The organism is Streptomyces sp. NPDC094147 (assembly GCF_044764265.1).
Taxonomy (GTDB): Bacteria; Actinomycetota; Actinomycetes; order Streptomycetales; family Streptomycetaceae; genus Streptomyces.
In genome coordinates this window covers 1-55,516 of the sequence record NZ_JBIWHT010000037.1, presented here as the reverse complement: position 1 = coordinate 55,516, position 55,516 = coordinate 1, and the positions used below count along the sequence as shown (strand labels likewise).

General features: G+C 70.8%; 53 protein-coding genes, 1 tRNA gene and 1 pseudogene. 21 read left to right on the top strand and 34 right to left on the bottom strand.

Annotated features, from left to right (window positions below; genetic code table 11):
• Positions 1-135: 135 nt before the first annotated feature.
• From ACIQ8J_RS32065 to ACIQ8J_RS32055, 3 genes are all read left to right on the top strand, one after another.
• A complete protein-coding gene (locus ACIQ8J_RS32065) occupies positions 136-1,794 on the top strand; it encodes a protein kinase (RefSeq protein ID WP_403276358.1) in 1,659 nt (552 codons plus the stop codon).
• Between the two features lie 196 nt (positions 1,795-1,990).
• Positions 1,991-2,578, top strand: coding sequence for a hypothetical protein (locus tag ACIQ8J_RS32060; protein WP_403276356.1), 588 nt, complete (start codon positions 1,991-1,993; stop codon positions 2,576-2,578).
• Positions 2,579-2,714: 136 nt separating this feature from the next.
• Positions 2,715-3,254: a bacterial proteasome activator family protein gene (locus tag ACIQ8J_RS32055; RefSeq protein WP_403276354.1), complete on the top strand. Its 540-nt coding sequence runs from the start codon at positions 2,715-2,717 to the stop codon at positions 3,252-3,254.
• A 108-nt stretch (positions 3,255-3,362) separates the two neighbouring features.
• On the opposite strand, the gene ACIQ8J_RS32050 is transcribed toward ACIQ8J_RS32055, so the two are convergent.
• The 7 genes from ACIQ8J_RS32050 to pdhA form a co-directional block, all read right to left on the bottom strand.
• Positions 3,363-4,343 carry an NAD(P)H-quinone oxidoreductase gene (locus ACIQ8J_RS32050; RefSeq protein ID WP_403276352.1) on the bottom strand — a complete coding sequence of 327 codons (981 nt, stop codon included), beginning with the start codon at positions 4,341-4,343 and terminating at the stop codon, positions 3,363-3,365.
• Between the two features lie 10 nt (positions 4,344-4,353).
• Positions 4,354-5,442, bottom strand: coding sequence for a potassium channel family protein (locus tag ACIQ8J_RS32045; protein WP_403276350.1), 1,089 nt, complete (start codon positions 5,440-5,442; stop codon positions 4,354-4,356).
• A gap of 93 nt (positions 5,443-5,535) precedes the next feature.
• Positions 5,536-6,897 carry a molybdopterin molybdotransferase MoeA gene (locus tag ACIQ8J_RS32040; RefSeq protein ID WP_403276347.1) on the bottom strand — a complete coding sequence of 454 codons (1,362 nt, stop codon included), beginning with the start codon at positions 6,895-6,897 and terminating at the stop codon, positions 5,536-5,538.
• Entirely contained in the window at positions 6,894-7,757 is an 864-nt protein-coding gene (locus ACIQ8J_RS32035; RefSeq protein ID WP_403276343.1) for an NTP transferase domain-containing protein, read from the bottom strand. Before ACIQ8J_RS32035 ends, ACIQ8J_RS32040 begins: the two co-directional genes overlap by 4 nt.
• 69 nt (positions 7,758-7,826) lie before the next feature.
• On the bottom strand, positions 7,827-9,122 hold the full coding sequence (locus tag ACIQ8J_RS32030) for a dihydrolipoamide acetyltransferase family protein (RefSeq protein ID WP_403276341.1): 1,296 nt from the start codon (positions 9,120-9,122) through the stop codon (positions 7,827-7,829).
• Positions 9,122-10,129, bottom strand: a complete 1,008-nt coding sequence (locus tag ACIQ8J_RS32025; RefSeq protein WP_403276339.1) for an alpha-ketoacid dehydrogenase subunit beta — start codon at positions 10,127-10,129, stop codon at positions 9,122-9,124. Before ACIQ8J_RS32025 ends, ACIQ8J_RS32030 begins: the two co-directional genes overlap by 1 nt.
• Positions 10,129-11,253 (bottom strand): pyruvate dehydrogenase (acetyl-transferring) E1 component subunit alpha, encoded by a 1,125-nt coding sequence (gene pdhA, locus ACIQ8J_RS32020; RefSeq protein ID WP_403276338.1) that lies wholly within the window; start codon positions 11,251-11,253, stop codon positions 10,129-10,131. Before pdhA ends, ACIQ8J_RS32025 begins: the two co-directional genes overlap by 1 nt.
• A 180-nt stretch (positions 11,254-11,433) precedes the next feature.
• On the opposite strand from pdhA, the gene ACIQ8J_RS32015 reads away from it, so the two are divergent.
• On the top strand, positions 11,434-11,922 hold the full coding sequence (locus tag ACIQ8J_RS32015; protein ID WP_403276337.1) for an Lrp/AsnC family transcriptional regulator: 489 nt from the start codon (positions 11,434-11,436) through the stop codon (positions 11,920-11,922).
• A gap of 3 nt (positions 11,923-11,925) precedes the next feature.
• Here ACIQ8J_RS32015 and ACIQ8J_RS32010 read toward each other — a convergent pair whose 3' ends face one another.
• Genes ACIQ8J_RS32010 through ACIQ8J_RS32000 form a run of 3 tightly spaced genes read right to left on the bottom strand, consistent with a single transcriptional unit; the run spans position 11,926 to position 14,940 of the window.
• Positions 11,926-12,738: an alpha/beta hydrolase family protein gene (locus ACIQ8J_RS32010; RefSeq protein WP_403276336.1), complete on the bottom strand. Its 813-nt coding sequence runs from the start codon at positions 12,736-12,738 to the stop codon at positions 11,926-11,928.
• Between the two features lie 49 nt (positions 12,739-12,787).
• Positions 12,788-13,381, bottom strand: coding sequence for a TetR/AcrR family transcriptional regulator (locus ACIQ8J_RS32005; RefSeq protein WP_403276334.1), 594 nt, complete (start codon positions 13,379-13,381; stop codon positions 12,788-12,790).
• Complete coding sequence (locus ACIQ8J_RS32000) at positions 13,378-14,940, bottom strand: 3-hydroxyacyl-CoA dehydrogenase (protein ID WP_403276331.1); 1,563 nt, start codon at positions 14,938-14,940, stop codon at positions 13,378-13,380. The genes ACIQ8J_RS32005 and ACIQ8J_RS32000 overlap by 4 nt, the downstream gene beginning before the upstream one ends.
• Positions 14,941-15,138: 198 nt before the next feature.
• On the opposite strand from ACIQ8J_RS32000, the gene paaN reads away from it, so the two are divergent.
• The gene (gene paaN / locus ACIQ8J_RS31995) at positions 15,139-16,803 is read left to right on the top strand and encodes a phenylacetic acid degradation protein PaaN (protein WP_403276330.1); all 1,665 of its coding nucleotides are present in this window, start codon (positions 15,139-15,141) and stop codon (positions 16,801-16,803) included.
• A 24-nt stretch (positions 16,804-16,827) separates the two neighbouring features.
• On the opposite strand, the gene ACIQ8J_RS31990 is transcribed toward paaN, so the two are convergent.
• From ACIQ8J_RS31990 to ACIQ8J_RS31980, 3 genes are all read right to left on the bottom strand, one after another.
• Positions 16,828-17,514: a TrmH family RNA methyltransferase gene (locus ACIQ8J_RS31990; protein WP_403276329.1), complete on the bottom strand. Its 687-nt coding sequence runs from the start codon at positions 17,512-17,514 to the stop codon at positions 16,828-16,830.
• Positions 17,511-18,731: an HTTM domain-containing protein gene (locus ACIQ8J_RS31985; RefSeq protein ID WP_403276362.1), complete on the bottom strand. Its 1,221-nt coding sequence runs from the start codon at positions 18,729-18,731 to the stop codon at positions 17,511-17,513. The genes ACIQ8J_RS31990 and ACIQ8J_RS31985 overlap by 4 nt, the downstream gene beginning before the upstream one ends.
• Positions 18,732-18,847: 116 nt before the next feature.
• A complete protein-coding gene (locus ACIQ8J_RS31980) occupies positions 18,848-19,624 on the bottom strand; it encodes a DUF5819 family protein (protein WP_403276328.1) in 777 nt (258 codons plus the stop codon).
• A gap of 186 nt (positions 19,625-19,810) precedes the next feature.
• Between ACIQ8J_RS31980 and paaA the strand changes: the two genes are divergently transcribed.
• The 6 genes from paaA to ACIQ8J_RS31950 all read left to right on the top strand — a co-directional run bounded on the left by paaA (position 19,811) and on the right by ACIQ8J_RS31950 (position 24,734).
• Positions 19,811-20,791: a 1,2-phenylacetyl-CoA epoxidase subunit PaaA gene (gene paaA, locus ACIQ8J_RS31975; RefSeq protein ID WP_403276327.1), complete on the top strand. Its 981-nt coding sequence runs from the start codon at positions 19,811-19,813 to the stop codon at positions 20,789-20,791.
• On the top strand, positions 20,788-21,075 hold the full coding sequence (gene paaB / locus ACIQ8J_RS31970) for a 1,2-phenylacetyl-CoA epoxidase subunit PaaB (protein WP_399048926.1): 288 nt from the start codon (positions 20,788-20,790) through the stop codon (positions 21,073-21,075). The genes paaA and paaB overlap by 4 nt, the downstream gene beginning before the upstream one ends.
• On the top strand, positions 21,072-21,791 hold the full coding sequence (gene paaC, locus ACIQ8J_RS31965; RefSeq protein WP_403276326.1) for a 1,2-phenylacetyl-CoA epoxidase subunit PaaC: 720 nt from the start codon (positions 21,072-21,074) through the stop codon (positions 21,789-21,791). The genes paaB and paaC overlap by 4 nt, the downstream gene beginning before the upstream one ends.
• The gene (gene paaD / locus ACIQ8J_RS31960; RefSeq protein WP_403276325.1) at positions 21,785-22,288 is read left to right on the top strand and encodes a 1,2-phenylacetyl-CoA epoxidase subunit PaaD; all 504 of its coding nucleotides are present in this window, start codon (positions 21,785-21,787) and stop codon (positions 22,286-22,288) included. The genes paaC and paaD overlap by 7 nt, the downstream gene beginning before the upstream one ends.
• Complete coding sequence (locus ACIQ8J_RS31955; RefSeq protein WP_403276324.1) at positions 22,289-23,338, top strand: 2Fe-2S iron-sulfur cluster-binding protein; 1,050 nt, start codon at positions 22,289-22,291, stop codon at positions 23,336-23,338.
• A 253-nt stretch (positions 23,339-23,591) separates the two neighbouring features.
• Entirely contained in the window at positions 23,592-24,734 is a 1,143-nt protein-coding gene (locus ACIQ8J_RS31950; RefSeq protein ID WP_403276360.1) for an acyl-CoA dehydrogenase family protein, read from the top strand.
• Between the two features lie 44 nt (positions 24,735-24,778).
• On the opposite strand, the gene ACIQ8J_RS31945 is transcribed toward ACIQ8J_RS31950, so the two are convergent.
• The 6 genes from ACIQ8J_RS31945 to ACIQ8J_RS31920 all read right to left on the bottom strand — a co-directional run bounded on the left by ACIQ8J_RS31945 (position 24,779) and on the right by ACIQ8J_RS31920 (position 30,605).
• A complete protein-coding gene (locus ACIQ8J_RS31945) occupies positions 24,779-25,123 on the bottom strand; it encodes a rhodanese-like domain-containing protein (RefSeq protein WP_403276322.1) in 345 nt (114 codons plus the stop codon).
• Positions 25,124-25,167: 44 nt separating this feature from the next.
• Complete coding sequence (locus tag ACIQ8J_RS31940; protein WP_403276320.1) at positions 25,168-26,109, bottom strand: J domain-containing protein; 942 nt, start codon at positions 26,107-26,109, stop codon at positions 25,168-25,170.
• A gap of 69 nt (positions 26,110-26,178) precedes the next feature.
• Positions 26,179-27,699 carry a DUF2252 domain-containing protein gene (locus ACIQ8J_RS31935; RefSeq protein ID WP_403276318.1) on the bottom strand — a complete coding sequence of 507 codons (1,521 nt, stop codon included), beginning with the start codon at positions 27,697-27,699 and terminating at the stop codon, positions 26,179-26,181.
• Positions 27,700-27,977: 278 nt separating this feature from the next.
• Positions 27,978-28,637: a response regulator gene (locus ACIQ8J_RS31930; protein ID WP_403276316.1), complete on the bottom strand. Its 660-nt coding sequence runs from the start codon at positions 28,635-28,637 to the stop codon at positions 27,978-27,980.
• 48 nt (positions 28,638-28,685) lie between these two features.
• A complete protein-coding gene (locus tag ACIQ8J_RS31925; protein ID WP_403276315.1) occupies positions 28,686-30,377 on the bottom strand; it encodes a sensor histidine kinase in 1,692 nt (563 codons plus the stop codon).
• Positions 30,378-30,522: 145 nt separating this feature from the next.
• Positions 30,523-30,605 (bottom strand) — tRNA-Leu (locus tag ACIQ8J_RS31920).
• 379 nt (positions 30,606-30,984) lie between these two features.
• Between ACIQ8J_RS31920 and ACIQ8J_RS31915 the strand changes: the two genes are divergently transcribed.
• From ACIQ8J_RS31915 to pknB, 6 genes are all read left to right on the top strand, one after another.
• Positions 30,985-31,860: an FhaA domain-containing protein gene (locus ACIQ8J_RS31915; RefSeq protein WP_403276314.1), complete on the top strand. Its 876-nt coding sequence runs from the start codon at positions 30,985-30,987 to the stop codon at positions 31,858-31,860.
• A gap of 10 nt (positions 31,861-31,870) precedes the next feature.
• Complete coding sequence (locus ACIQ8J_RS31910; protein ID WP_403276311.1) at positions 31,871-32,401, top strand: FHA domain-containing protein; 531 nt, start codon at positions 31,871-31,873, stop codon at positions 32,399-32,401.
• 135 nt (positions 32,402-32,536) lie between these two features.
• The gene (locus tag ACIQ8J_RS31905) at positions 32,537-34,006 is read left to right on the top strand and encodes a Stp1/IreP family PP2C-type Ser/Thr phosphatase (RefSeq protein ID WP_403276308.1); all 1,470 of its coding nucleotides are present in this window, start codon (positions 32,537-32,539) and stop codon (positions 34,004-34,006) included.
• 26 nt (positions 34,007-34,032) lie between these two features.
• Positions 34,033-35,448, top strand: a complete 1,416-nt coding sequence (locus ACIQ8J_RS31900) for an FtsW/RodA/SpoVE family cell cycle protein (RefSeq protein ID WP_403276306.1) — start codon at positions 34,033-34,035, stop codon at positions 35,446-35,448.
• Positions 35,445-36,905 (top strand): penicillin-binding transpeptidase domain-containing protein, encoded by a 1,461-nt coding sequence (locus ACIQ8J_RS31895; protein WP_403276304.1) that lies wholly within the window; start codon positions 35,445-35,447, stop codon positions 36,903-36,905. The genes ACIQ8J_RS31900 and ACIQ8J_RS31895 overlap by 4 nt, the downstream gene beginning before the upstream one ends.
• A 188-nt stretch (positions 36,906-37,093) precedes the next feature.
• Positions 37,094-39,109 (top strand): Stk1 family PASTA domain-containing Ser/Thr kinase, encoded by a 2,016-nt coding sequence (gene pknB / locus ACIQ8J_RS31890; protein ID WP_403276302.1) that lies wholly within the window; start codon positions 37,094-37,096, stop codon positions 39,107-39,109.
• Between the two features lie 82 nt (positions 39,110-39,191).
• Here pknB and ACIQ8J_RS31885 read toward each other — a convergent pair whose 3' ends face one another.
• The 6 genes from ACIQ8J_RS31885 to ACIQ8J_RS31860 form a co-directional block, all read right to left on the bottom strand.
• A complete protein-coding gene (locus tag ACIQ8J_RS31885) occupies positions 39,192-39,929 on the bottom strand; it encodes a class E sortase (RefSeq protein ID WP_403276301.1) in 738 nt (245 codons plus the stop codon).
• Positions 39,930-39,955: 26 nt separating this feature from the next.
• Positions 39,956-41,131: a class E sortase gene (locus tag ACIQ8J_RS31880; protein ID WP_403276299.1), complete on the bottom strand. Its 1,176-nt coding sequence runs from the start codon at positions 41,129-41,131 to the stop codon at positions 39,956-39,958.
• Positions 41,128-41,766 (bottom strand): aminodeoxychorismate/anthranilate synthase component II, encoded by a 639-nt coding sequence (locus ACIQ8J_RS31875; RefSeq protein ID WP_403276297.1) that lies wholly within the window; start codon positions 41,764-41,766, stop codon positions 41,128-41,130. Before ACIQ8J_RS31875 ends, ACIQ8J_RS31880 begins: the two co-directional genes overlap by 4 nt.
• Positions 41,763-41,942 carry a hypothetical protein gene (locus ACIQ8J_RS31870; RefSeq protein ID WP_403276296.1) on the bottom strand — a complete coding sequence of 60 codons (180 nt, stop codon included), beginning with the start codon at positions 41,940-41,942 and terminating at the stop codon, positions 41,763-41,765. The genes ACIQ8J_RS31875 and ACIQ8J_RS31870 overlap by 4 nt, the downstream gene beginning before the upstream one ends.
• Before the next feature lie 68 nt (positions 41,943-42,010).
• Complete coding sequence (locus tag ACIQ8J_RS31865) at positions 42,011-42,706, bottom strand: class E sortase (protein ID WP_403276294.1); 696 nt, start codon at positions 42,704-42,706, stop codon at positions 42,011-42,013.
• A gap of 24 nt (positions 42,707-42,730) precedes the next feature.
• Positions 42,731-43,510 (bottom strand): DUF881 domain-containing protein, encoded by a 780-nt coding sequence (locus ACIQ8J_RS31860; protein WP_403276293.1) that lies wholly within the window; start codon positions 43,508-43,510, stop codon positions 42,731-42,733.
• A 137-nt stretch (positions 43,511-43,647) separates the two neighbouring features.
• On the opposite strand from ACIQ8J_RS31860, the gene crgA reads away from it, so the two are divergent.
• On the top strand, positions 43,648-43,902 hold the full coding sequence (gene crgA, locus ACIQ8J_RS31855; protein ID WP_403276292.1) for a cell division protein CrgA: 255 nt from the start codon (positions 43,648-43,650) through the stop codon (positions 43,900-43,902).
• A 302-nt stretch (positions 43,903-44,204) separates the two neighbouring features.
• On the opposite strand, the gene ACIQ8J_RS31850 is transcribed toward crgA, so the two are convergent.
• On the bottom strand, positions 44,205-45,095 hold the full coding sequence (locus ACIQ8J_RS31850; RefSeq protein ID WP_403276291.1) for a rhomboid family intramembrane serine protease: 891 nt from the start codon (positions 45,093-45,095) through the stop codon (positions 44,205-44,207).
• Positions 45,096-45,180: 85 nt separating this feature from the next.
• Entirely contained in the window at positions 45,181-45,714 is a 534-nt protein-coding gene (locus ACIQ8J_RS31845; protein ID WP_403276290.1) for a peptidylprolyl isomerase, read from the bottom strand.
• A gap of 290 nt (positions 45,715-46,004) precedes the next feature.
• Between ACIQ8J_RS31845 and ACIQ8J_RS31840 the strand changes: the two genes are divergently transcribed.
• Positions 46,005-46,712 (top strand): DUF5324 family protein, encoded by a 708-nt coding sequence (locus ACIQ8J_RS31840; protein ID WP_403276289.1) that lies wholly within the window; start codon positions 46,005-46,007, stop codon positions 46,710-46,712.
• Between the two features lie 156 nt (positions 46,713-46,868).
• Positions 46,869-47,708 carry a class II fructose-bisphosphate aldolase gene (locus tag ACIQ8J_RS31835; RefSeq protein ID WP_403276288.1) on the top strand — a complete coding sequence of 280 codons (840 nt, stop codon included), beginning with the start codon at positions 46,869-46,871 and terminating at the stop codon, positions 47,706-47,708.
• Positions 47,709-47,762: 54 nt separating this feature from the next.
• On the opposite strand, the gene ACIQ8J_RS31830 is transcribed toward ACIQ8J_RS31835, so the two are convergent.
• Together ACIQ8J_RS31830 and ACIQ8J_RS31825 are read right to left on the bottom strand one after the other, a co-directional pair.
• The gene (locus ACIQ8J_RS31830) at positions 47,763-49,049 is read right to left on the bottom strand and encodes an MFS transporter (RefSeq protein ID WP_403276287.1); all 1,287 of its coding nucleotides are present in this window, start codon (positions 49,047-49,049) and stop codon (positions 47,763-47,765) included.
• A gap of 267 nt (positions 49,050-49,316) precedes the next feature.
• On the bottom strand, positions 49,317-50,153 hold the full coding sequence (locus ACIQ8J_RS31825) for a hypothetical protein (protein WP_403276286.1): 837 nt from the start codon (positions 50,151-50,153) through the stop codon (positions 49,317-49,319).
• Positions 50,154-50,256: 103 nt separating this feature from the next.
• Here ACIQ8J_RS31825 and ACIQ8J_RS31820 point away from each other — a divergent pair, with 103 nt between their 5' ends.
• Positions 50,257-51,018, top strand: a complete 762-nt coding sequence (locus ACIQ8J_RS31820; protein ID WP_403276285.1) for a thioesterase II family protein — start codon at positions 50,257-50,259, stop codon at positions 51,016-51,018.
• A gap of 22 nt (positions 51,019-51,040) precedes the next feature.
• Here ACIQ8J_RS31820 and ACIQ8J_RS31815 read toward each other — a convergent pair whose 3' ends face one another.
• The 5 genes and pseudogenes from ACIQ8J_RS31815 to ACIQ8J_RS31795 form a co-directional block, all read right to left on the bottom strand.
• Positions 51,041-51,301 (bottom strand): acyl carrier protein, encoded by a 261-nt coding sequence (locus ACIQ8J_RS31815; protein WP_403276284.1) that lies wholly within the window; start codon positions 51,299-51,301, stop codon positions 51,041-51,043.
• Positions 51,294-52,268 carry a TIGR03560 family F420-dependent LLM class oxidoreductase gene (locus ACIQ8J_RS31810; RefSeq protein ID WP_403276283.1) on the bottom strand — a complete coding sequence of 325 codons (975 nt, stop codon included), beginning with the start codon at positions 52,266-52,268 and terminating at the stop codon, positions 51,294-51,296. Before ACIQ8J_RS31810 ends, ACIQ8J_RS31815 begins: the two co-directional genes overlap by 8 nt.
• Positions 52,265-52,615: a PqqD family protein gene (locus ACIQ8J_RS31805; protein WP_403276282.1), complete on the bottom strand. Its 351-nt coding sequence runs from the start codon at positions 52,613-52,615 to the stop codon at positions 52,265-52,267. The genes ACIQ8J_RS31810 and ACIQ8J_RS31805 overlap by 4 nt, the downstream gene beginning before the upstream one ends.
• A complete protein-coding gene (locus tag ACIQ8J_RS31800; protein WP_403276281.1) occupies positions 52,612-54,987 on the bottom strand; it encodes a beta-ketoacyl synthase N-terminal-like domain-containing protein in 2,376 nt (791 codons plus the stop codon). The genes ACIQ8J_RS31805 and ACIQ8J_RS31800 overlap by 4 nt, the downstream gene beginning before the upstream one ends.
• 349 nt (positions 54,988-55,336) lie before the next feature.
• Positions 55,337-55,516: pseudogene (locus tag ACIQ8J_RS31795) on the bottom strand (sugar ABC transporter ATP-binding protein); the annotation flags it as partial.

The following is a 55,516-nucleotide window of genomic DNA, read 5'->3' as shown; positions in this document are numbered from 1 at the left end:
AACGCTTGCGAGACTCTTCCAGTGCGTACGGTCACGGAACGGGCACTCGGCTTGACGTGACCGACCCCTCGGGCAGACTTGGCCTGAAAAATCGAGGATCAGCACTGGCCACCGCGCCAAGGGGGATGCACAGTCATGAGCCAGGACGGCGCACACGGCCGCTATGCGGGCGGTTCCATCGCGGGCGGGCGCTACCAGCTGCGCGACCTCCTCGGCGAAGGCGGAATGGCGTCGGTGTACCTCGCGTACGACTCCGCCCTGGACCGCTTGGTCGCCATCAAGACACTGCACACCGAGCTCGGCCGGGAACAGTCGTTCCGCGAGCGGTTCCGCCGCGAGGCGCAGGCCGTCGCCAAGCTCCAGCACACCAACATCGTCTCGGTCTTCGACACCGGCGAGGACACGGTGACGTTCAGCGGCTCGGCCGCGGGCGGCGACGGCGTGATGCCGTACATCGTCATGGAGTACGTGGAGGGCGAGCCGCTCGGCTCGACGCTGCACAAGGACATCCAGCAGTACGGTGCGATGCCCGCCGACAAGGCCCTCAAGGTGACCGCCGACGTGCTGGCCGCGCTTGAGGTCAGCCACGAGATGGGGCTGGTCCACCGGGACATCAAGCCGGGCAACGTGATGATGACCAAGCGCGGCCTGGTCAAGGTGATGGACTTCGGCATCGCCCGCGCCATGCAGTCCGGCGTCACCTCCATGACCCAGACCGGCATGGTCGTCGGCACCCCCCAGTACCTGTCGCCCGAGCAGGCGCTCGGCCGCGGCGTGGACGCCCGCTCCGACCTGTACTCGGTCGGCATCATGCTCTTCCAGCTGCTGACCGGGCGCATCCCCTTCGACGCGGACTCGCCGCTGGCGATCGCGTACGCACATGTCCAGGAGGAGCCGGTCGCGCCGTCCGCGGTCAACCGGTCGATCACCCCGGCCATGGACGCGCTGGTCGCCCGCGCCCTGAAGAAGAACCCGAACGAGCGCTTCCCCAGCGCCCAGGCCATGCACGACGAGATCCTGCGGATCGCCTCCTCCGGCCAGATGGGGGCGGCCCCGGTCATCACCGGCGGCGCCCCGCTCTCCAGCGGTGCGGGCGTCGGCTCGACGGTCTTCCCGCCGCTCGACTCGCAGGCCGCGCCCGGCCTCCAGGGCAACGTGCAGACCCCGTACCAGGCGGGCCCCTACGGTCCGCCCACGCCCACGCCCACGCCGGCGACCCCGACCCCGCAGCCGCAGCCGCAGCCCTCCTACGGATACCCGCAGGCGCAGCAGCCCGCGCCGATGGCGGCCCAGACCCCGCCGCCGTACACGATCTCCCCGGCCCAGACCTCTCCGGCCGCCTCCGGCGGTTCGAAGCGGAACACCCCGGTGATCGTGGGCTCGGTCGCGGTGGCCCTCCTCGCGGTCGGCGGCCTGGTCACGGCGCTGATGCTGAACAACAACAGCTCGGGCGGCTCCGGCGGCGACGCCAAGTCCAGCAGTTCGGCGCCGGCCGCCGGCCACAAGCCCCCGGAGCGCTCGCGCACGATGGACTCCGGGAAGTGCACCTCGCCGCAGACCTCCACGCTGGACCCGGGCAAGGTCCAGGCGCCGGACTTCACGTACAAGGACATCCTGTCGGTGAAGTCCTGCCTGCAGGCCGCGGGTTGGAAGGTCAACGTCGAGAAGGTCGACAACGGCCAGTGGGGCGAGGACGTGGTCGTCACCCAGTTCCCCGCGGCCGGTACGGACGTCGACAAGAAGGAAGCGCAGTTCTCGCTCCAGACCTCGACGGGCAACGCACCGGCCCAGTAACCGCGCACCGCTCGCTCACGCAAGGCCCGGCACCCCTGGTGCCGGGCCTTGCGTGCAGGCGGACGGCTTCGGCCGGGGGAGCCTCTCGTTCGGCGCACGCGGGAGCCTCCCGGGATGCCGCACAAGTCGCCCCGTGTGACGCTGATTCGGTCAGCCCAGGCGATCGCGCAGGTCCGTACGGGAAGGGGCCCCTCCCATGACTCCAGGGCTCCGGCCACTCACCGCCGCCGCGACGCTGACGGGAGCGCTGCTCCTGACACCCCTGCCGTACACGGTCGCGGTCGGCACCCCGTCACCCGGCCCGCCCACGACGGCCGTTCCCTCACGGTCGCCGAACTCCTCGCCCAGCGCGCAGCCTTCGCCGCCGGTCGCCTCCGGGGAGCAGCGCCTCGCGGGCAGCAAGGCGGGCGAGGGCCGCACCCGGCCGGGCAGGGTCTCGCCATCGCACGACCTCCTTCCCTACCCGCCCGATACCGAACTGCCCGACGCGGTCCGGCCGGCCCAGCAGGAGGCGGTCCCGGAGACGCCGCCGCAGGCCCCGGTGCCCGAGCCCCCGGAACCCCCGGAGCCCTCGGAGCCCTCGCCGTCCGAACCGCCTGCGACACCTGCGGCGCCTGCTCCCACCAGCGGGGCGGCTCTCCCCCCGAACGGGCACCACCACCAGGCGACCCAGACCGTCACCACCGGATCCGATCTGCGCTTCCACGTCCTCTCCCTCGGGGCGGGCCTCGCCCTGACCGGTCTTGGCCTCGGATTTCTGGGGCTGAGGCTCCGACGGCCGTAAAGGGCTGGGCCGGGCCTGCTGGTGTTTCACGTGAAACATCGCCTGTTGGGCCGGAATCGTCGTGCAACGAGCGGTGGATCACCGCTTGCCGGGGGCACAACGTGATGTGAGGCACGTGTGCGAGAGAATGGGCGGCATGGAGATGCCGAGGAACGAAAAGTCGCCGGACAGCCCCCACATCCTGGTCGTAGGCCAGGACGGTATGGCCATCGGCGGCGGAGACGACGAGTCCCGCGAGGTCCCGGTGACAGAGATGGTCGAACAGCCGGCGAAGGTCATGCGGATCGGCAGCATGATCAAGCAGCTTCTTGAGGAAGTCCGCGCGGCTCCTCTCGACGAGGCGAGCCGTGTGCGCCTGAAGGACATCCATGCCTCCTCCGTGAAGGAGTTGGAAGACGGTCTGGCTCCCGAACTGGTCGAGGAACTGGAGCGGCTCTCCCTGCCGTTCACGGACGAGGCGATCCCCTCCGAGGCCGAACTCCGCATCGCTCAGGCGCAGTTGGTGGGCTGGCTCGAAGGCCTCTTCCACGGGATCCAGACGACTCTGTTCGCCCAGCAGATGGCGGCCCGCGCCCAGCTGGAGCAGATGCGCCGGGCACTGCCGCCCGGTGCCTCGCACGAGGACGACGAGGACGGCGGCCCGCACGCGGGCGCCCGCTCGGGCCCGTACCTGTAACCCGGCCTGTCGTACGGAGCGATCCGTTGTAGGAGGCTGCGCGTCGTACGCGGCGTCCGTCGGACGGAACACGCAGAGGGGGCGCCTTCCCGGCGCCCCCTTCGCGTGTCACCCGGCCGTGAGCAGGACCTTCCCGACGTGCGTGGAGGCTTCGAGCACCCGGTGGCCCTCGGCTGCGTCCGCCAGCGGTACCGTCCGGTCCACCACGGGCCGCACCCGGCCGGCGGAGATCAGCGGCCACACGTGCTCACGCACGGCCGCCACGATCGCGGCCTTCTCCGCCGCGGGCCGGCCCCGCAGCGAGGTCGCGGTGACCGCGGCCCGCTTGACGAGCAGCTCGCCCAGGTTCAGTTCGCCCTTGGCGCCGCCCTGGAGGCCGATCACCGCGAGCCTGCCGTTGACGGCGAGCGCCCGCACGTTCCGCTCCAGGTACTTCGCTCCCATGATGTCGAGGATGACATCGGCACCCGCGCCGTCCGTGGCCTTCATCACCTCGTCCACGAAGTCCTGTTCGCGGTAGTCGATCAGGATGTCCGCGCCCAGTTCGGCGCAGCGCGCCAGCTTGTCCGGACCGCCCGCCGTCACCACGACCCGGGCGCCGATGGCCTTGCCGAGCTGGATCGCCATCGTGCCGATCCCGCTCGCCCCGCCGTGCACCAGGAGCGTCTCGCCGGGGCGCAGATGCGACACCATGAACACGTTGGACCACACGGTGCAGACGACCTCGGGCAGGGCCGCCGCGGCGGTCAGCTCCACTCCCTCGGGCACGGGCAGCAGTTGCCCGGCCGGTACCGCCACCTTCTCGGCATAGCCGCCGCCGCTGAGCAGCGCGCACACCTCGTCGCCGACGCTCCACCCCGACACCCCGGGACCCAGCGCGGTGATCCGCCCGGAACATTCCAGGCCCGGATACGGGGACGCCCCAGGCGGCGGGTTGTAGAAGCCCTGCCGCTGGAGCACATCGGCACGGTTGACGGCGGCGGCGGCCACCTCGACGAGGACCTCGCCCTCGCCCGGTACCGGATCGGGGACCTCGGCCCAGACCAGCGCCTCGGGACCGCCCGGCTCAGGAATCGTGATCGCATACATGCGTCCGACGCTACTCCGGCTGACCCTCCGGGGGCGCGCCACCGGCTCGTACGATCGTGATCAGCCGGTCCGTCAGCTGGAGCGGGCTCGCCTTGGCGTCGTGGTACGGCAGCAGCCGGTGGCCGCGCAGCACGCTCACCACCAGATCCTCGGTCTCCCGTACCCCGCGCCCGACCTCGCTCTTCTTCACGGGCCGCTCGACCATGTCGAGCCCGCTGCCCTGCTGGATCAGGTCCTCCATCACGGTGCCCGCACTCGGGCTGAGCACGGACAGGCCGAGCAGCCGGCCGGCCGCGCTGGCGCTGGTGATGACGGCGTCCGCGCCGGACTGGCGCAGCAGCGGCGCGTTCTCCTCCTCCCGCACCGCGGCGACGATCTTCGCGCCCCGGTTGAGCTGGCGGGCCGTCAGCGCGACCAGGACCGCGGTGTCGTCGCGTTGGGTGGCGATGACGATCTGGCGGGCCTTTTGGAGCTCGGCCCGCAGCAGCACATCGCTGCGGGTGGCGTCGCCGATGACCCCGACGAAACCCTCCGCGGTGGCGGTCTCGATCACCTTCGCGCTCGGGTCGACCACCACGACGTGGTCCTTCTTCAGGCCCGTCGCGCAGAGGGTCTGGATCGCTGAGCGCCCCTTCGTCCCGAAGCCGACGACGACAGTGTGGTCTCGCAATTGAGCCTTCCAGCGGTTGAGCCGCCACTCCTCGCGGGTCCGTTCGGTGAGGACTTCGAGCGTGGTTCCGACGAGGATGATCAGGAACAGCACGCGCAGCGGGGTGACCAGCAGGATGTTGGTGAGCCGTGCGCTGTCGCTGTACGGGACGATGTCGCCGTAGCCCGTCGTGGAGAGCGTGACGGTGGCGTAGTAGGCGGCGTCGAGGAAGTCGACCCTGCCATTGGCGTTGTCGTGGTAGCCCTCGCGGTCGATCCAGACGATGAAGGTCGTCAGTATCAGCACGGCGAGTGCCATGAGGAGCCGCTTGGCGACCTGGCGCAGCGGCCGGTCGACGACCCGGCGGGGCAGTTGCACCCGCCGGGTGATCAGGTTCTCGCCTGCCTGCCGCGCCATCGCATCATGGCCGGGCAGTTTCACGTGAAACATCCTTCCCGTACACGGGAGTTGAGTACCTGGGCCGGGTGTTTCACGTGAAACACCCGGCCCAGACGCAGGAGTTGGGGATCAGGGCGGGACGTTTCACGTGAAACACCCTTCACCCGAGCCCGATTGAGCCCACGGCAGATCGAGGATCTCGACCTCCTCGCCCGCCCGTGCCCCGCCGGGCGGCACCACCGCCAGCCCGTCGGCGGCCGCGATCCCGCGCAGCATCGCGGGCCCGTTGTAGTGCAGCGGCACGACGCGTTCGGACCGGTGCACCACCGGGACGAGCCGGGTGTCGTGCGGATGCCCCTGCACCTCGTTGCGCAGCGGCGCGGTGTACGCCACCGGGCTTGCCCGGTGCGCGAGTTCACGCAGCAGCGGCTCGGCGAGGGTGAGCAGTCCGGACACCGCGGCGAGCGGATTGCCGGGCAGTCCGACCAGGTGCTTTCCCACTCCGATCTGCGCCAGCAGCATGGGGTGCCCCGGCCGCACGTCGACCCCGTCGACCAAGAGCTCCGCACCGGCTTTGTGCAGCACGGGGTGGACGTGGTCGACGGGTCCGGCCGCCGTGCCGCCCGTCGTGATCACGAGGTCGGCCGAGGAGCCGGTGACGGCACGGAGCAGCGCCCCCGCGTCGTCCTTCAGCCGCCGGGTCCCGACGACCTCCGCGCCGAGCGCCCGCAGCCAGAACCCGAGCATCGGGCCGAGCGCGTCCCGGATCAGCCCGTCGTGGGGGAGACCCTGCGTGAGCAGTTCGTCGCCGAGGACGAGGATCTCGACGCGGGGTCGCGGGACGGTGGCCAGCTCGTCGTATCCGGCGGCGGCGGCCAGGCCGAGCACAGCCGGGGTGACCAGCGCGGTGGCGGGCAGCAGCACATCACCGGAGCGGCACTCCTGGCCGCGCGGGCGGATGTCCTGGCCGTGCAGCACCACGCGGTCGGCCTGGAGCTGCGTGTGGGCCGCGTCGGTGCGGGCGTGCTCGCTGCGGATCACCGCGGTCGCCCCGGCCGGGATACGGGCCCCGGTGGCGATGCGTACGGCTTCGCCGTCGGCGAGGGCGGCGGGCGCGGCGTGGCCGGCGAGGATGCCGCCGCCCCGCAGCGCCCACGGGCCGGGCCCGGCGACGGCCCAGCCGTCCATCGCGGAGGTGTCGAAGGACGGCAGGTCGGTGAGCGCGGTGAGCGCTTCGGTGAGGACCTCGCCCAGGGCCTGATCCAGCGGCACCCGGTGGGCCCGGACCGGCGCGGTGCGGCCGGCCCGCGCGGCCACGGCACGGGCATCGGCCCAGGCGGCGGCGCGGCGGCGGGGCGCGGGACGGGCCTCGGGGGTCGTGGCCCGAGCGCGATCCCCGTCGTCCTTTGCGGACTCCCCGTCGGCGGCCGCCGGGAGGCGGGCTTCGCGCAGCAGGGCGAGGGCCTCGTCGGATCCGTCGTCCGCGGCCGGGCCGGAGGCGGTCATCCGGCGTCGTTCTTCGGGCCGTCGGAGGCCTCGGCCTCGGCCGCCCAGCGGTTGGCGAGCGCGGCGGCCCTGCGGGCCGCGTCGGCCACGTCCTTGCCCTCGCCGCCCGCCTTCGCGGCCGCGTAGCCGACGAGGAAGGTGGTGAGCGGCGCGGCGGGCCGGGCGACGCCGTGGGCGGCGTCCCTGGCCAGGTCGAGCAGCACGCCGGTGTCGACGTCCAGCTCGATGCCGAGTTCGTCCTTGACTGCGGTGATCCATTCGTCCAGCACGCTTCCATGCTCCCTGATCCGGGCGCGAGCGGCGGCGAGGTCCTCCCAGGTGTCGCAGTCGAACGAGGCGAGCGGGTCCGCGGCGATGCGGGCGAGGTCGAGTTCCGCGGTGAGCAGCCGCAGCGGCAGTCCGGCGAGCGAGCCGTGCTCGGTGGCGAGCAGCGCCAGCTCGCGGCGGAGCGGTTCGGCGCGGTAGACGGCGACCAGCGGCTGGTCGCGGCCGTCGGCGTCGGTGCAGAGCACGCCGTCGTGGCCGGTGCGCGCCAGCGCGTCGAGGAGCGCGTCGACGGTCGGTGCCGTGAGGAACGGCAGATCGGCCGAGAGCACGAGCACGCTCCCGGCCGTCGTGAGCCGCACCCCGGCGGCCAGCGCGGCCAGCGGTCCGCCGCCGGCCGGTTCCTCCCGGGCCCACACCACGGGCCGCGCGGTGGCCCGGCGCCCGCCCACCACCACGGTGGTGGCGGCACCGGCGCAGGCGGTGAGCACCCGGTCGAGCAGTGCCCGGCCGCCCACGCTGAGCCCGGGTTTGTCGGCGCCGCCGAGTCTCCTGGCGGCGCCTCCGGCGAGTACTACGGCGTCATACGCGGTCATCCCCCGAGTATGGGCCGCCGGACGATCACCGTTACCCCCGCGAACGTCCCGAGTCGGCAGGGGCGTTCGTCACAGGGTGCGCAGCAGCACCGCCGGATGTTCCACGCAGTCGGCGACGTGGCGCAGGAAGCCGCCCGCGGTGCCGCCGTCGCACACCCGGTGGTCGAAGGTGAGCGAGAGCTGGACCACCTGGCGCACCGCGAGCTCACCCTCGTACACCCACGGCTTGGGGATGATGCGGCCGACGCCCAGCATCGCCGCCTCGGGGTGGTTGATGATCGGCGTGGAGCCGTCGACGCCGAACACCCCGTAGTTGTTGAGGGTGAAGGTGCCGCCGGTCAGCTCGGCCGGGGTCAGGGTCGCGGTGCGGGCCGCCTCGGTGAGCCGGGCGAGCTCGGCGCCCAGCGAGTCGACGTTGCGGGTGTGGGCGTCGCGGACCACCGGCACGACCAGACCGCGCTCGGTCTGGGCCGCGAAGCCCAGGTGCACCTCGGGCAGCCGCACGATCTCGCGGGCCGCGAGATCCACCGTGGAGTTGAGCTCGGGGAAGCGGGCGAGGGCCGCCGTGCAGATGCGGGCGAGGAGTGCCAGGACGGACACCTTGGGGCCGCCCGCGGCGTTCATGGCGGCGCGCGCCGCCATCAGTTCCGTGGCGTCGGCGTCCACCCAGCAGGTGGCGTCGGGGATTTCGGTGCGGCTGCGACTGAGCTTGTCGGCGACCGCGCCCCGGATGCCCCGCAGCGCGATCCGCTCACCGGCGGACGCCGGGACGGCGGCGGGAGCCGCGGGGGCCTCGGCGGGTGCCGTCATCGCCGATTCCACGTCGGCGCGCAGGATCAGACCCTCGGGCCCCGTACCCCGCAACTCCCGCAGGTCCAGGCCGTGTTCACGGGCCAGCCTGCGGACGAGCGGCGAGATGACGGGCACGGGACCTACTGCTTGGGCGGGCGGGGGCGCGGGCGCGGCGACGGGGCCCGCCGCCTTAGCGGGAGCGGTCGGCGCGGCCGGAGTCACCGGCCTGACCCGGGAGCGGCGTCGGGTGGTGGCCCCGCCCGTCCCGTAGCCGACCAGGACATTGCCCGAGCCCTCGGCGGACTCGGCCTCCTCCACGGCGTCCGGGGCACCGACCGCGACGGTCAACAGCGGTGCGCCGACGGGCAGTTCCGTGCCTTCCTCGCCGAAGCGGGCGGTCACCACGCCCCCGTAGGGGCAGGGCACCTCGACCATCGCCTTGGCCGTCTCCACCTCGACCACCGGCTGGTCCACGGCGACCACATCGCCCACCGAGACGAGCCAGCGCACGATCTCCGCCTCGGTGAGGCCCTCGCCGAGGTCGGGCAGCTTGAACTCCAGGACCTTCGGCATCAGTGCTCCGCCTCCCACTGCAACCGCGCCACCGCGTCCAGCACCCGGTCCACACCGGGCAGATGGTGCTTCTCCAGCATCGGCGGCGGGTACGGGATGTCGAAGCCGGCCACCCGCAGCACAGGCGCCTCCAGGTGGTGGAAGCAGCGTTCGGTGATGCGCGCCGCGATCTCGCCGCCGGGGCCGCCGAAACCGGCCGACTCGTGGACGACCACGGCCCGCCCGGTGCGGCGCACCGATGCGCACACCGTCTCGTCGTCGAAGGGAACCAGCGAGCGCAGATCCACGACTTCGAGGTCCCAGCCCTCCTCGCGGGCCGCCTCGGCCGCCTCCATGCACACCGGAAGCGAGGGCCCGTAGGTGATGAGCGTGGCGCTGTGGCCGGTGCGCCGCACTACCGCGGTGCCCAGGGGCTCGACGGCCGCCGGCGCCTCGGGCGACCAGTCGGACTTCGACCAGTACAGCCGCTTCGGCTCCAGGAAGACGACCGGGTCGTCGGATGCGATCGCGGCCCTGAGCAGCCCGTACGCGTCCTCGACGGTGGCCGGGGTGACGACCTTGAGGCCGGGCGTCGCCATGTAGTAGGCCTCGCTGGAGTCGCTGTGGTGCTCGACGCCGCCGATCCCGCCGCCGTAGGGCACCCGCACCACGATCGGCATCGGCATCGCCCCGCGGGTGCGGTTGCGCATCTTGGAGACATGGCTGATGAGCTGCTCGAACGCCGGGTAGGCGAAGGCGTCGAACTGCATCTCGACCACCGGCCGCAACCCGTACATCGCCATGCCGACGGCCGTGCCCAGGATGCCGGCCTCGGCGAGCGGGGTGTCGGTGCAGCGGTCCTCGCCGAACTCCTTGGCGAGCCCGTCGGTGACCCGGAAGACGCCGCCGAGCGTGCCGACGTCCTCTCCGAGGACGTGCACGGACGGGTCCTCGGCCATGGCGTCGCGCATCGCGCGCTGCAGGGCCTGCGCCATGGTGGCGGGCTTCTTGTCGGTGGCGGTGGTCATCACCGGGCCTCGGCTTCCAGCTCGGCGCGCAACTGGGCGGCCTGCTCGCGCAGTTGGCCGCTCTGCTCGGCGTAGACCTCGGCGAAGAGGTCCATGGGGTCGAGGACGGGGTCGGCGTTCATCCGCTCGCGCAGCGCCGCGGCCATGGTCTCGGCGGCCTCGGCGGCGGCCCGTATGCCGTTCTCGTCGAGGATGCCGCGGGCGGTCAGCTCGTCCTCCAGGAGCCGGATCGGGTCGTGGTCGCGCCAGGCGTCGACCTCGGCGGAGCCCCGGTAGCGGGTCGCGTCGTCGGCGTTGGTGTGCGCCTCCATGCGGTACGTCACGGCCTCGATCAGGGTCGGTCCGCCGCCGCGCCGGGCCCGCCCGACGGCCTCGGCGAGCACTTGGTGCACGGCGGGCGCGTCGTTGCCGTCGACCAGCCGGCCCGGCATCCCGTACCCCACGGCCTTGTGGGCGAGGGAGGGCGCGGCGGTCTGCTTGGCGAGCGGTACGGAGATCGCGAAGCCGTTGTTCTGGACCAGGAAGACCACCGGGGCCTGCCAGACGGCCGCGAAGTTCAGCGCCTCGTGGAAGTCGCCCTCGCTGGTGCCTCCGTCGCCGACCAGGGCGAGCGCCACCACGTCGTCGCCCTTGAGGCGGGCCGCGTGCGCCAGGCCCACCGCGTGCGGCAGCTGGGTGGCCAGCGGCGTGCACAGCGGTGCGATGCGGTGCTCGCGCGGGTCGTAGCCGGTGTGCCAGTCGCCGCGCAGCAGCGTCAGCGCCTGTACGGGGTCCAGGCCCCGGGCGACGGCGGCCAGGGTGTCGCGGTAGCTGGGGAAGAGCCAGTCGCGCTCCTCCAGGGCGAGCGCGGCGGCGACCTCGCAGGCCTCCTGGCCGGTCGAGGACGGGTACACGGCCAGGCGGCCCTGCTTGGTGAGGGCGGTCGCCTGCGCGTTGTAGCGGCGGCCGCGCACCAGCTCCGCGTACAGCTTCAGCATCAGCGCGCGGTCGAGCTCGGCGCCGGTGCCCAGGACCCGGAAGGGCTCGGGGTCCGGGAGGAGCGGCGCGGGGTCGGTGCGGGGCCGCCAGGCGGGCGGAGGGGTCGGCCGGTATGCGGCGGCACCGGGGAGCTCTTGGACCGTCATGCCAATGCACCTCCTTGTGGGAGCGGACATCCATACGCGAGGCGTGAATGTGACGCCCCTCACCTACCGATTGTTCGGTCGTGGACGCATTTTGGCTACAGGCGCCTTCAGCCTGTGGACAAACGGTTCTCCACAGCCTGGGATGGGAACAGGTCGTCCACAACAGGAAGGCGGGGGGACATGGCAGCTGAACAAATGGCCACCGGTGGCGCTCGGCCCGCACCGCCGCGCCCGCTGGACGAGATCGACCACTCGATCCTGCGCATCCTGCAGACGGACGGCAGGGCGTCGATACGCGCCGTGGCCGAGCGGGTGCACGTCTCGCGCGCCAATGCGTACGCGCGTATCAACCGGCTCGTCGAGGACAGCGTGATCCGTGGTTTCGCCGCCCGCGTGGACCACGAAAGGGCCGGTCAGGGCGCGGCCGCGTACATCACGCTCAAGATCGTGCAGAACTCGTGGCGCACGGTCCGCGAGCAGCTCCAGGAGCTGCCGGGGGCGGCTCATATCGCCCTGGTGAGCGGGGACTTCGACGTGCTGCTCCTGGTGCACACACCCGACAACAGGGCGCTGCGCGAGCTCGTCCTCACCCGGATCCAGTCCATCCCCGAGGTCCTGTCGACGCGGACGCTGCTGGTGTTCGAGGAGACCGATCTGGACCCGTCGTGAGGGTCAGGTGCAGTACTTCCTGAGGAAGCCGAGGACGGTCTGCCAGGTGTCGGGGTCGGCGAGCAGGCCCACGCCGTGCCGGTCGGAGCCCTGCACGAAGTCGAGTCGGTTCTCCACCGCCCTGGCGCTCGCCCGGCTCAGCTCCCTGGCGGCCGGGCCGGCCGCGCCGTCCCGCTCACCGGCCACGTAGAGCACCGGCGCGGCGAGGGCCGGGGCCGCACCCAGCGCGTCGAGGGAGCCGTCCTTGGCGGGGGCGGACAGCGCGACCACCGCGTCCGGCTCCAGCGGGATGCGGGCGGCCGCCTGGAGGGTGGCGGCGCCGCCCCTGGACGCGCCCATGAGGAGCAGCTTCCAGGCGCCCTCGGCGCGCAGCAGGCTCGCGGCGCCCTCGATCTCGGCCACTTCGTCGCCGGTCGTGCTGTTGACGGCGAGCACCCGGAAGCCCGTCTTGCCGAGCTCGACGGCCTTGTCCTTCCACTGACAGACATTTCCGTCCGCCTGATGCGCAAGAACGATCCCGGTGTTGCCACTTCCAGTCAGAAAACCGCCAGTGGCCGCTCCGCTGGAGCTCTTGAAGACGATGGACCCCGACGCCGCCTGCTCGGGGGTCAGACAGCCGAAGGTGTCGCCCTTGACCGGCGGGGCCTGCCCGGCCGGCCCCGCCTCGGCCTTCCTGACCGCCGCTCCGGCATCGGGCGACTTGCCCGCCGCATCGTTTCTGCCGCCCTCACCACTGCACCCGGCCAGCGTCAGCCCCGCGAGCAGTACCGCGGCACAGACGGACACGACGGGCGCAGGAGTTAGCGAGGCAGCCATGACCGTGGATGTTGATCCGCTTCGGTGCCTCAGTCAACGGCGCCGCAACTCACGGGCCGGTACGCAACCCCTCGAACGCCATGCGGACCACTGTGTCGGCCACCTGGTCGCCGTCCGCCTCCCCCTCGCGCTGCGGCCGGTACCACTCCACAAGGGAGTTGACCATGCCGAACAGCAGCCGGGTCGCCAGGCGAATGTCCAGGTCGGCCCGGAGATCGCCGTCCGCCACGGCCGCCTTGAGCAGATCGGACACCCGCTGGTCGAACTCCCTGCGCCGCTCCATCGCCCAGCGTTCCGTCTTGGTGTTTCCGCGGACGCGCAGCAGCAGCGTGACGTAGGGAAGTTCCGCCATCAGCACTTCGACCGTACGACGAGTGACGTACTCGACTCGCTCGATCGGTCGGCCGCGCAGCGCGCCCGGCTCGTCCAGGACGCCGAAGAGGCCGTCGATGGCGCGGCTCACGGCCCGCCGCAGCAGCTCCTCCTTGCCGGCGACATGGTGGTAGATCGACGACTTGGAGATCCCGGCCGCCTTGGAGAGGTGCTCCATCGACGTGCCGTCGTAGCCGCGCTCATTGAAGACCCGGACGGCGACCGTGAGAAGCGTCTCGGGCGTGTAGGTGTCCCGCTTGGCGGTTGTCATGAGCCCGTCTCCGCGTCGGCGGCGTACGCCTGCCGGTAGAGCGCAAGCGAGGGCGCGTAGCGGCCGGTGGGGCAGCGCTCGTGCAGCGCGGTGAGCAGGTCGTACGCCCAGTCCGGGCCGAGCCGCCGGTTCCATTCGACCGGCCCCAACGGGTAGTTGACCCCGAGCCGCATCGCGGTGTCGATGTCCTCGGGCGAGGCGACGCCCTTGGCGACGGCGTCGGCGGCGAGATCGGCGAGCATCGCGACGGTACGGGCGACGATCATCCCCGGTACGTCGCCGATGACGCTGACCTCCTTGCCGAGCTTCTGGAACAGGCCGACGGCCTCGGCAACCGCGCGCTCGGAGGTGTCCTCGCTCGCGGACAGCGCGATCCGGGTGGCACCCCGGTAGTCGAGGGCGAGGTCGAAGTAGACGACATCCGCGAACTCGACGGACGTCTTGCCGTCGGCCGGGACGAGCTGTCCATCCCCCGGAAGCTCGATGTAGGGGCCGCCGTCGTTGACGGTCTTCACGTCGATGCCGGCCTCGGTCATCATCGCGACCAGGTCGCGGGCCGGGCCGAGGTCACCGACGACGGTGACGGCCGCCGGCGCCTCGGCGGGCGGCGCGGTGTGCGGCTCACCGCGCGCGACATCCTTTGAGGACGCGCCGGACGCGCCGACCGCGCCGGACGCTTCGTAGGTGTACCAGCCGCGCCCGCTCTTGCGCCCGTGCAGCCCCGATTCGACCAGACGGCGCTGGGCCAGTGACGGCGTGAACTTGGGGCTGTGGAAGAAGGATTCCCACACCGAGCGCGTCACCGCCTCGTTCACGTCCTGCCCGATGAGGTCGGTGAGCTCGAACGGGCCCATCCGGAACCCGCCGCACTCGCGCAGCACCGCGTCGATGGTGGCCGCGTCCGCGCCGCGCTCCTCGTACACCGCGAAGGCCTCGGCGTAGAAGGGCCGGGCGATGCGGTTGACGATGAAGCCGGGGGTGTCCGTGCAGCGCACGGGCGTCTTGCCCCAGGCCTTCGCCGTCTCGTACGCCCTGGTCGCGGCCGCCGCCTCGGTGGCGAAGCCGCTGACGACCTCGACCAGGGGGAGCAGCGGCGCCGGGTTGAAGAAGTGCAGGCCGACGAAGCGGCCGGGGTGCCTGAGCGCGCCGGCGATCGCGGTGACGGACAGCGAGGAGGTGTTGGTGGCGAGCAGGCAGTCCTCGCCGACCACGTCCTCCAGGGCGGTGAACAGCTCTTGTTTGACGGGGAGTTGTTCCAGGACCGCCTCGACGACGAGCGCGGCGTCGGCCAGCTCGGCGAGCTCCTCGGCGGGGTGCAGCCGGGCGAGCGCCGCATCGCGGTCCGCGACGGCCATGCGGCCCTTGTCGACCAGTCGGCCCAGCCGCCCGGCGATGGCGTCGGCGGCCTCGCGCGCGCGGCCCGGCACGGCGTCGTGGAGCCTCACGCGGTGCCCGGCGACCAGGGCCACCTGGGCGATGCCCTGGCCCATGGTTCCGGTGCCGACGACGGCGACGGTACGGCTCGGCGCGATGGCTGGGGCGCTGGCGGTTTCGGTCATGGACGCGATCCTCCCCTACGGCTTGCCCACGGGCCCGACGGGCCCCCTCCAGGGGGCTGCCCACCGGGTCCGTGGCGGGTGTGGCCGGTAGTTGTCCACAGGTTTCCCTGACCCTCTTGTCCCGACCGATCGTTCGGTTACTCTAACTGTGTCCGGCTCTCCCTGCCCAGCTCGATGACTCGACGAGGAGTTGCTCGCATGCAGCTGACCGAGAAGCACAGGCCCACCCTGGACGGGGCCCTGGAAGCGATCCGCACGCGTGCGTACTGGTCGCCGCACCCGGAGCACCCCAAGGCCTACGGGGAGACGGGCGCCGAGGACGGCAAGGCGGCCTTCGACGCGCTCCTGAACCGGCGCTTCGACCTCGACCAGCCGGGCACCGACGACTGGACGGGCGCCGAAGTCTCGCCCTACGGCATCGAGTTGGGCATCCAGTACCCGCACCCGGACATCGACGTGCTGCTGCCCGCGATGCGGGCCGGCATGGCCGACTGGCGGGCCGCCGGACCCGAGACGCGGGCCCTGGTCTGCATCGAGATCCTGGCCCGGATCGGCGCGCGGACGCACGAGTTCGCGCACGCGGTCATGCACACCAGCGGCCAGGCCTTCATGATGGCGTTCCAGGCGGGCGGGCCGCACGCCCAGGACCGCGGCCTGGAAGCCGTCGCGTACGCCTACCAGGAGCAGACCCGCACGCCGCAGGGCGGCGCCGCCTGGTCCAAGCCGCAGGGCAAGCGCGAGCCGCTGGAGCTCACCAAGACGTTCACGCCGGCCGGGCGCGGCATCGCCCTGCTCATCGGCTGCAACACCTTCCCGACGTGGAACGGCTACCCGGGCCTGTTCGCCTCGCTGGCCACCGGGAACCCGGTCCTGGTCAAGCCGCATCCGCGCGCGGTCCTGCCGCTGGCGCTGACGGTGAAGGCGGCGCGCGAGGTGCTCGCCGAGGCGGGCTTCGACCCCAACCTGGTGGCGCTGGCCGCCGAGCGGCCCGGCGAGGGCATCGCCAAGACCCTCGCCGTCCGGCCCGAGGTCAAGATCATCGACTACACGGGTTCGTCCGCGTTCGGCGACTGGCTGGAGGCCAACGCCCGCCAGGCGCAGGTCTACACGGAGAAGGCCGGCGTCAACACGGTGGTCGTCGACTCCACCGACAACTACAAGGGCATGCTCGCCAACCTGTCCTTCTCGCTGTCCCTGTACAGCGGCCAGATGTGCACCACCCCGCAGAACCTGCTGATCCCCCGCGACGGCATCACCACCGACGCGGGCAAGAAGTCCTACGACGAGGTGGTCGGCGACCTCGCGGGCGCGGTCGGCGGCCTCCTCGGCGACGACGCCCGCGCCAACGCGCTGCTCGGCGCGCTGGTCAACCCGGACGTGAAGGCCCGCCTGGACGCGGCCCCCGGCCTCGGCGAAGTGGCGCTGCCCTCAAGGGAGGTGACCAACCCCGAGTTCCCGGGCGCGGTGGTGCGCACCCCGGTGATCGTCAAGCTGGACGGCGCGAAGCCCGACGCGGAGGCCGTCTACCTGTCGGAGTGCTTCGGCCCGGTGTCCTTCGCGGTCGCCGTCGACTCCACGTCGGACGCGGTCGAGCTGCTGCGCCGCACCATCCGCGACAAGGGCGCGATGACGGTGGGCGCGTACACCACCTCACCGGAGGTGGAGCGCGCGGTGGAGGACGTCTGCCTGGACGAGTCGGCCCAGCTGTCGCTGAACCTGACGGGCGGGGTGTACGTCAACCAGACGGCCGCCTTCTCCGACTTCCACGGCTCGGGCGGCAACCCGGCGGCCAACGCGGCCCTGTGCGACGGGGCGTTCGTGGCGAACAGGTTCCGGGTGGTGGAGGTCCGCAGGCAGGCCTGAGGGCGCAGGGGGAGCGGGGGCGCGTCAGTCCGGGACGACGGCGTGCCTCTGCACCCAGGCGTGCATCGCGATGGCGGCCGCGGCCCCCGCGTTGATCGAGCGCGTGGATCCGAACTGCGCGATGGAGCACACCAGTTGGGTGTGCTTGCGGGCCTCCTCGGTGAGCCCGGGGCCCTCCTGGCCGAAGAGCAGCACACACCGCCGCGGCAGCTCGGTCCGCTCCAGCGGCACCGCGCCGGGCAGGTTGTCGATCCCGATGATCGGCACGCCCTCGGCCGCCGCCCACGCGGTCAGCGACTCGGTGTCCGGGTGGTGGCGCACATGCTGGTAGCGGTCCGTGACCATCGCCCCGCGCCGGTTCCAGCGCCGCCGCCCGACGATGTGGATCTCCTTCGCCAGGAACGCGTTGGCGGTACGCACCACGGAGCCGATGTTGAAGTCGTGGCCCCAGTTCTCGACGGCCACATGGAAGTCGTGCCGCCGGGTGTCGAGCTCGGCGACGATCGCCTCGCGCGTCCAGTAGCGGTAGGGGTCGACGACATTGCGCCGGTCGCCGTGCGCGAGCAGCTCCGGGTCGTACCGCTCCCCCTCGGGCCAGGGCAGCGGATGCGGGCCCACCCCGACCTCGGCCGGGCCGAAGCCTTCGTCGTACTGAATGGGGTCGCCGGCCGGGGCGTCCTCGGCCGGGGCCGGCTGTTCGGTGCTGCTCACCCCACGAGCGTACGTGGCCGCTCGGTCTCCTCGGCCCGCTGCCGGCTCCGCTCGGGCAGCCGCGCGGACTGCCACCACCGGCTCGCCAGGGCGCCCACCCTGCGCAGGAAGGACGTCGGCAGGAACACGGAGTCCGCGGCGATCATCGCCAGCGAGAAGAACGGCAGGCCGAGCAGGACGGCGATCCCGGCGTGCTCCAGCATCATCGCCACGAGCAGCACGTTCTTGACCCGCCGATTGAAGAGCGTGAACGGGAACGCCACCTGCACCATGACCGTTCCATAAGTGAGCAGCATCACGATCACCCCGCTCGCGCCCAGCAGGGAGGAGACTTCGGGCCACGGCGAGAAGTAGTCCAGCTTCAGCGGGTAGAACAGCGCGGTGCCGTCCTGCCAGCGGCTGCCCTGGATCTTGTACCAGCCGGCGGTCGCGTAGATCAGGCAGACCTCCGCCATGATCACGACCATGGCCGCGTTGTGAACCAGGTTGCCGAGCACGTCGAGCAGCGCCCGCGACTCGGCGGCCGCGAACCTGCCCGCCGCCCACCACAGCCCCTGCACGGCCCACATGCCCCAGAAGACGACCCACAGCCACCACTCACCGCCGCCGGACACCCCCGAACCGGACGTGCGCCAGGTGCCGGCGAGCAGCGCGAGGCCGCACACCGCCCACAGCCCGGGGCCGACCCGGTCCCTGGCCGTTCCGCGCGCGGCGCGCCGCGCATCGAGCGACCAGACCTGGGCACACCGCGTGAAGACCAGATAGATCGCCATCAGGTGGATGACGTTGTCACCGCCGTCCCCGACGAAGACGGAGCGATTCTGCAGAGACAGCACACCGATCATGAAGACGACGGACACGGTGCGGGTGCGCCAGCCGAGCATCAGGAGCGCGCTGGACACCACGGCCAACGCGTACACGATCTCGAACCACAGGGCGCTGCTGGACCACAGCAGCGAGGTGAAGGCGTGGTTGCCCGCCACCAGCCTGCTGCCGAGGTCCCAGCTCCAGGGCCCGTCGGGACCGTACAGCTCTTGGCGGTGGGGCAGCTCGCGCAGCAGGAAGAGCAACCAGGTCCCGGCGAACCCGATCCGCACGACCGCGCTCTGGTACGGGCCGAGGGCCGCGGCCGAAACGATGCGCAGGGCTCGCGCGGCCCGGCTCTCGGTGGCGGTGGCGGGACCGGGCGCCGGGGGCTGCTCGGGGGCGCCGGGCAGGGCACCGGCCGATGCCCCGTCCCCGGGGTGCTGCTCGGCGGGGCGCGGGACTGCCGGGCCGCCGTGATCGTGCGCGCTCGTGGGCGGGGCGGCCGGGCCGCCGTGGTCGTGCGTGCTCACCGCTTCGCCTCCGTACGTGCGTCACCGGCGCCCTGGGGCAGGTCGGCCGGGGTCACCGTCCACCACGGCACGACCCGGTAGGAGGGCTGGGTGTCGATCTTCTCCTCGCTCCACGAGGGGCCCTTGACCGGCGTGGTCATGGACCTGACCTGGATCCGGTCGACGGTGCCGCCGTCGCGGTGCGCGCCGAGCCGGAGCATCACGATGCGGCGCAGGTACTGCTCGGAGAGCTCGCCGCGCAGGCCGTTCGGCTTGTTGTCGTCGCCGTGCGAACCGACGAAGAAGTCCCAGCCGCGGCGCAGTTCGTTCTGCTGGGTGTGGCTGGGCAGCGGGTTGTGGTGGATCCCGGCGCCGTCCTGGGCCGAGAAGTCGATCCAGTCGGTCGTCCTGGTCTGCCCGCTCGGCAGCCGGATCTCGGCGCGCGCCTGCACGGCGATGTTCTGCTGGAGCGGATTGGGCGCGAAGAGCTTCCAGTTCTGCTCGAACTCGGGGTACACCCAGTCGTCGACGGCCTTGCCGTACTGCTTGCTGACCGTGTTGGACGGCGCGACGTGCAGGAACACCATCCCGATCTGGACGCAGGCGATCACTGCGATGCAGGCCAGCGCGACGGCGGCCACGACCTGGAACCGCAGGGGCAGCCCGGCGATGCCGCGGGAGGAATCGGTCCCGGGGCCTGTTCCGGCCGCCGGGCTCCGGCCCGCCGGGTCGCCGTGGCCCTCATCGGCGGACTCGCCCGATCCGGCAGCACCGGCCTGGACCTGCGCAGACACCGCTCCGTCGGCCCTGCCCCCGGCTCTGGTCCCGTCCTTGTACGAATCCATCCCGCCCCGATCGGCACCCACTGAGTTATCCACAGGGTTGACACCCTACGGGCCGTCGACCCACCATTGAAGTCATTGAACCGAACGATCGGTCGGTAGGTGGATACCCGCACAGCAGCTAGGCAGGGGGCCGGAATGACCGGAGTGACCGCGACAGCCACGGCAGCCACAGGGACGGACGAGCCGTACCGGGCGGCGTTCGACGCGGCCGTCGCCGCGGACGAGCGGATCGAGCCACGCGACTGGATGCCCGAGGAGTACCGCTCCTCGCTGGTCCGCCAGATGGCACAGCACGCCCATTCCGAGATCATCGGCATGCAGCCGGAGGCCAACTGGATCACCCGCGCCCCGTCCCTGCGCCGCAAGGCGATCCTGATGGCGAAGGTCCAGGACGAGGCGGGCCACGGGCTGTATCTGTACAGCGCGGCCGAAACACTCGGCACCGGCCGCGAGGAACTGCTCGACAAGCTGCACTCGGGCCGCCAGAAGTACTCGTCGATCTTCAACTACCCCACCCTGACCTGGGCCGACGTCGGCGCGATCGGCTGGCTCGTGGACGGCGCGGCGATCACCAACCAGGTCCCCCTGTGCCGCTGCTCCTACGGCCCGTACGCCCGCGCGATGGTCCGCATCTGCAAGGAGGAGTCCTTCCACCAGCGGCAGGGGTACGAGCTGCTGCTCACCCTGTCCAGGGGGACACCCGAGCAGCACGCGATGGCGCAGGACGCGGTGAACCGCTGGTGGTGGCCGTCACTGATGATGTTCGGCCCGCCCGACGACACCTCGGCGCACTCCGCGCAGTCGATGGCCTGGAAGATCAAGCGCCACTCCAACGACGAGCTGCGCCAGCGCTTCGTGGACATAGCGGCCGGCCAGTCCGAGGCGCTGGGCCTCACGCTGCCCGACCCGGAGCTGCGCTGGAACGAGGAGCGCGGCCACCACGACTTCGGCGCGATCGACTGGACGGAGTTCTGGGAGGTCCTCAAGGGCAACGGCCCCTGCAACGAGCAGCGGATCAGCCAGCGGCGCCGCGCCCACGAAGAGGGCGCCTGGGTCCGGGAAGCGGCCGCCGCCCACGCCACGAAGCAGCACCCGAACGGAGAGGCAACGGCATGAGCACGCACGACTGGCCGCTCTGGGAGGTGTTCGTGCGCTCGCGCCGCGGGCTGTCCCACACCCACGCGGGAAGCCTGCACGCGCCGGACGCCGAGATGGCGCTGCGCAACGCCCGCGACCTCTACACCCGCAGGTCGGAGGGCATCTCGATCTGGGTGGTGCCGTCCACCGCCATCACCGCGTCCTCGCCGGACGAGAAGGACTCGTTCTTCGACCCGGCCGCCGACAAGCCCTACCGCCACCCGACGTTCTACGAGATCCCGGAAGGGGTGAAGCACCTGTGACGGCCATCGTCTCGGCGGACGCCGCCCTCGCCCTCGGCGACGACGCCCTGGTGCTCTCGCACCGGCTGGGCGAGTGGGCGGGCCACGCCCCCGTCCTCGAAGAGGAGGTCGCCCTGGCGAACATCGCCCTGGACCTGCTCGGACAGGCCCGGGTGCTGCTCTCCGAGGTCGGCGACGAGGACGAGCTGGCCTACCTCCGCGAGGAGCGGTCCTTCCGCAACCTCCAGCTGGTCGAGCAGCCCAACGGCGACTTCGCCCACACCATCGTCCGCCAGCTGTACTTCTCGACGTACCAGCACCTGCTGTACGGCGAACTGGCGGCAGCGGAAGGCGAGTTCAAGCCTCTCGCGGCCAAGGCGGTCAAGGAGGTCGCCTACCACCGCGACCACGCCGAGCAGTGGACGCTGCGGCTCGGCGACGGCACCGAGGAGAGCCACCGCCGGATGCGGCGGGCCTGCGAGGCACTGTGGCGCTTCACCGGCGAAATGTTCCAGCCGGTGCCCGGCCTCGACCTCGACTGGGCCGCCCTCGAAGAAAATTGGACGCGGTCTGTCACCTCCGTCCTGAGCCGCGCGACGCTCCCCGTCCCCGAAGGCCCGCGCACCGGAGCCTGGACGGCCGGCGCCGGACGGCAGGGCCTGCACACCGAACCGTTCGGGCGGATGCTCGCCGAAATGCAGCACCTGCACCGCAGCCACCCGGGGGCGTCATGGTGACCGACACGTCCCCCACCACCCTGGAGACCGAGCTGCGGCGCCTCGCGGGCTCCGTCCCCGACCCCGAGCTGCCGGTGCTGACCCTTGAGGAACTCGGCGTACTGCGCGGACTGCACCTCGAAGGACCCGGCCGGGTGCGGGTCGAGCTCACGCCCACCTACACCGGCTGCCCCGCCGTCGAAGCGATGTCCTCGGACATCGAGCGCGTGCTGCACGACCACGGAATCCCCGAGGTCTCGGTCGTACGGGTGCTGTCCCCCGCCTGGTCGACCGACGACATCAGCGCGGAAGGACGCCGCAAACTCGCCGAGTTCGGCATAGCTCCCCCACGGCCGCACACCGCCGATGGCCCCGTCGCGCTCACCCTGTCGGTGCGCTGCCCGCACTGCGGATCCACCGACACCGAGCTGCTCAGCCGCTTCTCCTCCACCGCGTGCAAGGCACTGCGCCGCTGCGTGTCGTGCCGTGAACCGTTCGACCACTTCAAGGAGTTGTAGATGTTCCATCCGCTCCGGGTCAGCGAGGTCGAGGAGCTCACGGACGACTCGGTGGCCGTCACCTTCGCCGTGCCGCCCGAGCTCCGCGAGACCTTCCGCCACCTCCCCGGCCAGCATCTCGCCCTGCGCCGCACCGTGGGGGGCGAGGAGATCCGCCGTACGTACTCGATCTGCGCGCCCGCCGTGGAAGCGCCGGCCGAGCCCGTGCTGCGCGTCGGCATCCGGCTCGTGGAGGGCGGCGCGTTCTCGACGTACGCCTTCAAGGAGCTGGCCGTCGGCGACACCGTCGAGGTCATGGAGCCGATGGGCCGGTTCGTCCTGGCCCCGCGCCCGGGACACTTCGCGGCGATCGTCGGAGGCAGCGGCATCACCCCCGTCCTGTCGATGGCGGCGACGCTGCTCGCCCGCGAGCCCGAGGCGCAGTTCTGCCTGATACGCAGCGACCGCAGCGCCGCGTCGACGATGTTCCTCGAAGAGACGGCCGACCTGAAGGACCGCTACCCCGGCCGCTTCCAGCTGATCACCGTACTGTCCCGGGAGGAACAGCAGTCGGGGCTGCCCTCGGGCCGGCTCGACCGGGAGCGGTTGACCGGGCTGCTGCCCGCGCTGCTGCCGGTGGCGGACATCGACGGCTGGCTGCTGTGCGGCCCCTTCGGTCTGGTCCAGGGCGCCGAGCGGGCGCTGCGCGGGCTCGGGGTCCAGCGCAACCGGATCCACCAGGAGATCTTCCACGTGGACGAGGCACCGGCGCCGGCCGCCGCGGCCGCCCCCGCGCACGCCACGCTGACCGCCACCCTGGACGGCCGGTCGGGCAACTGGCCGGTGAAGGAGGGCGAGTCCCTGCTGGAAACGGTCCTGCGGGCCCGCGCGGACGCCCCGTACGCCTGCAAGGGCGGCGTGTGTGGGACGTGCAGGGCGTTCCTGGTCAGGGGCGAGGTGCGGATGGACCGCAATTTCGCGCTGGAGCCGGAGGAGACCGAAGCGGGCTATGTGCTGGCCTGCCAGTCGCACCCCGCGACCAGGGAGGTGGAGCTGGACTTCGACCGGTGAGATCCCGCGAAGTCGGGCCGGGGGCATGGGCGGGTGCGGTCGCGCGGGCGCCCGGTCGGGGGCAGGCCAGCAGGCCCGGCTCCGGCGAGGGCCGGATCCTGGGTGCGCGCGTCGCCCCATGGCGGACGCGTGCCCATTCCCATCCCGTAGAACGTGTTCTATCTTGACGGTCCGTCAGATGCAGTCGGGTGCCGGGCACTTGACGCTGCGCGGCGGATCCGGACAGAACCGGTGCATGCGGGAGGACAAGACCGTGGACTTCACCTTCACCGAGGAGCAGCAGGCGGCCGTCGAGGCCGCCAAGGCGGTCTTCTCCGGCGTCGCGCCCGACGCGGTACCCAGCCCCGCACTCACCGCGGGCGCCGTCGCCGACGACTTCGACCGCGCGCTGTGGGCCAAGCTCGCCGCCTCGGACCTGCTGAGCCTGGTCCTCGACGCCGAGTACGGCGGAGCGGGCCTCGACCCGATCGCCCTGTGCCTGGTGCTGCGCGAGTCGGCGAAGGTCCTCGCCCGGGTACCGCTCCTGGAAACCAGCGCGGTCGCCATGACCGTACAGCGGTACGCACCAGGGCAGTTGGCGGACGAACTGCTGCCGGCCGTCGGCCGGGGCGAGCTCGCGCTGACCGTCGCCGCCAATGGCCGCACCGGACACGACGGCGCCGAACTCGCCGTCACCGCACGCCAGGACGGTGACCACTGGATGCTTGACGGCGCCCAGACCGGCGTCCCCTGGGCCCAGACCTGCGACCGCGTCGCCGTCCCCGCCCATACTGCCGACGGCCGTACCGTACTCGCCCTGGTCCCGCGCACCCACCCCGGCGTCACCCTCGCCGAACAGGCCTCCACCAGCGGCGAACGCTTCGCCGAGGTCCACCTCGAAGCCGTCCGCATCGACGCGCCCGCAGTCATCGAAGCGGACGGGGCCTGGGAGTGGCTGCGCGATCTGCTCGCCACCGGAACCTGCGCCCTGACCCTCGGCCTCGGGGAACGCGTACTGGCTATGACCAGCCAATACACCTCAAAACGCGAGCAGTTCGGCTTCCCGGTCGCCACCTTCCAGGCCGTCGCCGTCCAGGCCGCCGACCGCTACATCGACCTGCGCGCCATGGAAGCGACGCTCTGGCAGGCCGCCTGGCGCATCAGCACCGGCGCCCAGGGAGCGCTGACCGTCGCCGGTGACGTCTCGGTCGCGAAGATCTGGGCCTCCGAAGGCGTACGCCGCGTCGTGCAGACCGCACAGCACCTGCACGGCGGCTTCGGCGCCGACACCGACTACCCGCTGCACCGCTACCACGCCTGGGCCAAACAACTGGAGCTCTCGCTCGGCCCGGCCGCCGCCCACGAGGAAGCCCTGGGCGACCTGCTCGCCGCCCACCCTCTCGGCCAGAGCGCATGAGCCGCGCAAGCCTCGTAAGCCGGGCCGGAAGAAAGACGTAACAGCTAGATGACCGTTCCGGGCGCGCCCTGCGCGTCCACGACCTTGCGGCCCGACGCCTCCCACACCTGCATGCCGCCATCGACGTTCACCGCGTCGATCCCCTGCTGCACCAGATACTGGGTGACCTGCGCCGACCGTCCGCCGACCCGGCACATCACATACGCCCGGCGCCCGTCCGCCACCGCCTCGGTCACCTCACCGAAGCGGGCCACGAACTCGCTCATCGGCACATGCAGCGCGCCCTCGGCATGCCCGGCCGCCCACTCGTCGTCCTCCCGGACATCGAGCACCAGGGCATCGGCCGGCACCTCAGCGACATCCACCGAGGGCAGCTGGGCGAAATTCATGGGTCATGCCTTCTCTCGTACGAACCCGGCAGGTCACCCGAACGCTACTGCACCAGCTTCGCGAGTTCAGCCTCACGACCGGACACCTCCGCAAGGAGCTGCTCGGCGATCTCGTCGAGCAGCCGGTCCGGATCGTCCGGCGCCATCCGCAGCATCGAACCGATCGCGCTGTCCTCCAACTCCCGGGCCAGCAGCGCCAGCAGCTCCTTGCGCCGGCTCAGCCACTCCAGCCGCGCGTACAGCTCCTCGCTCTCGCTCGGCCGCACCTCGGGCGGCACCGGACCCGCCGCCCACTCCTCGGCCAGCTCCCGCAGCAACGCCTCGTCACCACGCCCGTACGCCGCGTTGACCCGGGCGATGAACTCGTCCCGCCGGGCTCGCTCCGCCTCGTCCTGCGCCAGATCCGGATGCGCCTTGCGCGCCAGCTCGCGGTACAGCCGGCGCACCTCCTCGCTGGGCCGCACCCGCTTGGGCGGCCGCACCGGCTGGTCGGTGAGCATCGACGCCGCCTCGGGGGAGAGGCCGTCGGAGTCCATCCAGTCGTGGAACAGTTCATCGACCCCCGGCATCGGCTGCACCGCCGCCCGCGCCTCCCGGGCCCGGCACAGATCCTCGGGATCACCGCTCTGCACGGCCCTGGCCTCGGCGATCTGCGCATCCAGCTCATCGAGCCGGGCGTACATCGGGCCGAGCTTCTGATGGTGCAGCCGGGAGAAGTTCTCCACCTCGACCCGGAACGTCTCTACCGCGATCTCGAACTCGATCAGCGCCTGCTCGGCCGCCCGAACCGCCCGCTCCAACCGAGCCTCCGGCCGCTCACCGGCACCGGCGGGCGGGCCGCCCTGCCCAGGCTCCCCGTCGCTCAGCGGGATGCCAGGCCCGGCCTCCCCGCCCAGCGGGGCCTCCGGCTCGGCCGCCGCGCTCGGCGGGGCGGTCCGCGGGTCGTCGTTCCGGGCAGTCGTACCGCCGGCAGCTTCGTCCGTCACCGGTCCAGCGTACGGGCGGCGGGGCGGGGGCGGGGGCCCCTCCCCCCTCCCCCTCCCCGCCCCACCCCGTCAAACCCCCAGCTCCGCCGCGACCCGGCCGTCGCGGACCGCGGCGGCCAGTACCGCGTGGTCGACCTCCGTGCGGTCGGCGTAGGTCACCGCGAAGGTGGCCATCGCGTCGTCGAGCTCCTCGTTCTTTCCGCAGTACCCGGCTATCAGCCGCGGGTCGACGCTGTGCGCATGGGCCCGAGCGAGCAGCGCGCCCGTCATGCGCCCGTAGTCGTCCAGCTGCTCGACGGGAAGCGCGGCGGGATCCACGCTGCCCTTCCGGTTCCTGAACTGCCTTACCTGGAAAGGCAGTCCGTTCACGCTTGTCCAGCCGAGCAGGATGTCGCTGACCACCTGCATCCGCTTCTGTCCGAGCACCACGCGCCGCCCCTCGTGCCCGGGGTCCGGTATCGGGAACCCGGCCCTCGGCAGATGCGGCAGCAGGGCCGAGGGCCTGGCCTCCTTCACCTGGAGCACCAGCGGTTCACCGCGGTGGTCCAGGAGCAGCACTACGTACGACCGTGTCCCGACGCTTCCCGTGCCGACCACCCGGAAGGCCACGTCGTGGATCGCATACCTGGCGAGCAGCGGAAGCCGGTCCTCCGACAGGGTTTCCAGGTACTGCTCCAGTGCGGCGGCGACCGCGGCGGCTTCGGCGTCGGTCACCCGGCGCAGTACGGGCAGCGCGTCGACGAAGCGCCGGCCGCCGTCCTCACCCTGCTCGGTCGCCTTGGCCGCGAAGCGTGCGCTGGTGTTGTTGCGGGCCTTCTCGGAGACCCGTTCCAGGGTGCCGACGAGATCGTGGGCTCCGGTGTGCGAGACCAGTTCCTCGTCGGGTATCGCGTTCCAGGCGTCGAGGACCGGCAGTTTCGCGAGCAGGCGCATGGTGCGGCGGTAGGACCCGACCGCGTCGAACGCCGCTGTCCGGCAGGTGTGTTCGTCGGCCCCCGCCTCCCGGCCGGCCAGGACCAGTGAGGCCGCGAGCCGTTTCACGTCCCATTCCCAGGGGCCGGTCACGGTCTCGTCGAAGTCGTTCAGGTCGATGACGAGGCTGCCGCGCGCATCGCCGTACAGACCGAAGTTCGCCGCGTGGGCGTCGCCGCATATCTGTGCGCCGATGCCGGTGACGGGGGTGCCGGCCAAGTCGTGTGCCATGAGTCCGGCGGAGCCGCGCAGGAATGCGAAGGGGCTGGCGGCCATGCGGCCCACTCGTATCGGCGTGAGCTCTGCCACCCGGCCCAGGTTGGATTCCTCCACGGCGCGCAGGGCGTCCGGCCGGTCGGCGGAGAGCAGCAGGGAATCGTGCGAGGCGCGCGGCACCCGGTCCCGCAGCGCCTTCCCGTTGCTCTTCGGCGACTCACTCCTCAGTGAGTCGTTCTTTGGCAGGTCACTCTTCGGCGAACGCGTACCCCGACCGGAACCGGAACCCGAACCCGAACCCGCCTTCGGCCTGCGGGCGAATCCCGGGACTTCGGGGATCCGTTCCCGCCCGTCCCCGGGCCCGGTCCGTCGCGCCGGTACCAACACGTCGACTCCGCCCATGGCGTGCCGCCTCCCCCGTCCTCGTACAACACTCGCGTACAAAGCCCTCGTACGACGTCAAGAGCTCAACTGCCCCTGACCGTACAGGCGCTGGCCGACAGCCGCCTCCCCCTGTGGATAACTCCGCGGGGCAGGCTGGACGGGCAGGTCGCGACGGCTGGACCGCCCGCTGTTTCACGTGAAACAGCGGGCCGCGTGCAAGGAGCGGGCCGCGTGCAAGGAGCGGGCCGCGTGCAAGGAGCGGGCCGCGTGCACACCGCGTGGTGGAGGAACCGGCCCTACAGTCCGGCGTCCCGCGCGAGGAGCGCCGCCTGTACCCGGTTCTCGCAGTCCAGCTTCGCCAGGATCCGGCTGACGTACGTCTTCACCGTGGCCTCGCTCATGTGGAGCCGCTTCCCGGCGTCCGCGTTGGACAGCCCTTCGCCGAGCAGCGACAGAACATCGCGCTCGCGCTCGGAGAGCACGTCGACCCGGCGCCGTGCCTGTTCGGCGCGGGCCGCGGCCCGGCCGGTGGCGAGCTGGTCCACGACGTGCCGGGTGGCGCCGGGCGACAGATAGGCGTCGCCCACCGCTGCGGCCCGTACCGCCCGGATCAGTTCCGCGGGCGCGGTGTCCTTGAGAAGGAACCCAGCGCCGCCGTGTTCCAGGGCGCGCAGGACGTTGTCCCGTTCTCCGAACGTCGTGAGGATGATCACTCTCGCCGCGGGTACGGTCCTGCGGAGCTCGGCCAGGGCGCTCAGACCGTCCATCTCCGGCATCTGGATGTCGAGCAGCACCACGTCCACGGCATGGGAGCGGGCGAGTTCGACCGCTTCCCGGCCGTTGGTGGCCTCCGCGACGACGTCAATCGCCGTGTCCGAGGTGAGGATCATGCGGATCCCGGCCCGGATGAGGGGTTCGTCGTCGGCGATCACGACCCTGATGCGTGGTCCCGTCACACCCAAATCCTGTCCTGTCCGCCGCTGAGCCGCCCCCGGGGACCGCCGCTAGCGCGCCACGTCGTACGACTTCTTCTCGATCAGCTTGCCGTCCTTGAAGCAGAACCGGAACACCGGCTCGGTCTTGAGCCCCTCACCGGCCTCGGAGGACATCAGGACCAGGCACCGGGAGCCTTCCGGTTCGGCCGGGCCCTTGCCCGCGAGGCCGGAGGTCAGCACGGTGTCGCCGCTCGGCAGCTGCTCACGGACCTGTGCCTCGGACGCGCCGACCTTGATCTTGTCGTACTCGGACGGGTCGATCATGCCCTTCTGGGCCGATCCGGCGAGCAGGAACAGCCCGACGACAGCCGCGATCACGAGGAGCACCACCGCCCCCACTGCGATTGCGCATCCCAGCGCGACGCCGCCGCCCCTGTTCCTGCCGCTCATGCCCAGCTCCTTCTCCGCGATGTTCCAGTCCACGACCGGACCACCGTCGCCGAGCGGCAGGGCGGGCGACTGCTGCCGGAAGTCGTCGCCGGTGTCTACGAAGGTCGCTGCGTCGGCCGCTCCGTACGGCAGGACGCCCGCCACGCGGAAGCCGCCGTCGTCGGTGGGGCCGGTGTGCACCATGCCGCCGACGAGCCGGGCCCGCTCGTGCAGCCCGGTCAGGCCCTGGCCGCCGCTGACCACTTCGCCCGCCTGGTCCGCCGCGGCGCGGTCGACCACTCCGTTGACGACCTCCACGACGAAGGAGTCCGGTTCGTAGCGCAGTTCCACGGTGATCGGGGCGCCCGGTGCGTGCTTGTACGCGTTGGTCAGGGCCTCCTGGACGATGCGGTACGCGGCGTGGTCGCCGGCGGCGGCCAGCGGCCGGGGCTCGCCGCTGCCGCGCAGTTCGACGGTGTTTCCGGCGGCGCGGGCGGCCGTCACCAGCGCCTCGATGCCCGCGGTGCCGCGGGATGCGGGCTGGGCCCCAGGCTCTGCGGGCGCCTCGATGCCGTCCCGCAGGATGCCGACGACTTCGCGCAGTTCGTGCATGGCGGAGACCGAGGCCTGTCGCAGCACCCCGACCGCCTCGCGCTGGCGCCCGGTCAGTTCCGGGTCCACTTCCAGGGCGCCGGTGTGCACGGAGATCAGGGCCAGCTGGTGGCCGAGGCTGTCGTGCATGTCCTGGGCGATGCGCTGGCGTTCACGCAGCCGTGCCTGGCCCGCGACCATGGCGCGCTCGCGCAGCAGTTGGGCGTTGTGTTCCTGCATGGCGCGCAGCAGCGTGCGCCGTTGCGACCAGTACCGGCTGGTGAGGCCCGGCACGACGGCCGCCGCCAGGAAGAACAGGGTGCCGAAGATGCCCATCAGGATCGGCTGTGCGATGGGCCACAGCACGGTGACGCCGACCACCAGATAGATGAGGAAGGCCCCGGTGAAAGCGGCCAGGGCCCGTCCGGCGCCGATGATGTGGCGCCCCGCCGACCAGGCCGCGATCAGCAGCAGCGGGGTCGTCTCGCCCGCCAGCATGGTCAGGGCGGCCCCCGCGAGCAGCACGCTCGCGGGCAGTGAGCGGCGCAGCAGCGACAGCGCGGCGACACCGGCGGCGACGGCCCCGGCCCGCAGGGGGCCGTCGCTGAGCAGCCCGGTCCCGCCGGCCATCAGGGCCAGCGCGAGCGCGAGCGCGACCTCGCCGGTGATCCGGCGCCGCGACCAGGGTTCGGGACCCTTCAGCAGGCGCCATCCGGACCGGACCCTCGATGACACATCCACGCCCGCACCCTAGACAGCGGGCGCCCTCCCCGGCGGCTCTCTTTCGTCGCGCCCCGCCGCTACAAAAGTCGCGCCCACCCCTCGACATCCGAAGACGTACGAAGGAAGCCCCGCAGATCCGAAGATCTGCGGGGCTTCCGACTTGTGCGCGAGGGGGGATTTGAACCCCCACGTCCCGAAGGACACTGGCACCTGAAGCCAGCGCGTCTGCCGTTCCGCCACTCGCGCAAGAGTGGTGTGCTGGGCTCTCTCACTTTTTCGGTGCGATTGCCTGGCGACGTCGAGAAGATTAGCACGCTGGACAGGGTGGATTCACATCCGTTGTTCGGGGCGACCCTGGTGGGGAGGAGCAGATCAGGAGAGAGGCAACCCCCGGTGTCGTTACCCGCTCCTCCTGAGTGCACTCCGGGTGCGGGACACTGTTGGGAAGCCACCTCTACGATCCGTACGAGAGGTGCGTGTGAGAGGTGACACTCGTCCACAGGGCACAGAAGGGGAACCAGCCGATTTCCCGACGCGTGGATACGATCAGTAAGCAGTACCAAGAGCACGACGCACAGCAGAACTGGCAGCAGTACCAGGACGGCAACGACGGAGGAGGTGCCCCATGGGAGTCCTGAAGCGTTTCGAGCAGCGTCTCGAAGGCCTGGTCAACGGCACCTTCGCGAAGGTCTTCAAGTCCGAGGTCCAGCCCGTCGAGATCGCGGGCGCGCTCCAGCGCGAGTGCGACAACAACGCGTCGATCTGGAACCGGGACCGCACGGTCGTACCCAATGACTTCATCGTCGAGTTGAGCGCGCCTGACTTCGAGCGGCTCAGCCCGTACTCGGGCCAGCTCGGCGACGAGCTGTCCGGCCTGGTGCGTGACTACGCGAAGCAGCAGCGCTACACCTTCATGGGCCCGATCAAGGTGCACCTGGAGAAGGCCGAGGACCTCGACACCGGTCTGTACCGGGTGCGCAGCCGTACGCTCGCGTCCAGTACCGACCAGCAGGGCCCGCAGGGACCCCAGGGCCCCGGCCCGGGTGCCCCGCAGCGCCCCGCGCCGACGCAGGGCGGCCGGGGCGGCTACGGATATCCGCCGGCCGCCGCGTCCCCGCCTCCCATGCCCTCGGCGCCGCCACCGGGCCGCCCCGGCGCCTCGCCCGCCGACCGCCGTCCGGCGGTGCCGGGACCGGGGCCGATGCCGGGCGGGCACGGCCAGGTGAGACGCTGGATCGAGATCAATGGCACCCGCCACCAGATCTCCCGCCCGACGCTGGTCCTCGGCCGCAGCACCGATGCGGACGTGAGGATCGACGATCCCGGCGTTTCGCGCCGGCACTGTGAGATCCGGACCGGAACGCCCTCGACGATCCAGGATCTCGGGTCCACCAACGGCATCGTGGTGGACGGGCAGCACACCACCCGCGCTACGCTCCGCGACGGCTCGCGGATCGTCGTGGGCAGCACCACCATCGTTTACCGGCAAGCCGAAGGGTGAAGCGGGGGCAATGTCAGAGCTGACCCTCACGGTCATGCGGTTGGGTTTCCTCGCCGTACTGTGGCTGTTCGTCATCGTGGCCGTCCAGGTCATTCGCAGCGACCTGTTCGGTACGCGCGTCACCCAGCGCGGTTCGCGCCGGGGCAATGACGCGAACCGGCAGCAGCAGACCGGCCGGCAGGCCACCGCCGCCGCGCCACCGCCCCAGCGCGGCCAGCAGCAGGGCGGCGGGCGCCAGCGCCGCGGCGCCCCGACCAAGCTGGTCGTCTCCGAGGGCACCCTCACCGGCACCACCGTCGCGCTGCAGGGCCAGACCATCACGCTGGGCCGGGCGCACGATTCGACGATCGTCCTGGACGACGACTACGCGTCGAGCCGCCATGCCAGGATCTACCCGGACCGGGACGGCAATTGGATCGTCGAGGATCTCGGGTCCACCAACGGCACCTATCTGGACCGGACCCGGCTCACCACCCCGACCCCGATTCCGCTGGGCGCGCCGATCCGCATCGGCAAGACCGTCATCGAGCTGCGGAAGTAGTACGACAATGAGCGAGCGGAGCGAGCGAGCCGCGGCGGTCCGGACGGACCGGGGCGGGCTCCCGACCGGAGGGTGGGCAGTGTGGCTCGACATGACCGGCTGTACCCCGAGGAAGCGTCGACAGGGCAGGTGCGCATGAGTCTGTCCCTGCGTTTCGCCGCCGGATCGCACAAAGGCATGATCCGCGAGGGGAACGAGGACTCCGGCTACGCCGGTCCCCGTCTCCTCGCCATCGCCGACGGCATGGGCGGTCAGGCCGCCGGTGAGGTCGCCTCGTCCGAGGTGATCTCCACGCTGGTCACGCTCGACGACGACGTACCCGGCTCCGACATCCTCACCTCGCTGGGCACGGCTGTGCAGCGGGCCAACGACCAGCTGCGCATGATGGTCGAGGAGGACCCCCAGCTGGAGGGGATGGGCACCACGCTCACCGCCCTGCTGTGGACCGGCCAGCGCCTGGGCCTCGTGCATGTCGGTGACTCGCGCGCCTATCTGCTGCGCGACGGCGTCCTCACCCAGATCACCCAGGACCACACCTGGGTGCAGCGTCTGGTCGACGAGGGCCGCATCACCGAGGAAGAGGCCACCACCCACCCGCAGCGGTCGCTCCTCATGCGGGCGCTGGGCAGCGGCGACCACGTCGAGCCCGATCTCTCCATCCGCGAGGTCCGGGCCGGCGACCGGTATCTGATCTGCTCCGACGGCCTGTCGGGGGTGGTCTCCCACCAGACGATGGAGGAGACCCTCGCCAGCTACCAGGGCCCGCAGGAGACCGTGCAGGAGCTGATCCAGCTCGCGCTGCGCGGCGGCGGCCCCGACAACATCACGGTGATCATCGCCGATGTGCTCGACGTCGACTCCGGGGACACCCTGGCGGGGCAGCTCAACGACACCCCGGTGATCGTCGGCGCGGTGGCCGAGAACCAGTTGCAGCTGAACGACGGCGGCGCCATGCAGACCCCGGCGGGCCGCGCCTCCGGGCTCGGCCGCCCGGCTCCCTCGCCCCAGGGGGGCTTCGGCCCGCCCGGCAGCGGCGACGACAGCGGCTACGGCAACCCGCCCGAGGGCGCCTTCGGCTCGTACACCGACGACGACTTCGTCAAGCCGCGCCGGCGTGGCCGCTGGGTGCGCAGATCCCTGTACATCGTGCTGGCCCTCGCGGTCCTCGGCGGCGGCCTGTACGGCGGCTACCGGTGGACGCAGACGCAGTACTACATCGGCACCAACAGCGACGGCACTCCGCACGTCGCGCTGTACCGCGGCATCAGCCAGGACCTGGCGTGGGTGAAGCTCTCCAAGGTGGAGACCGACTACCCCGACATCGAACTCAAGTACCTGCCGCAGTACCAGCGCAACCAGATCGACTCGACGATCACCGCGAGCAGCCTCGACAAGGCGCAGGCCAAGGTCAAGGAGTTCGCGACCCAGGCGTCGGCCTGCAAGAAGGAAGAGGCGCGCCGAGCCGCCGAGAGCAACACCCCCGCGAAGCCCAACACGGGCACCACCGGCAGCCAGTCCAACAAGACCACCACCGCATCTCCCACTCCCGGCCCCAGCCTCTCGGAGGACGAGCAGAAGCTGGTCTCCCAGTGCGGTAAGCAGTAGGCAGCCGTAGGGGGCCTTTCCAGACCATGAGCGTTGTCACCAACACGACCACCATTGGCGCGATCGAAGCACCGAGCCGCCGCAACACCGAGCTGGCCCTGCTTGTCTTCGCCGTGGCCATCCCGGTGTTCGCGTACGCCAATGTGGGGCTTGCCATGACCGGCAAGCTGCCCTCCGGCATGCTCGGATACGGTCTGGGCCTCGGTCTGATGGCGGGTGTCGCGCACCTGGCTGTGCGCAGGTTCGCCAAGTACGCCGACCCGCTGCTGCTGCCGCTGGCGACACTGCTCAACGGTCTGGGTCTGGTGCTGATCTGGCGGCTCGACCAGTCGCCCCGGCTGATCGCGCAGGCCAAGCGCGCCTACGGGGCGTTCAGCCCGTCCGCCCCGCACCAGCTCATCTTCTCGGCGCTGGGCGTGGCCCTGTTCATCGGGGTGCTCCTGCTCGTCAAGGATCACCGGATCCTGCAGCGCTACACCTACATCTCCATGGCCGTGGCGATGCTGCTGCTGATCACGCCGATGTTCTTCCCGGCGAAGTTCGGCGCCCGCATCTGGATCACCATCCCCGGGCTCGGTTCGATCCAGCCCGGCGAGTTCGTGAAGATCATCCTGGCGGTGTTCTTCGCCGGCTACCTCATGGTGAAGCGGGACGCGCTGGCGCTGGCCAGCCGCCGTCTCATGGGGATCTACCTGCCGCGCGGACGTGACCTGGGTCCGATCCTGGTGGTCTGGGCGATGTCCATCCTGATCCTGATCTTCGAGACCGACCTCGGCACCTCGCTGCTGTTCTTCGGCCTCTTCGTGATCATGCTGTACGTGGCGACCGAGCGGACCAGCTGGATCGTGTTCGGGCTGCTGATGTCGGCGGTCGGCGCGGTCGGCGTCGCCTCCTTCGAGTCCCACGTCAAGGCGCGCGTCACCGCCTGGATCGACCCCTTCGCCTGCTACAAGACCAGCGGCGCCTGCGAACAGATCGGTAACGCGATCATGTCGTTCGGCTCCGGCGGCACCCTCGGCACCGGCCTCGGCCAGGGCAACTCCGACCTCATCGGCTTCGCCGCCAACGCCGACTTCATCCTCTCCACGGTCGGTGAGGAACTCGGTCTGGCCGGCATGATGGCGCTGCTGCTGATCTACGGGCTGATCGTGGAGCGGGGCGTGCGCACCGCGCTCGCCTCCCGCGACCCGTTCGGCAAGCTGCTCGCGATCGGCCTCTCCGGTGCCTTCGCGCTCCAGGTCTTCGTTGTGGCCGGCGGTGTCATGGGGCTGATCCCGCTGACCGGTATGACCATGCCCTTCATGGCGGCCGGCGGTTCGTCCGTCATCGCCAACTGGGCGCTGATCGGGATTCTGATCCGGATCAGCGACACCGCGCGCCGTCCTGCCCCGGCCCCCGCCCCGTCCCCCGACGCCGAGATGACCCAGGTGGTCCGCCCGTGAACAAGCCCCTGCGCCGGATCGCGATCTTCTGCGGGCTGCTGGTCCTCGCGCTGATGATCCGCGACAACTGGCTCCAGTACGTACGAGCAGACGAACTGAACGCCCACAAGTACAACCAGCGGGTCCAGATCGAGCGCTTCGCCCGTGAGCGCGGCAACATCATCACCGCCGACGGCCAGATCATCACGGGCTCGGTCGCCACCCAGGACACGTACTACAAGTTCAAGCGGTCCTGGAAGGACGGCCCGATGTGGTCGCCCGTCACGGGCTACGCCTCCCAGGTCTTCGACGCCTCCCAGCTGGAGAAGCTTGAGGACGGCATTCTGTCCGGCACCGACAACCGGCTCTTCTTCGACCGCACGCTGTCGATGTTCACCGGCGAGAAGAAGAAGGGCGGCAACGTCGTCACGACGCTCAACAGCGCCGCCCAGGAAGCCGCCTTCAAGGGGCTCGGCGACAAGAAGGGCGCGGTCGCCGCGATCGACCCGCGCACCGGCGCCATCCTGGCGCTCGCCTCGACGCCGTCGTACGACCCGGCTGCCTTCGCCGGGCGCAGCAGCAGCGACTCTGCGGCGTACAAGAAGCTGCTGGACGACAAGAACGCGCCCATGCTGAACCGGGCGCTGCGCCAGACCTACCCGCCCGGCTCCACCTTCAAGGTGGTGACGGCTGCGGCGGCCCTGGAGAACGGCCTGTACTCCGGCATCGACGACGCGACCAGGTCGCCGCTGCCGTTCAAGCTGCCGCAGACCACTCAGAACCTGAACAACGAGGGCAACATCCCCTGCGAGAACGCCACGCTCAAGGTGGCCCTCCAGTACTCCTGCAACACGGTCTTCGGCAAGATCAGCGACGATCTCGGCAACGACAAGATGAAGGCCGAGGCCGAGAAGTTCGGCTTCAACAAGGAGATCTTCAACCCGATCCGCACGGACGCGAGCGTCTACCCGAAGGACAACCGCCCGCAGAACGCGATGGCGGGCATCGGCCAGGCCTCCAACCGTGCGACCCCGCTCCAGATGGCCATGGTCGCCGCCGCCGTCGCCAACGACGGCAAGCTGATGAAGCCCTACATGGTCGACCAGCTCCAGGCGCCGAACCTGGACGTGCTCAGCAAGACCCAGCCGGAGCAGATGAGCCAGCCGCTGACGGCCGCCAACGCCCAGAAGATCCAGAAGATGATGGAGTTCGTGGTCACGGACGGCACCGGCACCAGCGCCAAGATGGACGGCGTGACCGTCGGCGGCAAGACCGGTACCGCCCAGCACGGCGTCGACAACAAGGACAATCCGTACGCCTGGTTCATCTCCTACGCCAAGTCCGGCGACGGCTCCCCGGTCGCGGTCGCCGTGGTGATCGAGGGCTCCGACACGACCCGCGACGACATCGCGGGCGGCAAGCTCGCCGCCCCCATCGCCAAGAGCGTGATGAAGGCGGTGCTCGACAGCAAGAAGTGATCCGGGCTGTTTCACGTGAAACGTCATCCCGTTTCACGTGAAACATCACACGTGCCCTGTACCGGTCCGGTATCAGGTGGCGGTCGCGGGCTGATCGGCTTGCACTGCCCGGTAGCGTATGCGCGAACAGCACACCGCCGGACCACCCATGGGTACGGTCGGGACAGACGGAGAGGGCTGGATTAGCTATGGAAGAGCCGCGTCGCCTCGGCGGCCGGTACGAGCTGGGCCAGGTGCTCGGCCGTGGTGGCATGGCGGAGGTCTACCTCGCGCACGACACCCGGCTCGGCCGCACCGTCGCCGTGAAGACGCTGCGGGCCGACCTCGCCCGCGACCCGTCCTTCCAGGCCCGGTTCCGCCGTGAGGCCCAGTCGGCCGCCTCGCTCAACCACCCGGCGATCGTCGCTGTCTACGACACCGGCGAGGACTACGTCGACAACGTCTCCATCCCGTACATCGTGATGGAGTACGTCGACGGTTCGACCCTGCGTGAGCTGCTGCACTCCGGGCGCAAGCTGCTGCCCGAACGCACCCTGGAAATGACCATCGGCATCCTCCAGGCCCTTGAGTACTCGCACCGCAACGGGATCGTCCACCGCGACATCAAGCCGGCGAACGTCATGCTGACGCGCACCGGCCAGGTCAAGGTCATGGACTTCGGCATCGCCCGCGCCATGGGCGACTCCGGCATGACGATGACGCAGACCGCCGCCGTGATCGGCACCGCCCAGTACCTCTCCCCGGAGCAGGCCAAGGGCGAGCAGGTCGACGCGCGGAGCGACCTGTACTCCACGGGCTGCCTGCTGTACGAGCTGCTCACGGTCCGGCCCCCCTTCGTCGGGGACTCGCCGGTCGCCGTGGCCTACCAGCACGTGCGCGAGGAGCCGCAGCCTCCCTCGAACTTCGACGCCGAGATCACGCCCGAGATGGACGCCATCGTCCTCAAGGCGCTGGTCAAGGACCCCGAGTACCGCTACCAGTCGGCGGACGAGATGCGCGCCGACATCGAGGCCTACCTCGACGGCCAGCCGGTCGCCGCGACCGCCACCCTCGGCGCGGTCGGCTACGGCGGCAACGGGTACGACGGCTACAACAGCGGCTACGGCAACGACCAGCCGACCACCGCGCTGCGGCAGGCCGACCCGGCGGGCCAGACCTCGATGCTGCCCCCGGTCAATCCGGACGACGGCGGCTACGGCTACGACGACCGCCCCGACCGGCGCCGCCAGAAGAAGTCCCACACCTCGACGGTCCTGCTGATCCTGGCGGGCGTCCTGGTGCTGGTCGGCGCGATCCTCATCGGCAAGTCCGTCTTCAGCGGCGCCGCCGACAGCAGCACGGTGAGCGTGCCCCAGCTCGTCGGCAGCAGCCAGGGGGACGCGGAGAAACTGGCGACCAACGCCGGGGTCAAGATGTCCGTGACCAAGAACGAGCCGTGCCCGGACCAGCCCAAGGGCAACATCTGCAGCCAGAACCCGGCGAACGGCAACATGAAGAAGGGCGAGACCGTCTCGGTCACCGTCTCCACGGGCGCGCCCAAGATCGAGGTCCCGGACGTCACGCAGAAGGACAAGGACAGCGCGACGCAGCTGCTGCAGAGCAAGGGCTTCAACGTGAAGACCGCGGAGGTCGAGTCCGGCGCCACGCCGGGCACGGTCGTCAGCCAGGACCCGCAGGGCGGCGCGCAGGCGGAGAAGAACTCGACGATCACCCTCCAGATCGCCAAGAAGCAGACGACGAAGCTGCCCGATGTCACCGGCGCGGACTACAACACCGCGACGCAGCAGCTCAGCGCGCTCGGCTTCACGAACGTCTCCCGCCAGGACGTGGACTCCGAGAAGCCGGTCAACCAGGTCGTCTCGATGACCCCGACCGGCAACACCAACCAGACCAAGGACGTCCAGATCGTCCTGAAGGTCTCCAAGGGCCCGCAGACGCCGCCCCAGACGCAGGGGCAGGTGCCGCAGGGTCTGGTCGGGCAGACGGTGAAGAAGGCCACGCAGATGCTGAACGACGCGGGCTTCAGCAACATCCAGTTCGCGCAGGGCAGTTCGAACGACGAGAAGGCGCGCGTCGCGATGGTCACGCCCGGTTCGGGCACCACGGTCGACCCGAACCAGCCGATCACGCTGACCACGCTCGGCGGGACCAACAACGGGGGACCGAACTTCTTCGGCGGCCCCTCCGGCGGACCGCTGAGCTAGCCCGCCACCCGCTCAAGCACGGAGCCCCGGCACCCCTCACAGGGTGCCGGGGCTCCGTCGCGTACGGGCGCGGGCGCGAGGGCTAGAGCAGTTCCGCCGGCTTGGTGCGCTTGGCGTCGACCTTCTCGGTGCGGACCAGCTCGCCCCAGACGATGTAGCGGTACTTCGAGGTGTAGACCGGGGTGCAGGTCGTCAGGGTGATGTACTGGCCGGGCTTCTTGACGCCCGCCTCCTTGGGGACCGGCTGCAGCACGTCGACGTCGTACTTCGACGTCTCGGTCAGCTCCGCGAACACCTTGTAGACGTACCAGACGTCCTTGGTCTCGAAGACGACCGCGTCGCCGTCCTTCAGCTTGTCGATGTTGTGGAACTTGGCGCCGTGGCCGTCGCGGTGCGCGGCCAGCGTGAAGTTGCCGGTCTTGGCCACGCCGGGCAGCGTCGCCTTGACGGGGTCGGTGTAGTAGCCGGCCACACCGCCGTTGAGGACGTCGGTGTCGGTGCCCTTCTTGACGAGCACCTCGCCGTTCTTCATCGCCGGTACGTGCAGGAAGCCGATGCCGCCCTTGGTGTCCAGCGCGCCGGGCCCGGTGCCTGCCGCCCAGTCGCGGCGCACGGTGTCGCCCTGCGCGGACGCCTCGCGGTCGGCCATGACGTTCGTCCACCACAGGGAGTAGACGACGAACAGGCCGAGCACCAGGCCCGCGGTGATGAGGAGTTCGCCGAAGACGCTGATGACGACGGCGACAGCGCCGCGCCTGCGCCGGACCGGTGACGGTCCGGGCGTGCCGGTCCGCTCGTCGTGGTCGGTTCCTGTCGCCACCGCACCCGCCCCTGCTGTCCGTTCGGTCATCCCACGAGCGCGTCGGGCTTGCCCTTGCTGCGCGGTCGGTCGTCAACCATCTTGCCCCACACGATCAATCGGTAGGTACTCGTGAATTCCGGCGTGCAGGTCGTCAGCGTCAGATAGCGGCCGGGCTTGGTGAATCCGGATCCGGCGGGGACCGGCCTCAGCACCGAGACGTTCGACGGCGGGGTCTGCGGCAGCGTGCTGGTGATCTCGTAGGTGTAGTACGCGTCCTGCGTCTCGACCACGACCTTGTCGCCCGGCTTCAGCCGGTTGATGTAGCGGAAGGGCTCGCCGTGGGTGTTTCGATGGGCGGCGACCGCGAAGTTGCCGGTCGTGTCCGACGGCATCGCCGTCTTGAGGCCGTCCTCGTCGTAGTGGCCGATCATGCCCTTGTCGAGGACCTTCGCCTTGCTGGTGCCCTGGGCGATCGGGGCCACGATGTCCAGCTTGGGGATGTGCATGAGGGCGAAGCCCTGGCCGGGCGCGAAGGCCCCCGGTTTGCGGCCGTCCGCCCAGTCCTGCGCGATCTTCTTGGCGGCGCTGCCGGCCTCCTGGTGCGCGCGGACGTTCGTCCACCACAGCTGGTACGTCACGAACAGCAGCATCACCACGCCCAGCGTGATGAACGCTTCGCCGATGACCCGGCTGGCGATCACGGCCGCGCTGTCCTTGCGCGCCTTCGCCGCCCGGCGCGCCTCGGCCCGGGTGCGGGGCCGCTCGGCCGGCACCGGCGCCGGGACCGCGCGTCCTCTGCCCTTGGCGGCCCTGCGCCGCTCGGCCCGCCCTCCGGTGACCGGCGGGGCCGTCGCGGCCTCGTCCACGGCCCGCAGCGCGACCGTCTCGTTGTCGACGCTCTCATTGCCGACGGGGACGGCGACGGATATCGGCGCCGATATGGGGATCCCTGGGGCGGCGGCGGGGAACGGTCCGGCCGTCTGCTCCGGCGCGGGATACCAGTCCTGCCGGGGTCCCGCCGGGCCCGGGTCGTACCACTGCTGAGGCTCCGTCAGCGGATCGTGCGGCGGGTTCCGCGGGGGCTCCGATACGGGCTCCTGTACGGGGGCTGAGGCGCCGGGCGCCAGGTTGTCGGCCCGGAACCAGGGGGAGCCGTGTCCGCCCGGTGGCAGCGGGTCCGTCAGCGGGTCGTACTCGTGCTCCGGGCGCACCGAAGTCACGCCGCGGCCTTGCCCACCACCGGCGCGAGCCCCGCCGACCGCTCGACGGCGCCCGCGTCCCCGCAGCGCACCAGCCAGTTGGCCAGCATCCGGTGGCCGTGCTCGGTCAGCACCGACTCGGGGTGGAACTGGACGCCCTCGACCGGCAGTTCACGGTGGCGCAGCCCCATGATGATGCCGTCCTCGGTGCGGGCGGTGACTTCGAGCTCGTCCGGCAGCGTCGCCGGCTCGGCGGCCAGCGAGTGGTAGCGGGTCGCCGTGAAAGGAGAGGGGAGCCCCTCGAAAACGCCGGTGCCCTGGTGCAGCACCGGCGACGTCTTGCCGTGCAGCAGTTCGGGGGCCCGGCCCACCACACCGCCGTACGCGACCATCATCGACTGCATGCCGAGACAGACGCCGAAGACGGGGACGCCGGTTGCGGCGCAGTGGCGCACCATGTCGATGCAGACGCCCGCCTGTTCGGGGGCGCCGGGTCCGGGGGAGAGCAGAACGCCGTCGAAGCCGTCCTGGGCGTGCCCGAGGGACACCTCGTCGTTGCGCACGACCTCGCACTCGGCGCCGAGCTGGTACAGGTACTGGACCAGGTTGAAGACGAAGCTGTCGTAGTTGTCGACCACGAGAATGCGCGCGCTCACCGGCCTGTGGCTCCCATCCCCTGGTTCACCGTCACGTCGTTGAACGGAAGCAGCGGCTCCGCCCACGGGAAGACGTACTGGAAGAGCACGTAGACGATCACGAGCACCATCGCGAGCGAGATGAACGCCCGCAGCCATGCGTTGCCCGGCAGATGCCGCCAGATCCAGCCGTACATGCTGTCCCCGCTGTCCCTTCCGACGATCGTTACCGCACCAGACTAAGGGCCCCGGTGACGGTGTGGGGTCACCCGTCCAAAGCTGTGGGTTTGCCCTGGGCCACAGCCAGAGTGGCGTCGAGGTGTCCCCAGGCGATCAGGCGGTGGCTGCTGCCCCATTCCGGGTCGCAGGTGGTGAGGGTCAGATAGCGGCCCGGTGAGCGGAAGGGGGACTTGGCGGGGACGGGGTCGATGACCGCGACGTCGCTGGGCACGGTCCGGTAGGGCACGTTGTCGATGCGGTAGGTGTACCAGGTGGTGTCGTCGCGCAGGACGACCGCGTCGCCGGGCCGCAGTTCGGGGAAGTCCTTGAACGGGTCGCCGTAGGTGCGCCGGTGGCCGGCCACCGAGAAGTTGCCCTGCTGCCCGAGCCGCGCCGTGTTGGCGTAGTGGCCGAGGCCCTTCTGGAGGTCCTTGACGGCGGTGCCTTCGAGGACGGGCCTGTGCCAGTCCTTGCCGAGCCGGGGGATGTACATGACGGCGAAGGACCGGCCTTCGGCGTACGCGGCGGGCGCGGGCGGTGGGGCGGCCTGCCGCGGCGCTGCCGGGCGGGGCGGCGGGCTCTGCTGCGCCCACTGCCGCTGGAGGCCGGAGATCTGGTCGCTCGCGGCGCTGTCGGCCTTCACGCCGGTCCAGTAGAGGACGTACACGACGAACAGGACGATCAACGTGCCGACGGTGATGCACAGTTCGCTGAAGGACCTCACGAGGATCCGCACGGACATCGGCGGTGGCCCCCTCCCGCGCCGCTACTGCACCGGTTTCGCGTAGTGGAGATCCACTGTGCCCGAGTAGCCCGGAAGAGTCATCGTCTTGCGCTCGTCGATTTTCCAGCCGAGCCCGTAGGCCGTCACGTACAGCTGGTAGTTCTGGATCGCCTTGGAGGCGGTGAGCGCCGCGCGCAGCTTCCCGGTGTCCCCGACCGCCGTGATCTTGTACGGGGGCGAGTAGACGCGGCCCTGGAGGAGCAGGGTGTTGCCGACGCAGCGGACGGCGCTGGTCGAGATCAGCCGCTGGTCCATGACCTGGATGCCCTGGGCACCGCCCTGCCACAGCGCGTTGACCACGGCTTGCAGGTCCTGCTGGTGGATGACCAGGTCGTTGGCCTGGGGGGCGGGGTAGCCGGGAGCGGCGATGGCGTTCGGCGGGGCGTCGTCGAGCGTGACGGTGAGGGCCCGGCCGGAGACCGGGGCGGTGCCCGAGGCGTCCTTGAGGCCGTTGAGGAGCTGGTCCTGGGCCTTGGTGGAGCCGTCGTCGCGCTGGGCGAGCGCGTCCACGTCGCTGCGTACGGCCGCGGTGGAGTCGCCGAGCTCCTGGTTCTTGCGGTCTCGCTGCTTGATCAGGTCCGACAGCTTCAGGAGCGAGGCGTCGGTGCGGATGTTGGTGCCTTTGGCGGTGTTGAAACTGGTGACGAAGATGAGGCCGGCGAGCGCGAAGACCGCGGCGGAGAGCAGCCGGACGGGCCGCCCGCGCAGGCGGCGCCGGGGCTGTTGGGGGACCCCGTCGGGGGAGTCGGCAGAATTGCTCAACGTACCCTTATCTCCTTCGGCGCCACGGAAGCACTACGCTAACGGACGCTTGGGGGAGGCTTCCCCCGCAGTTCCGTCCCCCGGCGCCGCCACAGTTCCCTGCGCGGTCACGCAGCGCATCGACAGGAGAGTTCCTCGTGCCGAAGTCACGTATCCGCAAGAAGGCCGATTTCACGCCGCCGCCCGCGAAGCAGGCGACCTCCATCAAGCTGGGCAACCGCGGCTGGGTGGCCCCGGTGATGCTGGCGTTCTTCCTCATCGGTCTCGCCTGGATCGTCCTCTTCTATGTGACCGAGGGCGATCTGCCGCTCAAGGCGCTCGGCAACTGGAACATCGTCGTCGGGTTCGGCTTCATCGCGGGTGGGTTCGGCGTCTCCACGCAGTGGAAGTAACGACTCTCCCTTGGGGTTCCCGACCGGGGGCGGCGGGGCGGATTCTCCGCCCCGGCGCAAGCTCTGCCCCCAGTTATCCACAGCGCTATCCACCGGGAGTGGATAACTCAGACGATCTGTGGATAACTTCCGGGAAGTTGACGCCGGTGTGACTGGTTCCACCGCCCTCCACAGCCCTTGTGCCCCTTGCCCCGCCTGGAAACAACCAGGTCAGAGGCGAGGGGCACAGGCGTTCTCCACCCAGTGCACAAGTTCGGGCACTTGTTGTGGACAACTCTGGGGAAAGCTCGTACCCGCTGTGGTCAGGTGAGCGCAGCGGTACGCATCACGACGAGGACGACCGACACGGCGAGCACCAGCGCACAGCTGCCCCACTGCACCAGGGCGCGCCGGTTCGCCGGGGCGTGGACCATGCCGATGCCGACCAGGACGCCCGCGGCCAGACCGCCCACGTGCGCCTGCCAGGCGATGCCCATCCACGGGTTGAACGTGAGGATCAGGTTGACCACGAGCAGCCCGATGACCGGCCGCATGTCGTACCTCATCCGCCGCATCAGCACCGCCATGGCGCCGAACAGGCCGAAGATCGCGCCGGACGCGCCGAGCGAGGGCTCCAGGGGGCTGGCGATCAGATACGTCAGCGCACCGCCGGCCAGACCCGAGACGAAGTACAGCGCGAGATAGCGGGCCCGGCCGAGCGCGGCCTCCAGGGGGCCGCCGAGCCACCACAGGCTGAGCATGTTGAACAGGATGTGCACGACGCCGCCGTGCAGGAACATCGAGGTCACCAGCCGGTACCACTGGCCCTCGGCGACGCCCTGCGCGCCGTCGAAGCCCGGCACGCCGGCCCGGCCCAGCAGGAAGAGCGCATCGGTGAACCGGTCCCCGACCACTTCCTGCACCAGGAACATCACGGCGTTGAGACCAATGAGGATCTTGGTGAGCAGCTGCGGGTCGCCCGCCGCGAGGATCCCGCCCGCCAGCGTCCGCGGCCGGTTCGCCGTCGGGGGGTGGCCGGTGCCGGAGCCGGTGCGGACGCACTCGGGGCACTGGAAGCCGACGGAGGCGCTGATCATGCACTCGGGGCAGATCGGGCGCTCGCAGCGGGTGCAGCTGATGCCGGTCGCCACGCCCGGGTGGCGGTAGCAGCTGGGCAGGCTGGACTGCCGCGCCTGCTCCTGGTCCTGGTTCATCGGGCTCCCTCGTCCTCGTGCAGCAGCTCCGCCCCGCTCGTCATACGGACGAGCGGGGCGGAAAGGTTCCCTGCGGAGCCGGAGATCAGCCTTCGCGGCTCTCCACGACGACGGACTCGATGATCACGTCGTTGACCGGGCGGTCGGTGCGCGGGTTGGTCCTGGTGCCGGCGATGGCGTCCACGACCTTCTTGCCGGCGTCGCTCGTGACCTCGCCGAAGATGGTGTGCTTGCGGGTCAGCCACGCGGTGGGCGACACGGTGATGAAGAACTGCGAGCCGTTGGTACCCGGGCCCGCGTTCGCCATGGCCAGCAGGTACGGCTTGTCGAAGCCGAGCTCCGGGTGGAACTCGTCGGCGAACTCGTAGCCGGGGCCGCCGGTGCCGTTGCCCAGCGGGTCGCCGCCCTGGATCATGAAGCCCGAGATCACCCGGTGGAAGACGGTGCCGTCGTACAGCGGGTCCGTGGTCTTCTGGCCGGTCTGGGGGTTCGTCCACTCGCGCTCGCCCTTGGCGAGCTCCACGAAGTTCCGGACCGTCTTGGGGGCATGGTTCGGCAGGAGCCGAATCTCGATGTCGCCCTGATTGGTCTTCAGGGTGGCGTAAAGCTGCTCGGCCACGATCTGCCTTCCTTAAAGGTCTGCTCTGACGTCCCACGATCCTCGCACGGACCGGACCGGCCGGAGGAAGCGCCCGGTTACCCATGGATACCCGCCGAACCGCCCCGTACCGCCCGAGGCCGTGGCATCGTCGTCCGCGAGCTCCCTCCAGGACCGCGCCCGCGGTTGCTTCCGACACGCGACGCCCACCCGGATGCCATGACGCACATGCCGGGTACCCGCAGGACAGGCATGATTTCGAGATGGGTGGAAAGGCGACATACCGAACCGCCACCAAGGAGGAGGATCACGTGACCCGCATGGAGAGCGTGCGCGCCGCAACCGGAACGGCGAAGGAGAGCGTGCTGCACGCCGCGGAAGTGGTGGCGCCCTACGCCGACTCGGCCAGGCAGCAGGCCGCGCAGTACGCGCAGCACTATGCGCAGGAGGCGCGCGTACACGTCGCGCCGAAGATGTCGAAGGCCGCGCTCCAGGCGCGCCGGCAGGCCCGTCAGCAGTACGACGCCCATGTCGCGCCGCGCGTGCCGCCGAGGGTGGACGAGGTGGCGCACCAGGCGGCCGCGCGCTCGCGCCGGGCCGCCCGGCAGGCCGCCGAGTACGCCGGGCCGCGCGTGGAGCAGGCGGTCGCCGCCGCCCAGCCCCTGCGCGATGAGGCCCTGGCCCGCTCCACGGCCGCTCTCGCGGCGCTGCGCGGCCAGGTCTCGCCCAAGGAGATCCAGAGGCTCGTGCGCAAGCACCAGCGGAAGGCCAGGGCCGCCCGCTGCGCCAAGGGGCTCCTGGTCGTCGGCATCCTGGCGGGCGGCGCGTTCGCCGCGTGGCGGTGGTGGGACAAGCAGGCCAACCCGGACTGGCTGGTCGAGCCGCCGGAGCCGACCGAGGTCGCCGACCGTCCGCCGCTCACCTCGGTGGACGGCAGCGGCCCCGAGGAGGAACTCGACCCCGACGTGCAGGCCAAGCAGGCCGAGACGGAGGCCTCGGACCGCGACGACCGGCGCTGAGCCGCAGCAGACCGGGCGCCCGGCGACCTCAACAGGCCGCCGGGCGCCCGCTGTTGTCAAGAGTGGGCAGTGATCCCGTACGGGTGAGCCATGGGGTGTGCGTATGGCATGCTCACGCCTGGATTGATCCAGGCCGCCCACACAGGAGTCGCCGCCATGACCCTCGTTTCCACCCGTGCCATCGTCGACGGGGCACGCGCCGCGGGCACCGGCGCGCTCGCCTTCAACGTCATCCATCTGGAGACCGCCGAGGCACTGGTCGAAGCCGCTGAGATCACGGGGATCCCGGTGATCCTGCAGATCAGCAAGAACTGCATCGACTACCACGGGAGCATGCTGCCCCTCACCCGCGCGACGCTGGAGATCGCCGCGGCATCCCGGGCCGAACTCTCCGTACATCTCGACCACTTGGCGGATCCGGCCGCGATCCGCGAAGGCGTCGAAGCCGGGGTGCGGTCGGTGATGGTGGACCACTCCGCGCTCCCGTACGAGGAGAACGTGGCAGCGACCGCGGAGCTCACGGCCTGGTGCCATGAGCGCGAGGTGTACGTGGAGGCCGAACTCGGCAAGGTCGGCGGCAAGGACGGGGTGCACGCACCGGGAGTGCGCACGGATCCGGCGGAGGCGCTCGCGTTCATCGCCGACACCGATGTCGACGCGCTCGCCATCGCAGTCGGGTCCTCGCACCGCATGCGGGAGCGGACCGCCGTGCTGGACCACGAGCTGATCACCAGGCTCAGCGCGAAGCTGCCGGTGCCCCTGGTGCTGCACGGGTCGTCGGGGGTGTCCGACGAAGAGCTGATGCGGGCCGTCGCCGCCGGCATGACGAAGATCAATATCTCCTCACACCTCACCCGGGCCTTCACCCGTGCGCTCCGGGCCACGCTGGAGGCCGACCCCGCGCTCAGCGACTCCCGCGTGTGCTTCCGTTCCGGGCGCGAGGCCGTGACGGAAGAGGCCGCGCGCCTTCTGAACCTGCTGGGCTCCCTTGGGTGACCCGCGCCTGAGGCCCGCGTGGGCCGGGGCGCCGGACGCGCCCCAGCCCCCACTTCACTCGCCGGCTACGGCCTCGGCCGCGACCGGCGGGTTCGACCGGGACCAGAGCCGTTCGACCAACGCGCACAGGAAGCCCGCGACGGTGACGATCACCGCCAGTACGATCCAGCCGGGCTTGCCCCAGTTGACGCACATCGTGATGACGACGAGCGGCGCCACGGCCTCCGCGAAGCCGTGCCCGAGGCCCATCACGCCCTGGTACTGGCCCTGCGCCTCCGGCTTGGCCAGCGCGAACGACAGCTCGAACGTGCCGGCCGCCTGCCACACCTCGGCCAGCGAGTGCACGACGACGCCGATGAGCAGCAGCGTGATCGCGATCCACGCGGCGGGACCGGCCGCCACCGCGATCAGGATCCACGAGAGCAGGAACAGCGGGCCCGAGGCCGCGAGCAGCCGCGCCGCCGAACGCGGCCCGTTGATGGACCGTGTCGCCGGGACCTGGGTGGCGGCGACGATGGCCGCCTCCAGGAACAGCACGATCGCGGCCATCCAGCGCGGCGCCGACGTGCGCAGGACGATCCACACGGGAAGAGCCTGGATGAGCACGAAGTACTGCAGGCTCGCGACCGACGAGGCCGCGGTCAGCCCCAGGTAGGGCAGGTCGCGCAGGGCCAGCCAGCGGGGCCGGCTCTTCGCGTCCCCCTCCTCCTCGCTCTCGTCCTCCTTGGCCGTACGGGTCGGAGCAAGACGCGGGAGCCGGGTGAGAATGCCGGCGGCGATCAGGAAGGTGACCGTGTCGATGAGGATCATGGTCACGTACGCCGCGCGGGTGTCGATGGCCAGGACGACCGCGGCGCCGATGGTGCCCACCGCGAGCCCGACGTTCGTCACCGCACGCAGATAGGTCCGCAGCTGCGGGCCCTTGCCCTCCTCGGCCAGCACACCGATCATCGCGCCGCGCGCGCTGACCGTTCCGGCCCGGCCGATGGCGGCGACCGCGGCGATGATCAGCAGCGGCCACAGGCTGTGGACCAGCAGCAGGCTGACGCTCGCCACCGCCTCGAGCAGCATGGAGGCGATGACGACCTCTCGCGAGCCGCGACGGTCGGCCAGGTCCCCGATCACCACTCCGGCGCCGAAGCCGGCCAGCGACCCGACGGTGAGGCCCACACCGGTGACGGTCGGGCTGAGCCCGGCGGACCGGATGAGGAAGATCGTTCCCGCGGAGAGGAACATGCCCATGCCGATGGTGTTGACAATGGTCGACAGCGCCAGCAACCGCTGGCGGGGCTCCTGGGGCCCGCGCACCGCGGTACGGAGCTTGGTCAACGGGTTCGTCATGCTCACGAGGCCACCCCGGCAAGGGTCGCGGCACGCTCGGCCGCACCGGCCGGGGCCGGGAGGCTCACGCCGATGGCTGGTACGGGCCAAAAAAGCGGCTCGCCTATTCGTGGGGCGCGCCACGCGAACCCTCGCCGGGTGCTCACTCGATATTCTCCTTAATTGCAGTGTGCCCAGAAGTGATTTGTTCGCGGTGCGGCTCCGCGAATCAGCCCGGCTTTCGAGGCCTCCGCACAACCGGGCACCACATCGCTTTCCGGCGGTGTTTCAGGAGGCGGAGAGGAAGGCGTCCTCAAGCCGGACGATATGCGCCTGCGACCAGCGAGCGACCCGCCGGGCGCAGTCCCCGTCCAATTCCCCGGGGCGCGTTCCGTCCAGGACCATCGAGCGGTATTCGTCGACGGTGATTCCGCATCCCGGCGTGCTTTCCATGCGGCGCAGCAGCCACTTCTTGCGGCGACACAGCTGCCCGGCCAGGACCAGGGCGGCGTCGGCGACGAAGCCCGCCGCGAGACCGGCCGACACGCGGGCCGTCATGTCGTCACCGGAGTCGAGCTGGCCCGCGACGTCGGTGAGGCAGTTCTCCGCGTCGGCCTTCAGCGAACGGGCGAGCGCCCGCCGGTAGGAGGAGCTGTCGAGCAGGTCCCGCATCTCCTGGAAGAACTCGTCGCCCTTGAGCGGGACGCCGATGGAGAGCCGGTAGATGAAGTCCTGGAGGAAGTCGCCGGTGGTGCAGAACTCGGCCTCGTTACCGAGGTAGGGCGTCAGCGCCCTGGCGAGCGTGTCGGTCGGCCACACCTTCAGATCGATGCGCGCGTTGTCGTAGACGCCCATCCAGTTGTGCCAGCTGACCCCGCTCGGGTCGGAGCCCGGCCAGGTCTCCATGGTCTCGTCGATGGGAAGGTCGAGGTCCTTGTCGGAGAACGCGTAGATGTCGACATCGCTGAACGTGTTTCCCCACCCGGCGGCCGTCGAGCCCGTCATACAGACGGCTTTTGCCTCGGCCAGGCCGGGGAAATGCTTGAGGATCGCCGAGAACGAAAGATTCGGCGGGTCGAGAACCGGCGGCTGGGCGGCGATGACCTCAATAGTGGGGTTAAACATCAGAATCCTCCCGGGATGGCAGAGATGGTCATGTCGGGCATAGCTTCCGGAGCCGGACGCTATCTTCTCGGACTAAATTGATGCTGCGGATTCGAAGCGCATCATGCTAAGCTCCGTGCCCATGGTCATATCGAATTCGATGGGTATGTCGAAGCAATCACCGGTGCTCGTTCCGTGGAGTTCAGCACCGGGGAATAACACAGCGCTCGTATGTATTCCGTGGGCCGGTGCCGGGGCGACTCCGTTCAGCGCGTGGGGGTCGGTGATCGGCGACGCGGCGTCCGTGTACGGCGCCCGGCTCGCCGGCCGCGAGAGCCGGCAGACGCAGCCGCCGGCGACGTCCCTTGCCGAGGTCGTCACCGAACTGGCCGGTGAGCTGGCAGCGCTTCAGGCGCCGCGCGTCGCGCTGTTCGGCCAGTGCTCCGGAGCGCTCCTGGCCTACGAGGTGGCCAAGGAACTGCACCGGTCGGGCGAGGGCCCCGAGGTCGTCCACCTGCTCGTCGGATCGCAGCTCCCGCCGCGTGCCCTCGCGGACAGCCGCATCGACTCCGGACAGGACCTCACCCGCTACGTGCCCGAAGGTCTGCGGGAAGAGCCCGAACTGCTCGCCGTGCTGCTTCCGATCCTCGCCGCGGACATGAAGCTGGTCGCCGACTACGCGTACGCGCCGGGCGCCCCGCTGGACGTCCCGCTGACGGTGTTCTACGGAGCCCGCGACGAGGAGCTCAGCCGCGCCGACGTCGACGGATGGCGCCAGGAGACCACGGGCGCCGCCGACTTCCGCGAGATCGCCGATGCCGACCACCTCTTCGGCGGCGGCGCCTGGCTGGAGCTCGCCCGGGAGATCCGTACCGCCCTGGCGTAGCCGCCCACCTCGCCCGGTCCGCCTACTCATCGGCGAGGAAAGCCGCGAGCTGGGCGACCGTCGGGTGGGCGAAGACGTCGACGAACTGGATGCGCGGCCAACGCCGGCGCAGTACCCGCACCACTTCGAGCACCATGGCCGAGGTCGCGCCCAGATCGAAGAAGCCCATCTCCGGGTCGACGAAGTCCAGGCCGAGGACCTGGGCCCACACCGCCCCGACGACCTCGCCCGGGTCCCCGTCGAGGTCGGGTCCGGTCCCTGCGGAGCTGGTCGGCTCACTCATCCATGGCCTCCCGCAGCGTCGTACCGACCAGGCGCAGGTGGTCGAGGTCGCCGGGATCGAGAACGGTGACGATCACGCCGTCGGCTCCGGCCGCGCGGTACTCCGCGACCTGGCGCCGCACCTCCTCGCGCGTACCGCACAGGGCGAAGCCCCGCACCGCGCTCGGCGCCAGACCCAGCAGCGTGCCGAGGCGTTCCAGCGCTTCCTGCAGTTCCTCTTCGGATTCGGTGATGATCGCGTGGCCCAGCCACGTCTTGGTGATCTCGGCGCTGTCGCGGCCCACGGCCGCACACGCCTTCTCCAGCACCTTGATCTTGTGGCGCACGGTGGCCGGTCCGCCGAAGAAATTGCAGGCGTCCCCGTACCGGGCCACCATCGGGATCAGCACCTTCTCGCCGCCGCCGCCGATGAGGATCGGCGGTCCTTCGGGGCTCAACGGGCCCGGCACGTTGAGGGGTTCGTCCACCCGGTGGTACGTGCCGGAGAAACGCGGCGCCTGTTCGGTGAACATCGCCCGGCAGATCTGGACCGCTTCGGCGAGCCCCGCCAGGCGCTCCCGGGTGGACTGGAACTCCAGCCCGTAGGCGCGGCACTCCTCTTCGTGCCAGCCCGCGCCGATGCCGAGGATCGCGCGGCCGCCGCTGATGACGTCAATGGTGGTCACCATCTTCGCCAGCACTGCGGGGTTGCGGAATCCGTTGCAGGAGACGAGCACTCCCAGACGTGCAGTCGACGTGACGGCGGCCAGCGCCGCGAGCGTCGTGTACGCCTCCAGGATCGGTTCGTCCCGCTCGCCGACGGAGGCGATCTGGTGGACGTGGTCCATGGTCCACAGGCTGTCGAAGCCGGCGGCCTCGGCGGTGTGCGCGATCTCGACAACGCGCTCGAAGAGCTGGTTGTCCATGGTTCCGGGGAAGGAGTAGCCGGCGAGCTGCAGGCCGACCCGGGTTATCGCCGGGCGAGTCATCCGGCGACCGCCGCCGGTGCGAGCGGCACGGAGTCGGCGGGGGTGGCACGTTCGACCAGACCGAGCTCCAGCAGGCGGCCGCACAGGGCCTGGACCTGCTGCTCGACCTCCGCGACCGGCAGCCCCGTACGCTCGGCGGCGCCTTCGACGACCTGGGCGACGTCGCGCCGCCCGTCGATCAGCAGCCACACGACGCGGCCGTCGCTGTCGAGTACGTAGCGGCCGATGAGGGTCTCAAGGAGTACGCCCCCCTCGGGGCGCTCGCTGAGGTCCACCACCTGGTCGGTCACGCGGGCGGTCACGTCCAGTCGGCGGACTAGGACGTCGTTGTTGTTGATGGTGCTCATGAGGTTGCCTCCGTAGCCAGGGCCTGTTCGATGAAGGTTGCTGTGGCGGTGATGGTGGGCGCGATGAACGGCAGGTCGAGCGGAAGATCGAGGCCGAGCCCCTCGTTCAGGCGGGCGCCGATCTCCACCGCGTGCAACGAGTCGCCACCGAGGCCGTCCATGAACTGCGCGTCCCGGTCGATGTGTTCGACACCGAGGACTTCGCGCCAGACCTGCTCGACGTAGTCGATGATGCTGACTCCGTCGGCGCGGGTCGAGGTCTGCGGGGTGTCGCCGCCCGGGGCCGACTGCGGCTCGGGACGCTCCAGCCAGAACCGGCGGCGCGTGAACGGGTAGGTCGGCAGGGGGACCCGGCCGCGCGGCTCGTCGCCGTAGTACGTGGCCCAGTCGACCGGGACGCCCGCCCGCCAGGCCGCGGCCACCACGTCGGCCAGGTCGAAGGACGGGCCGAGGAGTATCTGGCCGACGCCGTCACGGACGGACCCGGCGTCGGTGTCGGGGGTGCAGGCGTCGAGGGCCGCCGCGAGCGTCGCGGGATCGGCGCCGCCGGCCAGCCACTGTGCGGCGGGACGGGCCCACTTCGGTGCGTCCACCCGGGAGAAGGTCAGGCCGAGCCGGGTCAGGATCCGGGCGATGCCGAGCGCGGCGAGCGCGCCGGCCTGTTCCGGGGCGAGACCGCCGAGATCTGCGCGTCCGGCCAGATCGGCGAGTGCGCCGCGCAGCAACGGCTCGGTGGCGAGCAGCCGTTCACCCATCGCGGCCAGTTCGGCGGGCGTGCCGTGGAGCACCAGCGACCACCGTGCGGTGGGCCGGCCGGACTCGTCTGAGGCACGCAACTGGCCGAGGGCATCGCCTCGTTCGGTGACGACGGCCGCCCAGCGCCGGGCGAACCTGCCCCGCCCGACTCCGAGCGTGTACGCGATGTCGGCCAGCGCGTCGGCGTCGGGCGAGGGCATCGCCTCCAGCCGGTCGGCGAGCCGCTCCCGCATCCGGGCCAGCTCCTCGTCGCTGCGCGCGGACAGGGCGAGGATGTGCCGCGAGCGCACGGCGGGTGCACCCGGCTCGGCGGACGCGGACTCGATCACCACATGCGCGTTGGACCCGCCGAGACCGAACGAACTGACCCCGGCGATCCGGGGGCCCTCGGCCTCCCATGGCAGGGTCTTGGGGGTAATGACGAAGGGGGTCGAATCGAGATCGATGGCGGGGTTCGGTGAGCGGAAGTGCAGGGTCCCAGGCACGGTGGCCCGCTCGACGGCAAGCGTCGCCTTGATCAGCCCCGCTACGCCCGCGGCCGCGTCGGTGTGGCCGATGTTGGGCTTGACCGCACCGAGCGTGAGGGTCCGGGCCGGTCGGCCGGTGGTCCCGAAGACGCGTCTCAGCGCCTCGAACTCGACCGGGTCACCGATCGCTGTCCCGGTGCCGTGGGCCTCGACATAGCCGACCTCGTCGGGGGCGACGCCCGCGCGGGTGAGCGCGGCTCGGATCACGGACTCCTGCCCGTCGATGTTCGGCACGGTGAATCCGGCGCGCGATCCGCCGTCGTTGTTGACCGCCCAGCCGCGGATCACGGCCCGGCGGCGGTCACGGTCGGCCTGCGCGTCGGCGTCGCGCCTCAGCACGACGATTCCGGCGCCGGAACCGGGAATGGTCCCCGAGGCCTCGGCGTCGAAGGCGCAGCAACGCCCGTCCGCCGACAGGATCCCGCCCTCGGCGTGGGTGTAGCCCTCGACGTCGGGCATCAGCAGGCTCACGCCACCGGCCAGGGCGATGTCGCAGTCACCGGCGGCCAGTGCCGAGCAGGCGAGCGCGACGGCGCTGAGCGCCGTGGCGCAGCCGGTCTGCACTGTGATGGCCGGCCCGGTGAGGCCGAGTTTGAACGCGAGCCGCGGGGCAAGGAAGTCCTTTTCGTTCCCCAGCGTGATGCGGACGTCGCCGGTGCGTCCCGCGCGAGCCTCCGTCGGGGCCACGTACTCGCGGAAGTAGTGGTTCTCGCCGCAGCCGACGAACACGCCGACGACGGGGGCGCGTTCGCCGGCGTAGCCCGCGTCCTCCAGCGCCTCGGCCGCCACCTCGAGGAGCACGCGCTGCTGCGGGTCCATGATGACGGCCTCGGTCGGCGCGACGCGGAAGCGGTCGGCATCGAACCACTCGATGTCGCTGACCTTCGCGACCGCACGCACGAACCCGTCACGGTCGCCGCCCTCTGACGCGGCACCCCCGTCGCCCGGCTCGTTCCCGGCGAGCCGGCTGGTCGACTCGACGCCCTCCACGAGGTTCGTCCAGTACTGCTCGACATCGCCGGCTCCCGCGAAACGCGCCGCCATGCCGATCACCGCTATAGGAGGTGCGGAAAGTGGCTTTTGCTGCATCTGAGACGGCTCCTGAAGAATCAGCGTGACCTCGCGGCGACTTGGGTCGGAAGCCGCACTCGGCGTGGCACATGTGAAGACATCGGCGGGTGAAATTACCAGAGAGTTGACGTCTGGATCAATCATTTTCGGTCACTTCATATTCGCAAATCCATCTCGGCGTCAACAGTATTTGGGCAGGTCAGAGGCCTCGCCAGCCTGACGTCAGCCAGGGCGAGTCGACCGGCCGTCGGCGTGCGCACGAGGGTCGGCAGGCGGTACGGGACGACGTCCCAAGCGAATGCGCTATTTCTACAAATGCTCCAATTCCTAAAGGAGACAATCCTTGGGATATGCGGGGATAAATCGGTCAGTTGACAGAAGTCGCGTGTTGGAATGAGCCGCGCTGGAGTTCGTGGCTGAGTTCTTCGAGTTCGCTGCCGCCCGCCATCTGACGGGTGAGTTCGTCCAGGGTGATGGCGGAGCGCAGATGGCTGCCGGTCATCGTGCCGCGCTTGAGGAGCACGAACCGGTCCCCGACGAGGTAGGC

Excerpts from the sequence above, each read along its gene's own strand:
- ACIQ8J_RS32035 (WP_403276343.1), bottom strand. The coding sequence starts at position 7,757 with ATGACCGCGTATGACGCCGTAGTACTCGCCGGAGGCGCCGCCAGGAGA.
- ACIQ8J_RS31805 (WP_403276282.1), bottom strand. The coding sequence starts at position 52,615 with ATGAGCACCATCAACAACAACGACGTCCTAGTCCGCCGACTGGACGTG.
- paaA (WP_403276327.1), top strand. The coding sequence starts at position 19,811 with ATGACCGGAGTGACCGCGACAGCCACGGCAGCCACAGGGACGGACGAG.
- ACIQ8J_RS32000 (WP_403276331.1), bottom strand. The coding sequence starts at position 14,940 with ATGACCGAAACCGCCAGCGCCCCAGCCATCGCGCCGAGCCGTACCGTC.
- ACIQ8J_RS32055 (WP_403276354.1), top strand. The coding sequence starts at position 2,715 with ATGGAGATGCCGAGGAACGAAAAGTCGCCGGACAGCCCCCACATCCTG.
- ACIQ8J_RS32040 (WP_403276347.1), bottom strand. The coding sequence starts at position 6,897 with ATGACCGCCTCCGGCCCGGCCGCGGACGACGGATCCGACGAGGCCCTC.
- ACIQ8J_RS32065 (WP_403276358.1), top strand. The coding sequence starts at position 136 with ATGAGCCAGGACGGCGCACACGGCCGCTATGCGGGCGGTTCCATCGCG.
- ACIQ8J_RS32050 (WP_403276352.1), bottom strand. The coding sequence starts at position 4,343 with ATGTATGCGATCACGATTCCTGAGCCGGGCGGTCCCGAGGCGCTGGTC.
- ACIQ8J_RS32025 (WP_403276339.1), bottom strand. The coding sequence starts at position 10,129 with ATGACCACCGCCACCGACAAGAAGCCCGCCACCATGGCGCAGGCCCTG.
- ACIQ8J_RS31820 (WP_403276285.1), top strand. The coding sequence starts at position 50,257 with ATGCTAAGCTCCGTGCCCATGGTCATATCGAATTCGATGGGTATGTCG.
- ACIQ8J_RS31955 (WP_403276324.1), top strand. The coding sequence starts at position 22,289 with ATGTTCCATCCGCTCCGGGTCAGCGAGGTCGAGGAGCTCACGGACGAC.
- ACIQ8J_RS32015 (WP_403276337.1), top strand. The coding sequence starts at position 11,434 with ATGGCAGCTGAACAAATGGCCACCGGTGGCGCTCGGCCCGCACCGCCG.
- ACIQ8J_RS31870 (WP_403276296.1), bottom strand. The coding sequence starts at position 41,942 with ATGTACGGCTGGATCTGGCGGCATCTGCCGGGCAACGCATGGCTGCGG.
- paaD (WP_403276325.1), top strand. The coding sequence starts at position 21,785 with ATGGTGACCGACACGTCCCCCACCACCCTGGAGACCGAGCTGCGGCGC.
- ACIQ8J_RS31945 (WP_403276322.1), bottom strand. The coding sequence starts at position 25,123 with ATGAATTTCGCCCAGCTGCCCTCGGTGGATGTCGCTGAGGTGCCGGCC.
- ACIQ8J_RS32005 (WP_403276334.1), bottom strand. The coding sequence starts at position 13,381 with ATGACAACCGCCAAGCGGGACACCTACACGCCCGAGACGCTTCTCACG.
- ACIQ8J_RS31830 (WP_403276287.1), bottom strand. The coding sequence starts at position 49,049 with ATGACGAACCCGTTGACCAAGCTCCGTACCGCGGTGCGCGGGCCCCAG.
- ACIQ8J_RS32060 (WP_403276356.1), top strand. The coding sequence starts at position 1,991 with ATGACTCCAGGGCTCCGGCCACTCACCGCCGCCGCGACGCTGACGGGA.
- ACIQ8J_RS31900 (WP_403276306.1), top strand. The coding sequence starts at position 34,033 with ATGAGCGTTGTCACCAACACGACCACCATTGGCGCGATCGAAGCACCG.
- ACIQ8J_RS31825 (WP_403276286.1), bottom strand. The coding sequence starts at position 50,153 with ATGTTTAACCCCACTATTGAGGTCATCGCCGCCCAGCCGCCGGTTCTC.
- ACIQ8J_RS31905 (WP_403276308.1), top strand. The coding sequence starts at position 32,537 with ATGAGTCTGTCCCTGCGTTTCGCCGCCGGATCGCACAAAGGCATGATC.
- ACIQ8J_RS31835 (WP_403276288.1), top strand. The coding sequence starts at position 46,869 with ATGACCCTCGTTTCCACCCGTGCCATCGTCGACGGGGCACGCGCCGCG.
- pknB (WP_403276302.1), top strand. The coding sequence starts at position 37,094 with ATGGAAGAGCCGCGTCGCCTCGGCGGCCGGTACGAGCTGGGCCAGGTG.
- pdhA (WP_403276338.1), bottom strand. The coding sequence starts at position 11,253 with ATGACGGTCCAAGAGCTCCCCGGTGCCGCCGCATACCGGCCGACCCCT.
- ACIQ8J_RS31865 (WP_403276294.1), bottom strand. The coding sequence starts at position 42,706 with ATGTCCGTGCGGATCCTCGTGAGGTCCTTCAGCGAACTGTGCATCACC.
- ACIQ8J_RS31915 (WP_403276314.1), top strand. The coding sequence starts at position 30,985 with ATGGGAGTCCTGAAGCGTTTCGAGCAGCGTCTCGAAGGCCTGGTCAAC.
- paaN (WP_403276330.1), top strand. The coding sequence starts at position 15,139 with ATGCAGCTGACCGAGAAGCACAGGCCCACCCTGGACGGGGCCCTGGAA.
- ACIQ8J_RS31810 (WP_403276283.1), bottom strand. The coding sequence starts at position 52,268 with ATGACTCGCCCGGCGATAACCCGGGTCGGCCTGCAGCTCGCCGGCTAC.
- ACIQ8J_RS31800 (WP_403276281.1), bottom strand. The coding sequence starts at position 54,987 with ATGCAGCAAAAGCCACTTTCCGCACCTCCTATAGCGGTGATCGGCATG.
- ACIQ8J_RS31910 (WP_403276311.1), top strand. The coding sequence starts at position 31,871 with ATGTCAGAGCTGACCCTCACGGTCATGCGGTTGGGTTTCCTCGCCGTA.
- ACIQ8J_RS31815 (WP_403276284.1), bottom strand. The coding sequence starts at position 51,301 with ATGAGTGAGCCGACCAGCTCCGCAGGGACCGGACCCGACCTCGACGGG.
- paaB (WP_399048926.1), top strand. The coding sequence starts at position 20,788 with ATGAGCACGCACGACTGGCCGCTCTGGGAGGTGTTCGTGCGCTCGCGC.
- ACIQ8J_RS32045 (WP_403276350.1), bottom strand. The coding sequence starts at position 5,442 with ATGTTTCACGTGAAACTGCCCGGCCATGATGCGATGGCGCGGCAGGCA.
- ACIQ8J_RS32010 (WP_403276336.1), bottom strand. The coding sequence starts at position 12,738 with ATGGCTGCCTCGCTAACTCCTGCGCCCGTCGTGTCCGTCTGTGCCGCG.
- ACIQ8J_RS32030 (WP_403276341.1), bottom strand. The coding sequence starts at position 9,122 with ATGCCGAAGGTCCTGGAGTTCAAGCTGCCCGACCTCGGCGAGGGCCTC.
- ACIQ8J_RS31935 (WP_403276318.1), bottom strand. The coding sequence starts at position 27,699 with ATGGGCGGAGTCGACGTGTTGGTACCGGCGCGACGGACCGGGCCCGGG.
- ACIQ8J_RS31850 (WP_403276291.1), bottom strand. The coding sequence starts at position 45,095 with ATGAACCAGGACCAGGAGCAGGCGCGGCAGTCCAGCCTGCCCAGCTGC.